This is a genomic window from Microbacterium excoecariae, from assembly GCF_011326725.1.
GTDB lineage: Bacteria > Actinomycetota > Actinomycetes > Actinomycetales > Microbacteriaceae > Microbacterium > Microbacterium excoecariae.
This window is the reverse complement of record NZ_JAANCO010000001.1, coordinates 1,465,808-1,521,365: the sequence shown is the minus strand read 5'-3', so window position 1 is coordinate 1,521,365 and position 55,558 is coordinate 1,465,808. Positions and strand designations below refer to the sequence as shown.

Here is a 55,558-nt window from a genome sequence, read left to right as displayed (position 1 = left end):
GGCCGCTCGGCCGCGGGCGTGCCGTGGATCCGCTCCTCGATGAGGTCGACGAGTCCCGCGACGAAGGCGGGGTGCACGCCGGGGGTCGCGGGCCGAGCGAAGGCCAGGCCCGCATCCGCGGCCGACTGGCGCGCCTCGTTGTCGAGGTCCCAGAGCACCTCCATGTGGTCGCTGACGAAGCCGAGCGGCACGACGGCGACCGCGCGCACGCCCTCGTCAGGGAGCGCGGCGATGGCGTCGTTCACGTCGGGCTCCAGCCAGGGCTGCGACGGCGGGCCCGAACGCGACTGGAACACGAGCGACCAATCGACATCCGCGGCCGCGGGCGCGGCGCGGCGCACCTCGCCCATGACGTACTCGGCGACCGCCCGGTGCTGCGCCGCGTACGCGCCGCCCTCGCCGAAGTCGCGCCCGCGTGGCCCGGAGCGCTCCGCGTCGCCCGTCGGGATCGAGTGGGTCGAGAACAGCACCCGGATCTCCGACGGCGCGTACCCGCCGTCCAGCCACCCTGTCACGGCCGAGGTGACGCCCTCGACGAACGGCGCGACGAATCCCGGGTGGTCGAAGAACAGGCGCACCTTGTCGATCGTCATCGGATCCGCGCCCGCACCGAGTTCCGTGCCGCCGTCGGCTCGGGGCCCGAGGATCCGGGCGAAGTCTTCGCGATACTGTCGCTCGCTCGAGTACGAGCTGTAGGCGCTCGTCGCGACGGCGAGCATGGTGCGGTGACCGTCCGCGTACGCGCGCGTGACGGCGTCCTCCATCATCGGGTGCCAGTTGCGGTTGCCCCAGTAGACGGGCAGGTCGTGGCCGCGGCGGGCGAGCTCGGCCTCGAGGGCGGCGAGCAGCTCGCGGTTCTGCCCGTTGATCGGGCTGACGCCGCCGAACGAGCGGTAATGCGTCGCGACCTCCTCCAGGCGCTCGTCCGGGATCCCGCGGCCGCGCGTGACGTTCCGCAGGAAGGGAATCACGTCCTCCTGCGCCTCCGGCCCCCCGAAGCTCGCGAGCAGGATCGCGTCGTACGCGGTCGGGGTTTCGACGAAGGCGGGGCCGGATTTCGCCGCCTCCGAGGCGTAGAGAACGGCCGGATCCTGTGCTTCCGCGGGAAGAGCGTCGACGTTTTTCACCCCGACATTTTCTCACCGATCCGCCGGGGCGCTCATCCTCGTCACGGATCGGCGACGTAGGCTGTACCAGTTGCTCGCCGCGCACAACGCGCGCGGGCGGATCCCCGACGAACCCATGGGAGCAGCCACAGTGCCTGGAGAGAACCTCACTCGCGTCGAGGCGGAAGAGCGCCGCGCGATCGTCGAGACCCACGCCTACGAGGTCGCGCTCGACCTGACCAAGGGCGAGGAGGTGTTCGGATCGCGCAGCGTCGTGCGGTTCAGCGCCACGCCCGGTGCGAGCACGTTCATCGACCTCATCGCGCGCGACGTGCGGGAGGTCACGCTCAACGGCCGCGAGCTCGAGCCGTCCGAACTCTGCGCGGACTCGCGCGTGTTGCTGGCAGACCTCGAGGCGGACAACGAGCTCGTCATCGACGCCGACTGCGAGTACACGAACACGGGCGAGGGCCTGCACCGTTTCGTCGACCCCGTCGACGGCGAGGTGTACCTCTACACCCAGTTCGAGGTGCCGGACTCCCGCCGCGTGTTCGCCGTGTTCGAGCAGCCCGACCTCAAGGCGACGTTCCAGTTCACGGTGACGGCGCCGCGCGAGTGGAAGGTCGTCTCGAACCAGCCGACGCCCGAGCCCATCCCCCACGAGGAGGGCGGATCCGCGACCTGGGGCTTCGAGCCGACCCCGCGGATCTCCTCCTACATCACGGCGCTCGTCGCCGGCCCGTACGAGGAGGTGCGCGACGAGCTGGTCAACAGCGAGGGCCGCACGATCCCGCTCGGCGTCTTCGCGCGCAAGAGCCTGTGGGCCGACATGGACGCCGAGTACATCTTCGAGAAGACGAAGCAGGGCTTCGCCTACTACGAGGAGAAGTTCGGCGTGCCCTACCCCTTCGCGAAGTACGACCAGCTCTTCGTCCCCGAGTTCAACGCCGGCGCGATGGAGAACGCGGGCTGCGTGACGTTCACCGAGACGTACGTGTTCCGGAGCAAGGTCACGGACGCCGTCAAGGAGCGCCGCGTTGTGACGATCCTCCACGAGCTCGCCCACATGTGGTTCGGCGACCTCGTGACCATGAAGTGGTGGAACGACCTCTGGCTGAACGAGTCGTTCGCCGAGTGGGCGTCCACGATCGCGACCGCCGAGGCCACGGAGTGGACCGAGGCCTGGACGACGTTCAACGCGATGGAAAAGACCTGGGCGTATCGCCAGGACCAGCTCCCGTCGACGCACCCGATCGTCGCGGAGATCTCGGACCTCGAGGACGTGCAGGTCAACTTCGACGGCATCACCTACGCCAAGGGCGGATCCGTCCTCAAGCAGCTGGCCGCTTACGTCGGCATCGAGGAGTTCTTCCAGGGCGTGGGCGCCTACTTCCGTGCCCACGCCTACCAGAACACGACCCTCAGCGACCTCCTCGTCGAGCTGGAGCGCACGAGCGGCCGCGACCTGTCCGAGTGGACGGCCAAGTGGCTGGAGACGGCCGGGGTCAACACCCTCTCGCCCGTGATCGACGACGACGTCGACGGCGTCATCACCCGGTTCGCGGTGATGCAGACCGCGCCGTCCGACTACCCGACGATCCGCCCCCACCGTCTCGGGATCGGCTTCTACGACCTGCGCGGCGGAGCCCTCGTGCGCGTCCACGACGTCGAGGTCGACGTCGCGGGCGACCTCACGGAGATTCCTGCGCTCAAGGGCGTCCGGCGCCCCGCGCTCGTCCTGCTCAACGACCGCGACCTCGCGTACGCCAAGATCCGCCTCGACGACGCCAGCCGCGCGACGGCGATCGCTCACCTCGCGGACATCGCGGATCCGCTCGCGCGCTCCCTCGTGTGGGGCGCCGCCTGGGACATGACGCGCGACGGCGAGATGGCCGCCCGCGACTACATCGACCTGGTGCTCGGCAACATCGGCTCCGAGACCGAGTCGACGACGGTGCGCACGACGCTCGCGCAGGTGCGCCTCGCGGCGAACGCATACGTGTCGCCCGCGTCCCGCGACGCGCAGCGCGCCCGCGTGGCCGACGGTCTCTGGGACCTCCTCGCGGCCGCCGACGCGTCCAGCGACATCCAGCTCCAGCTGGCGACCGCGTTCGCACAGGCCGCGTCGACACCCGCCCACGCGGAGCGGCTCGCCGGCCTCCGCGACGGATCCGCGCCTCTTCCGGGCCTCGAGATCGACGCCGACCTGTCCTGGCAGCTGCTCCTCGGGCTCGCCGCGACCGGCGCCGTCGCCCCCGACGACATCGACGCCGCGCTCGCGGCGGACAACACCTCGAAGGGCGGCGAGTTCGCCGCGCAGGCGCGCGCGGCACTGCCGGGCGCGGATCACAAGCGCGCCGCGTGGGCGTCGCTCATCGAGCGCGACGAGCTCCCCAACACGGTCGTGCGCTCGGCCGCCGCCGGGTTCACGCACCCCGCGACGCGGGACGACCTGACGGGCTTCGTCGACGACTACTTCGGCATGCTGCGCGGGATCTGGCGCGCGCGCACGTTCCAGATCGCGTCCTACCTCATCGAGCTGCTCTACCCGGCGCCGCTCGCGAACGCGGAGCTGCGCGACGCGACGCGCGCGTGGCTGCGCGAGAACACGGACGCACCCGCCGCGCTGCGCCGCATCGTCGCCGAGAACCTCGCGGGCGTGGAGCGCGCGCTCACAGCGCAGTCGCGCGACGCCGAGGCCGACGACGTCGCCTGATGGTCGAGATCTCGGGCGTCGGCGCGCCGGCGTCGTTCTACGACGAGGTGGGCGGGCGCGAGACGTTCGCCCGCCTCGTCCACGCCTTCTACCGCGAGGTGGCGGCCGACGAGGTGCTGGCCCCGATGTATCCCGAGGAGGACCTCGGCCCGGCCGAGGAGCGCCTCCTGCTCTTCCTCGAGCAGTACTGGGGCGGCCCGACGACCTACAGCGAGACGCGCGGCCATCCGCGCCTGCGCATGCGGCACATGCCGTTCCGGGTCAACCCCGACGCGCGCGATCGGTGGCTCGCGTGCATGCGCACGGCGGTGGACGAGCTGGGCCTCGCGCCCGTGCACGAGGCCACCCTCTGGGACTACCTCGAGCGCGCCGCCTACGCGATGGTCAACACCTTCGAGCGGTGACGCGCGGGCCTACGAGCCGCCCGTCGGCCGCACCGCGGTGAGGCCGGTGGCGGCGGGCCCTCGCGAGAGGATGTGTCCGCGCTCGAGCGACAGGCGCGTCCACCGACCGGATCGGCGCACCGTCGCGGCCTCCTCGCCGCCGATGAACCCGAACGCGAAGGCCGCGAACGCGACCCCGAGCGGGAGACCGTCGAGGTCGGGATCCGGCTGGCCCCACACGGACCCCCGGACGGCGCGCACGGCGTCCTCCCCCGCGTCGGTCGGCACCTGGTGCGCGACCGCCGCGATGCCCCACTGCGCCCGCGCCGCGAGGGTCGCGGCGGGGATCTGGCCGGCCGGCTCCCAGCCCGCCCGCGGCGGCGCCACACCCGCCCAGGCCGGGGACAGGGCCTGGTCAGGCAGCGCGAGCGACTCGGGGTCCTCGCTGGCCGCGAGCTGGTCGACCACGACGTCGCACTCGAGTTCCGGATCCGCGGACACGACGCGCATCGCGAGGACCGTCGGGGTCCGATCGAGCAGGCCCTGCGGGGCCAGCGCGGCCGCCGTCATCACCAGGACGCCGCGGGAGGCCTGCAGCCGCACGCCGTCGGAGCCGGCGCGCGCGGCACGGCCGGCGAAGGTCAGCGCGTCGGACGCGGTGGGCGCGTCCGCCAGAATCAGTCGCTCGCTCATCCTCCCTAGACTAGGACGGGCGGCTGAGCACGGTCCGCGTGCGCCGCCGAGGAGGATCCGTGAGCGCCATCGACATCCCGAACGACCCCGTCGACGTACTGCGCGCCGTGCTCGATCTCGAGCGCCCCGGCGCGCGGACGGGCGAGGAGATCTTCGTCGGGCGTTCCCACCCGATGCCGTCCGGCCGCGTGTTCGGGGGCCAGGTCGTCGCGCAGTGCGTCGTGGCCGCGACGGCGACGGTCGACGCCGACCGCGCGCCGCACTCGCTGCACGGGTACTTCCTCCGCCCGGGCGACGTCGACGAGCCGATCACGCTCGCGGTGGAGCGGATCCACGACGGCCGCTCGTTCGCCCGCCGGCGCGTGCAGGCCTACCAGCGCGGCGAGCCGATCTTCAGCGCCATCGCGTCGTTCCAGGACCACGACCCCGGCATGGAGCACCAGATGCCCATGCCCGAGGTGCCGGCGCCCGAGGAGGTCGCCTCGGCCGAGGAGGAGCTGGGGGGCGCGTTCGCGCTCCTGCGCCACAACCCCATCGAGGCCCGCCACGTGCACGGAGGCATTTACCTCGAGGTTCCCGACGCGCGCGCCACGCAGGCGAGCTGGCTGCGGATCCGCTCGCGACTCGACGACGACCCGGCGCTGCACCGCGCAGCGCTCGCGTACATGAGCGACTTCACGATCCAGGAGCCGACGCTACGGGCGAACGGCGTGTCGTGGCGCACAAAGGGCCTGCGCTCGGCCAGCCTCGACCACGCGATCTGGTGGCACCGCGACGCGCGCGCCGACGAGTGGCTGCTCTACGTCGCCGAGTCGCCGACCTCGCGCGGCGGGCGCGGCATGAACACGGGGCGGATCTACACGCGCGGCGGCGAGCTGGTCGCGAGCGTCGCGCAGGAGATCATGGCGCGCACGCCCGCGTTCAGCTGAGGGCGGCTACGCCGCCTGCGACGCCTTGAGGTCGGCCTCGAGCGCGACCCAGGCGAGCATCGCGCACTTGACGCGCATGACGTACTTCGCGGTGTTCTGGAAGGCGGCCGCATCGCCCAGGCGGTCGGACGGCTCGAACTTCCCGCGCGAGCGCATCATCTCGCGGAACTCCTCGATCGTCGCGAGCGCCTCGTCCCGCGTGGCCCCGCCCAGCAGGTCGCTCATGATCGACGCGGACGACATCGAGATGCTGCACCCCTGCCCGTCCCACGCGAGGCCCGAGATCTCCCCGTCCGTCACGGTGATGCCGAGGGTGATCTCGTCGCCGCAGGACGGGTTCAACTCGTGGTGCGTGAAGGGGTGCGTGGTCGGGTCGCCCTTGCCCTCGGGCGTCTTCGCGTGATCGAGGATCAGCTCCTGGTACATGGCTTCGAGACCGCTCATGCGCTCACTCCAAAGAACGTGCGGACGCCGGAAAGCGCCTCGCGGAATTGCTCGACCTCGTCGAGAGTCGTGTACACGCCGGCGCTCGCGCGCGTGGTCGCCGCGACGCCGAGCACCCGATGCAGCGGCTGGGCGCAGTGGTGGCCCGTGCGCACCGTCACGCCGCGGTCGTCCAGGAACTGCCCGACGTCGTGCGCGTGCACGCCGTCCACGATCACGCTCGCGAGCGCGGCGCGCTCGGCGCCCGCCGGCGGTCCGACCAGGCGCGCCCCGGGCACGGCGGCCACGGCCTCCGCGAGCGCCTGGCCGATCTCGCGCTCGTGCGCGGCGACGGCCGCCATGCCGACGGCGGACAGGTAGTCCACCGCGGCGCCGAACGCGACCGCCTGGCTCACGGCCTGCGTCCCCGCCTCGAAGCGCTGGGGCGAGGGCAGGAATTCCGCGGCCTCCAGCGTGACGACCGTGATGGCGGATCCGCCCGTGCGCGCCGGCGGGAGCGCGTCGAGGAGCTCCGCCCGGCCGTACAGCGCACCGATCCCCGTCGGGCCGGCCATCTTGTGCGCGCTGAACGCGGCGAAGTCGACCCCGAGCGCCGCGAGATCCACCGGCAGGTGCGGAACGGACTGGCACGCGTCGAGGACCGTCAGCGCGCCGACCCCGCGCGCGATCTCCACGACGTCGACGACGGGCGCGATGAGCCCCGTCACGTTCGAGACGTGCGCGAACGCGATCACCCGGGTCCGGGGCGTGACGACCTCGCGGAGGCCGTCGAGCGTCCAGAGGCCCGCCGCGTCCACGGGGACCACGACGAGCCGGGCGCCGGTCTTGGCGGCGAGGCGCTGCCACGGGATGAGGTTCGCGTGGTGCTCGGCGGCCGTGACGACGATCTCGTCACCCTGGCCCAGCGCGAAGCGCGCATCGCCCAGGCCGGCCGACGCGTCGGCCATGCCGAGGGCCACGACGTTCAGCGCGTCGGTCGCGTTCTGGGTCCAGACGATCTCGCGCTCGCCCGCGCCGACGAAGCGCGCGACCTTCTCCCGGGCGTCCTCGAACGCCCACGTCGCCTCCCCCGTCGCCATGCTGGATCCGCGGTGCACGGCCGCGTAGTCGCTCCGCACGAAGACGCGCTCCGCCTCGATGACGGAATCCGGCCGCTGCGACGTGGCCGCCGTGTCGAGATAGGCGGTGCCGGGGTGGGCGGCGAAGAAGGGGAAGTCCGCGCGGGCCGACGCGCCGGGGATGGGTGCCATGTGGTGCTCTCCGAAAGACAACGAGGTGCTGTCTTCCATCCTCTCGCACTCGCCGCGTGTGGGGGCCGACCTCCGTCACCGCCGGGTGAAGCGGATCGGCTCCTCGACATACGGCTCCCACGCCCGGCGGGCGAGGGCGGGGAGGCGCACGGGGCGCATCGTCTCCCCCGAGACCATGACGAGCGTCGTCGCCGCGCGCGCGGACGGCGCCGCATCCCCCGGCACGAACACCTCGTAGCAGAGCTCCGCGGAGGATCCCCCCAGCCGCGCGAACCACATCTGCACCTCGAGGGGGGCCTGCCGATACGGGATCGGCGCGAGGTAGTCGACCTCGTTGCGGGCGATAAGCGGCAGCACGGGCGCGGAGCCATCGATGCGCAGCCCCTCGTCGAAGACCGCCGTCGGCAGGCTCTGTGCGCGCTGCTCGTGGAGCCAGAACGCGCGCACGCGCGCCTCCTCGAGGTGCTGCAGCAGGGTGACGTTGTTGACGTGCCCGAAGGCGTCCTGGTCGCCCCATCGCAGGTAAATAGGCAGGTGAATCCGCGTCATCCGCGCCTCGCATCCTCACAATTGCGTAACATCCGGCGTCGCGCCGCACGGCGCGCCATCTCGCAGATTACCGCGTCGATCCGCGGGCAGGAGCGATGATCCCGCGTTGCGATATACGACGCCTGTCGTCGAACTTTCACGCCTGAGCGTCTGCTGTCGATACTCTTGGACTGTATGAAATGTTGACACGCAACTCGACATTTCCCTTCTGCCCGCGGTGACGCGTACGACACGGCCGCCGGCTTCATACCCTTCACGATCCGATTACCCGAGGGTCGAGCGCGCACGTTGCGTCACCCAGACGCGCTCGTCGCAGGAGAACGTGACCAATAACAACGCAGACGTGCTGGTGCGCGCCGAGGGCCTGTACAAGGTCTTCGGGCGCCGCACGAAAGACGCAGTGGAGAAGCTCCGCGCCGGAACGCCCCGCGACGAGCTCGACGGCGCCACCGCCGCCGTCATCGACGCCTCGTTCGAGGTGCGGCGCGGCGAGATCTTCGTCGTGATGGGCCTGTCGGGTTCCGGCAAGTCGACGCTCATCCGCATGATCAATGGCCTGCACGACGCGACCGCGGGCACCCTCGACGTACGCGGACAGGACGTCACGCGCATCTCGGACAAGGCGCTGCGCGACATCCGCCGCGACCACATCTCGATGGTGTTCCAGCACTTCGCGCTGCTGCCCCATCGCACCGTCGCGGACAACGTCGCCTACCCGCTCGAGCTGCAGGGCGTCGACAAGGCGCGCCGGCTCGACCGGGCGCGCGAGATCCTCGGGCTCGTCGGCCTCGACGGCTGGGGTGACAAGCTGCCGAGCCAGCTCTCGGGCGGCATGCAGCAGCGCGTCGGGATCGCCCGCGCCCTCGCCGCCGACACGGACATCCTTCTCATGGACGAGGCCTTCAGCGCCCTCGACCCGCTGATCCGGCGCGAGATGCAGGAGCAGCTGCTCGAGCTCCAGCAGAAGCTGCACAAGACGATCATCTTCATCACGCACGATCTCAACGAGGCGATGTTCCTCGGCGACCGCATCGCCGTCATGCGCGACGGCCGCATCGTGCAGATCGGGTCGCCCGAGGACATCCTCACCGACCCCGCCAACGACTACGTCGAGCAGTTCGTGCAGGACGTCGACCGCGCCCGCGTGCTCACGGCGGGCAACGTCATGGAACGCCCCATCGCGGTCGTTTCCGAGACCGCGGGGCCGCGCACGGCGCTGCGCACGATGCGCGACGCCGCGCTGAGCGCGGTGTACGTCGTCGACCAGAACCGGCGCCTGCTGGGCACGCTCGAGGACCGCGGCGCGTTGCAGCTCGTGCGCAAGGGCGAGCGCTCCATCGCCGCCGCCATCAAGAACGACGCCGTCACGGTCGGCGTCGACGACGTCCTGATGGACCTGTTCGTGCCCTCGATCGAGTCGAAGCTCGCCGTCGCCGTGACCGACGCGGACGGCCGGCTCGCGGGCGTGATCCCGCGCATGACGCTGCTCGCCGCGCTCGGACCCGGCCCCAGCGCGACGGAGGAGATCGCCCTGCCCGCGCAGCCCGTCCCGACCACCGTCATCGACCAGGTCCTGGCGGAGGCCGACGACGCCGACGCGCGCGGATCCGAGGAGGCCCGCTGATGTTCGAGAACTTCCGTATCCCCGTCGGGGACTGGGCCGATCAGGCGGTCGACTGGATCAAGGACAACCTCGAGTGGTTGCTCGATTTCATCACGATGGTCGTCAGCTGGCTCGTCGAGTCGCTGACCGACGTGCTCCTCGCCACGCCCATCCCCGTCGCGATCCTCATCGCCGCTCTCATCAGCTGGTTCTTCCGGTCGTGGCAGCTCGCGGTGGGAACGCTGCTGACGTTCATCCTCATCGTCGGCATGGACATGTGGGAGCCCGCGATGCAAACGCTGGCGCTCGTGCTGATGGCCGCGCTCGTCGCGATCGTCATCTCGGTGCCGCTCGGCATTTGGTCCGCGCGCAGCGCGACGGTCCGAACGATCCTCAAGCCCGTGCTGGACTTCATGCAGACCATGCCGGCGTTCGTGTACCTGATCCCGGCGATCGTCTTCTTCAGCATCGGCGTGGTCCCCGGCCTCGTCGCGACGGTGATCTTCTCGATGCCGCCCGGCGTGCGCCTGACGGAGCTCGGGATCCGCGGCGTCGACGAGGAGACGGTCGAGGCGGGTCAGGCCTTCGGCGCGACCCCCGGCCAGATCCTGCGCGGGATCCAGCTGCCCCTCGCCCTGCCCACGATCATGGCGGGCGTGAACCAGGTCATCATGCTCGCGCTGTCGATGGCCGTCATCGCCGGCATGGCCGGCGCGGACGGGCTCGGCAAGGAGGTCGTCGCGGCCATCTCGACGATCGACATCGCGCAGGGCGTGGAGGCCGGCCTCGGCGTGGTCATCCTCGCGGTCTTCCTCGACCGCGTCACCGCGGCGCTCGGCAACCCCGCGGCCTACCCGTCGTCGCTCCTCGGCACGCTCACCCGCCGCCGCCAGGCGCGACGCGCGGCAGCCGCGGAGGCGGCGGCCGCCCGGGCCGAGCGCGAGGCCGTGTCGCCTCGGCGCGCGCCCACGGGCGGCGTGGCCTAGCCCTCACCCCATACCCCTTACCCCTGGCGGGTCCGTCCCGCCCATCAGAACCCCGGTTCGACTCCCCACACCCGCGCAGCGCGCGGGAGGAAAGGAACATCATGAACACGCGTCACCTCACCGGAATCCTCGCCGTCGGCGCCGCCGCGAGCCTCGCGCTCGCCGGCTGCTCCTCGAGCACGGACGAGGGCTCGTCGGCCGACGGCGGCGAGAGCATGGGCACCATCACGCTCGGCTACCTCCCCGCCTGGACCGACGGCCTCAGCACCGCGTTCCTGCTCCAGGACCAGCTCGAGAAGATCGGCTACACGGTCGAGATGCAGGAGCTCACGGAGGCGGGCCCCCTCTACGCCGGCCTCGCCCAGGGCGACGTCGACATCTACCCGTCGGCGTGGCCCGAGCTCACGCATGCGTCCTACATGGAGGAGTACGGCGACGACATCGAGGACCTCGGCACGTACTACGACAACGCGAAGCTCACGCTCGCGGTGCCGACGTACACCAACATCGACTCGATCGCCGACCTCGCGGGCAACGCCGACATGTTCGACGGCCAGATCGTCGGCATCGAGCCGGGCGCGGGCCTGACCGCCCAGACGCAGGACTCGGCGATGCCGGCCTACGACCTCGACGGCGAGTACGAGCTGCTCACGTCGTCGACCGCCGCGATGCTCACCGAGCTCGAGACCGCGATCGACAACGAGGAAGACATCGTCGTCACGCTGTGGCGCCCGTTCTGGGCGAACGACGCGTTCGACATCAAGGACCTCGAGGACCCCGAGGGCGCGATGGGCGACCCCGAGGGCCTGCACTTCCTCGCGACGGCCGGCTTCGCCGAGGAGTTCCCGGAGGCCGCCGAGCTCATCGGCGGCATCGAGCTCGACGACGCCGAGTACGGCTCGCTTGAGGACACCGTCGTGAACGAGTACGCCGACGAGGACGACAAGTCGGCCGCGATCGACGAGTGGCTCGAGGCGAACCCCGAGGCCTTCGACACGATCGTCGCGGAGTAATCCGCCGCGCGGGACGCGTTCCCGCGCACGGCACGAGGGGGTGCCGCGGCCTGCGCCGCGGCACCCCTTTTTCGCGCCCCGAGTGACACCCCCACAGCACCGAAAGGACGACGCATGCGCATTCGTCACCGCCTCCTCACCACCGCCGCTCTCGGATCCGTCTCCCTCCTCGCCCTCGCCGGGTGCGGGGCGGGCGCCGCCGACGGCGACGACGAGACCATCACGATCGGCTTCCTGCCGTCGTGGACCGACGCCGTCAACAACGCCTACCTGCTGCAGGACCAGTTCGAGAAGATGGGCTTCACGGTCGAGATGGAGGAGCTCACGGAGCCCGGCCTCCTGTACACGGCGCTCGCCGAGGGCGACGTCGACATCTACCCCTCCGCCTGGTCGGACATCTCGCAGGCCGCGTACATGGACGAGTACTCCGACCGGATCGAGGACCTCGGCGCGTACTACGACAACGCCCACGGCACCCTCGCGGTGCCGGACTACGTCGACATCGACGCGGTCGAAGACCTGCACGGCCAGGCCGACCGCTTCGACGGCCGCATCTACACGATCGAGCCCGGATCCGGGACGGCCACGATGGCCGAGGAGAGCCTCTTCCCGGCCTACGACCTCGGCGACGAGTACACCCTGACCTCGTCGTCTCTCGCGGGAATGCTCGCGACGCTGGAGGACGCGGTCGAGAACCGTGAGGACATCGTCGTCACGCTGTGGCGGCCGTTCTGGGCCTACGAGGCGTACGGCCTGAAGGACCTCGAGGATCCGCAGGAGGGCATGGGCGCCACCGAGGGCCTGCACTTCCTCGCGCACGAGGGCTTCAGCGACGAGTTCCCCGAGGCGGCCGCGCTCATGAGCTCGATCACCCTGAACGACGAGCAGTACGGCGCGCTCGAGAACACCGTCGTCAACGAGTTCGACGACGGCGACGAGCCCGCGGCGATCGACGCCTGGCTCGCCGAGTACGGCGACCAGTTCGAGTGGGTCGTGGACTGACGCGCCCACCGCACGGCAAGACGGCGCCCCGGGAGATCACTTCGATCTCCCGGGGCGCCGTCTTCTCGCGCTCAGTCGCGCGTGAGCTTGCGGTGCGTCGTGCGGTGCGGGCGCGCGGCCTCCGGGCCGAGGCGCTCGACCTTGTTCGCCTCGTACGCCTCGAAGTTCCCCTCGAACCAGTACCAGTTCGCGGGGTTCTCCTCCGTGCCCTCGTACGCCAGAATGTGCGTCGCGATGCGGTCGAGGAACCACCGGTCGTGCGTGACGACCACGGCGCAGCCGGGGAACTCGAGCAGCGCGTTCTCGAGCGACTGCAGCGTCTCGACGTCGAGGTCGTTCGTCGGCTCGTCGAGGAGGAGGACGTTGCCGCCCTGCTTGAGCGTGAGCGCGAGGTTGAGGCGGTTGCGCTCGCCGCCCGACAGGACGCCAGCCTTCTTCTGCTGGTCCGGCCCCTTGAAGCCGAACTTCGACACGTATGCGCGCGAGGGCACCTCGGTCTTGCCGACCATCATGATGTCGAGGCCGTCCGAGACGACCTCCCACAGGGTCTTGTCCGGGTCGATTCCGCCGCGCGTCTGGTCGACGTAGCTGAGCTTGACCGTCTCGCCGACCCGCAGGTCGCCGCCGTCGAGCGGCTCGAGGCCCACGATGGTCTTGAACAGCGTCGTCTTGCCCACGCCGTTCGGGCCGATCACGCCGACGATGCCGTTCGGCGGGAGGCTGAAGCTCAGGCCGTCGATCAGGGTGCGGTCGTCGAAGCCCTTGACGATGTCCTTCGCCTCGATCACGACGTTGCCGAGGCGCGGGCCGGCGGGGATCTGGATCTCCTCGAAGTCCAGCTTCTTCGTCCGCTCCGCCTCGGCGGCCATCTCCTCGTAGCGCGCGAGGCGCGCCTTCGACTTGGCCTGGCGTCCCTTGGTGTTGGAGCGCACCCAGTCGAGCTCGTCCTTCAGGCGCTTCTGCAGCTTGGCGTCCTTCTTACCCTGCACCTCGAGGCGCTCGGCCTTCTTCTCGAGGTACGTCGAGTAGTTACCCTCGTAGGGGTAGAGGCGCCCGCGGTCGACCTCCGCGATCCACTGCGCGACGTGGTCCAAGAAGTACCGGTCGTGGGTAATCGCGATGACGGCGCCCGGGTAGGACTGGAGGTGCTGCTCGAGCCACAGCACGCTCTCCGCGTCGAGGTGGTTGGTCGGCTCGTCGAGGAGGAGGAGGTCGGGCTTCTCGAGCAGGAGCTTGCACAGCGCCACGCGGCGCTTCTCACCACCCGAGAGGTTCTCGATCCGCGCGTCACCGGGGGGCGTCCGCAGCGCGTCCATCGCCTGCTCGAGCTGAGCGTCGAGGTCCCAGGCGTCGGCGTTGTCGATGTCCTCCTGCAGCGTTCCCATCTCGGCGAGGAGCGCGTCGAAGTCGGCGTCCGGCTCGGCCATGAGGCCGGAGATCTCGTTGAAGCGGTCGAGCTTCGCCTTGATCGGCCCCACGCCGTCCTGGACGTTCTCCAGGACGCTCTTGGACTCGTCGAGCTCGGGCTCCTGCATGAGGATGCCGACCGAGAAACCGGACGTCAGCGTCGCCTCGCCGTTCGATGGCTGGTCGAGACCCGCCATGATCTTCAGGATCGTCGACTTACCGGCGCCGTTGGGGCCGACCATGCCGATCTTCGCTCCCGGGAAGAACGACATCGAGACGTCATCGAGGATCAGCTTGTCGCCCACCTGCTTGCGGGCGCGGACCATCTGGAAAATGAACTCAGCCATAGTTGGGCTCAGTCTACGCGGGATCCGCGCCCGCCCGCGCGCGGATCCCGCCTCAGAACGGCGTCTCGCCCGCGTACCCGTCCCCCGCGGCGACGGGCGCCGCCTCCCAGTCCGCGGGCGGGGCCTCGGCGGCCCCCTGGCCCTCGGCGCTGGCGGCGCCCGCCGCGGGCGCGGCGCGTGAGAACCGCGTCGTCCCGAAGCGCAGGTCGGCGCCGAGCGCATCGGCCACGACCTCGACCTCCGTGCCCGTCTTGCCCTCGCGCTCCCACCGCCGCACCTTCAGCGCGCCGGTCACGATGACGCGCTGACCCTTCTCCAGGGAGGCCACGGCGTGGGAGGCGAGGGAGCGGAAAGCGAGCACCGTGTACCAGTTGGGGTCGAGGTCGACCCACTCCCCCGTGCGCGCATCGCGGCGCCGGTTCGGGCTCGCCAGGCGGAAGCGGGTGTACGGATCCCCCGACCCCGTCTGCTGCTCAGTCGGCGCGGTCGCCAGGTTGCCGGTAATCGTGATGGTGTCGGTCATGTGCGTCCCCTCGTGTCGGCCGGCCGCGAGTCGGCCGGTGCCGCCACACTGCCCGCGGCACGGGAGGGGCGCCCGGCGGATCCGCCGGATCCGGGACAACTCCCCGGGAGGGCGCCGTGGGGACGAGGTCGCCCCCGCTACGCGCGGGCGTACTCCGCGAACCGCGCGCGCACCTTATTCACCTTCGGCACGGCGACCGCGAGGCAGTACCCCTGACCGGGGTTCTTCGCGAAGAAGTCCTGGTGGTAGTCCTCCGCCTCCCAGAACGCGCCCAGCGGCTCCATGGTGGTCACGATCGTGCCCTCGACGTCGCCGAGCGGCGCGTCCCACAGCTCGCTCGCCCGGGCGCGGGCGACCTCGAAGGCCTCGCGCTGCGCGTCGTCGGCCGGGAACATCGCGGACCGGTACTGTGTGCCGGTGTCGGCCCCCTGGTGGTTCAGCTGGCGCGGGTCGTGCATCGTGAAGAACGCATCGAGGATGACCTCGGCGGGAATGACCTCCGGGTCGAACGTCACGGCCACCGCCTCCGCGTGCCCCGTCCGCCCCGTGCAGACCGCCTCGTACGACGGATTCTCCGCCTCGCCGCCCACGTATCCGGACACGACCTTGCTCACGCCGCGAAGCGCGCGGTACGCCGCGTCGAGACACCAAAAGCATCCCCCGGCCAGCACGAACGTCTGCATCTCAGGCTCCTCTCGCGTCGCCGCGCTCGCGGCGACCACCCTCCACGCTACGCGCCCTCCCGGGCCCCGGCGCCGTCGACCGCCGAGAGATCAGTGGGGATGAAACTCGGGGCGGTCCGCGGCCGGCCCGAGCTGCGCCGAGAGGGCGTTCTTCGCAATCTCGAGCGTCGGGTACGTGCCGAGCGGCTCGTCCGATCCCGCCATCGTGACGAGGAAATCCGCACCCTCCGCGCGGATGGACCCGACGGCCCCCGCCTTGCCGTATGCCACGAAGATCCTGTGGCCGTGCTCATCGCCCATGATGCGCCCCTTCCCGTGCGTCGTCACGGCCAGGCTACGCGCCGGGAGTCGGGCGCAACAGGGGCATCCGGGCGCGAGAAACGCGTCTCATCGCGGTGCCCCTCCGTAGAGAGGTTGAGCACCCTGGCCCGGCCTTGCGGACCGTGGATTCTCGCCTGTCTCGGGGCGCCTACGAGCGTTGCGTACGACCAGCCGTGCCCTCTGTGACCGACTCTCGAAGTCGGGTGGTGCGCGCAGGTGGACTGGAATCGAATCCGTGGGGCAGGTCACCGATTCGTTCCTCACGCCCAGATCATCCGCGCGAGCGACTTGGCTGAGTGAATCGCCCGCTGGCTTCGTCGGAATGTGACCCCAGAGAGTGCACTATGGTGCACTACATGGGTACGGGCACAGCGACCGAGACGCTCACGCGCACAGTGGGTGGACGTGTGCGCGCTGCGCGGCAGCGACTGTCGTGGACGCTGGATCAGCTCGCTGCCGCTGCGGGGGTGAGTCGACGGATGCTCGTGAACGTCGAGCAGGGCGTGGTGAACCCGAGCATCGGGACACTGCTGCGCTTGTCGGATGCGCTGGGGGTGGGGTTGCCGGCTTTGGTGGAGCCCCCTCGGGAGGAGTCCGTGCTGGCACGGGTGACCGTGCACGGCGACGGCGCAGCGTTGTGGACGGGCGAGCATGGCGGGCGAGGGGTGCTCGTCGCGGGCACGCAACCACCTGACGTGGTGGAGCTGTGGGACTGGTCTTTGGGTCCCGGCGACCAGCACGACAGCGACGCCCATGCACCGGGCACTCGGGAGCTGCTACAGGTCCAGCGCGGCGCAGTGACGATCACCGTCGCTGATGATCTCCACCTGCTGGGCACGGGTGATGCGATCGAGTTCGCCGGCGACGTGCCGCATTCCTATGCCAACCCCGGCGAGGTCCCGGCCCGGATCTCGCTCGCCGTGTTCGAACCGGGCGTCCGCGCCATCCTTCCCCACCACCAGACTCCCGAGGAGCCCTCTCATGACTGATCTGCTCTCGCCCGACGCGTTCTTCGCCGCCTCGAGCGTCGACCCGGCCGTGCACGCGCTCCGCCCCGACTACCGGGCCCTGCTTGTGATCATCGACGGCATCGACCAGCACTCGAGTGCCGGGTTGACCGCTGCGGACGAGCTCATCGCCCAGGCTGAGGCGTATGCCAAAGAGCTGCTGGCCGGGTCGCCCGTGGATGAGCTGCCGCATATCGCGGCGTGGCGAGACGCGTACCGGGCGTTCGGCGCGAAGCCGCAGCGCACCCGCAACAGCCTAGAGGCCCTCACTCGCAGAGCGGAGCAGGGCTTGCCGCGGGTGAATGCGCTGACGGACATCTACAACGCGATCAGTGTGCTCTGCCAGATCCCCTTCGGCGGCGAGGACTATGCCCGCTACCAGGGGCCGGCCCGGCTGGTCCGGGCGACCGGTGATGAAGATTTCGCGACGACCGTGAACGGTGAGCCCACCATCGAGCACCCCGAGTCGGGTGAGGTCGTGTGGACCGACGATGCGGGGGTGACATGTCGGCGCTGGAACTGGCGGCAGGGGCCCCGCACTGCGCTGCGGGAGGACAGCACGAGCGCACTGTTCATCCTTGACGCCCTCGATCCGGTCACCGACGCCGAGCTGCATGCCGCGGCGGATGCGCTCGTCGACGCGCTCTCCGCCCTCGGTGAAGACGTGAGGGCCACCAGTCGACTCCTCAGCAGGGCATGACCGGCAGGCATGCCGCACCATCGGCACAGAGGACCGGGGCGATGCCACCGTGGACGCTTGGGGTCGCAGCGATGCTACTCGTCCCGCTCTCCAACGCCCTCTCCGTGACGGTGATCGAGCATGTCGGGGCCGCCGGGGCGTGCTGGGGCCTCTGCAACATCTTCACTCAGCGCGTCGGGGATCGTTTCGCCGGAATCAGCGGGCTCTCGCTCACGATCCCGATCGCCGCGCTGTTTACGCTGCCGTTCGGGCTCCCGCAGATCATCGGCGGTGAACCTGATTGGCAGATCCTCATCCTCGCCGCCGGGATCGCCCTGATTACCCCGGTGATCTCCTTCGCCCTCGAGATGCTCGCGCTGCGCCGGATGACCCACACCGCCTACGGGACGCTGTTGTCGCTCGAGCCCGCCTTCGGCGTCCTTATCGGCTTGCTCGTCCTTGCCCAGCAGCCCACGCTGTTGCAGTTGGTCGGTATCGCGATCGTCATCACCGCCGGAGCCGCAGCCCAGCGCGACGGACGACGAAGCCACGAGTACACCCTGGGTGGGAGGCCCATGAGAGCGCACCCAAGGAGACCGCATGATTGGCAAGCCCCGCTACTCGTCGACCTTCATGTTCGAGGTCGACGAGTACCGCGTCGTGATCGCGGAGATCCAGTTCGTCTACGGCCATGCCACGCTTGGTCTCGCGCACCGACCCGGACAGGAGACAGCGTGATCCGCACCTTCACCGGCCTCAGCGCCTTCCCCCTCACGCCGTTTCACGACGACGCCGTCGACGAAGCGGCCTTCGTTGGGCTCATCACACGACTCCGCGAGGCGAGGGTCGATTCGATTACCGCTCTTGGCTCGACCGGCTCCTACGCCTACCTCGACGCGCGCGAGCGGGCACGCGTCGCCCAGCTCGCGGTCGAGCACGCCGGGGACGTTCCGGTGTTCATCGGCGTCGGGGCGCTGCGCACCTCACAGGTGCTGCACAACATCGAGCAGGCCGAAACCGCCGGCGCCGCCGGCGTGCTGCTCGCCCCGATGACGTATCAGCCCCTTAACGAGCACGACGTGTTCGAACTGTTCCGCACGGCCACGGAGCACACCGACCTGCCGGTGATCGTCTACGACAACCCCGGCACCACCCACTTCACCTTCACCCTGGACCTATACGAGCGCCTTGCGCAGCTACCGGGGATCGCCTCGATCAAGATCCCCGGAGTTCCCGCCGAGCCGGAACGTGCCCGTGAGCACGTCGCGAAGATCCGAGCACTTCTCCCGGAACACATCACGATCGGCGTCTCCGGCGACGCGTTCGCCGCGACGGGGCTGAACGCCGGGTGCGAGGCCTGGTACTCCGTCATCGGCGGCACCCTGCCCCAACCTGCCCTCACGCTCACTCGCGCCGCCCAAGAAGAACGGCCAGGCGACGCGGTCGCTGAGTCGGAGCGTCTCGCCCCGCTGTGGGCGCTGTTCGCCGAGTACGGGGGCAGCCTGCGGGTGGTCGCCGCGATCGCCGAGCACCTCGGCCTCGCCCCCGAACGGTCCCTCCCGCTGCCCAACCAGGGACTCGACCAGACGCAGCGTGCCCGGGTCGCCGAGGTCGTCGCCACGCTCGGCTTTGTCTGATCGGGCGCGCTGAATCGGCCTGGGTGTCGTTCCGTTCTTCAAGCAAGGACGGAACCGATGAATCAGTAGTTTCGCCCGAGATACGCGAGCGCGCGCTGCGGATACTCGACGAGGCCAAACCCCAGCACCCGAACCTGCTTGTGGCCGGGCGGCTCGGCATGAGCCCGGAGACGTTGCGGGTAAGGCTCGAACCCCAGCCCTGATTCATCGGGCCAAGGTTCGAGCCTTGTGCGTTGGGTGCCCCCTGAAGGATTCGAACCCTCGACCGACGAGGTAGAAGCTCGCTGCTCTTCCACTGAGCTAAGGAGGCCAGGAGCCCCAGCTTATCGAGCCCCGGCGGATCCGCGCACGCCGCGGGGCCGGGTGTCAGGGGGCGCGGCTAGGCTGGCGGCATGGTGAGCGCCTCCGAGAACGACCGACTGGTGTGGATCGACTGCGAAATGACCGGCCTCGACCCGGCCGTGGACGAGCTCGTCGAGATCGCCGTCGTCGTGACGGATTTCGACCTGAAGATCCTCGACCCCGGCCTGCAGCTCGTCATCCGGCCGTCGGACGCCGCGCTCGCGCAGATGAACGACTTCGTGGCGAACATGCACGCGACGAGCGGCCTCGACCGCGAGATCCCCGGCGGTATCCCCGTCGGCGACGCCGAGCGCGCCGTGCTCGAGTACGTGAGCCGCTTCGTGCCGCAGGAGCGCAAGGCTCCCCTCGCCGGCAACACGATCGGCACCGACCGGATGTTCCTCGCGCGCTACATGCCGGAGCTCGACGGATACCTGCACTACCGCAACGTCGACGTCTCGAGCATCAAGGAGCTCGCGCGGCGCTGGATGCCCCGCGTGTACTTCCAGGCGCCCGAGAAGGCGGGCGGGCACCGCGCCCTCGCCGACATCCTCGAGTCAATCCGGGAGCTGCGGTACTACCGGCGCGCGGCCTTCGTCGCGGAGCCGGGGCCGTCCTCGGACGACGCCAAGGCAATTGCTGAGAATGTCGTGAACGAGTTCGCCCCAAACCTGTGACAGACTAGAGAAGTTGCCCCGCAGGTAGCGGGGAGACATGGTGGCTGTAGCTCAGTTGGTAGAGCACCGCGTTGTGGTCGCGGGGGTCGCGGGTTCAAGCCCCGTCAGCCACCCGATATGAGTTCGGGATCCTGCCCAGACACCCCTGAACGCTCCGACGAGCGGCCGACGCTCGGGCCGGACGAGTTCGAGGCCCTCGTGGTCTCCGAGCTCGACGCGCTTCCCGACGATATGGTCGACGACCTCGACAACGTCATCTTCGTCGTCGAGGACAGGCCGGAGGACGGATCCCTCGATCTCCTGGGCCTGTACGACGGCCTCGCGCTCACCGAGCGGGACCGGTACGGTATGGGCGAACTGCCCGACCGCATCATCGTGTACCGCGAGCCCCACCTCGCCCAGTGCGCGACGCTCCGCGAGCTCCGCGACGAGGTGCACACGACGCTCGTCCACGAGATCGCCCACTTCTACGGCATTGACGACGCACGGCTCCACGAGCTGGGATGGGCGTGAGATGACGTCACCGACGCTGCTCCCGGCGGACGAGGCGCGCGCGGCGCGCGAAACCACGGCCACGGCGTCCCCGCCGTGGGAGACCGTCGTCTGGGACGACCCCGTCAACCTCATGAGCTACGTCGTGCGCGTGTTCCGCGAGTACTTCGGGTTCTCGACCGAGCGGGCCACCGAGCGCATGCTCGCGGTCCACCACGAGGGCCACGCGGTCGTCGCGGAGGGCGCGCGCGAGCAGATGGAGCTCCACGCCCAGGCGATGCACGATTACGGCCTCTGGGCCACCGTCCGAAAGGCGACGCGATGACCGACCGGCTCACGATTCTCACGCTCACGCGGATCGAGGCGCGCCACCTCGCCGACCTGATCGACCAGTTCGCGACGCTCGTCGCGGACGGTCGCCCCGAGGACCCGGCGCTGGGCCGCCTGACCCCGGATGCCTATCCCGAGGACGACGCGGCGTCGCGGGAGTTTCGCGACGTCACGCGCACGGACCTGCTCGGGCGACGGGCGGGCGACGCGCGGGTCGTCGCCGAGGACCTCGAGCGGATCGGCGACGCGGGCTTGGACGACGCGCTCTCCCCCGTGGACGTCTCGATCGCGGGCGATCGTCTCGACGCCTGGCTGCGCACGCTGGCCGCGCTGCGTCTCGTGCTCGCGAGCCGCCTCGGGATCTCGGACGGCGATGCGGCGCACGACGAGGACGACCCGCGCTACGGGCTCTACGAGTGGCTGGGCTACCGACTCGAGGGACTCGTGCAGGCCGCGGACGGCGAGACCTCGGCGTAGGGGTCTACGCCATGCACCACGCGAAGGTCGCGAGGCTCTCCGGCGCGTGATCGAGGATGTGCGCGTCCTCCTGCGCCGCCCACATGTCCCAGAACGGCCGAAAGCCGTCGCCGTCGCGGGCGAGCGCCCGGTCGCGCCGCGCGTGGGCGTCCGCGTCGAGCCACACGGCGCAGGTCGCCGCCCGCGCGGCCGCGGGGCTCAGGGATCCGCAGCCCTCGACCACGAGCGGCTCCCCAGGATCCACCCGGCGCTCGCGCGTCTCGTACTCGCCGCGCGCCCAGTCCCAGCGGCGGTAGGTGGCCGCGCGCCCGGCGGCGTGGTCGGTCAGGATGCGCGCGGCGACGGGCGTCGCGCGGGCGAGGCCGCCCCAGCCGGGGTAGAACTCGTCCAGCGAGACGAGGCGCGCGCCGCGCGCGGTGGCCACCGCCCGCGCAAGCGTCGTCTTACCCGCGCCGCTGCGCCCGTCGATGACGAGGCGAAACGGGCCGGGCGCGAGGAAGGCGGCGAGCCGGTCCGCCGCGGCGGCCGGCGTCACCGCTACTTCTTCAGCCGCTTGATGACGTAGCCGAGGGCGCGGCCGGTCACGCACACGAGCGGGGTGAGGACCGCGATGAGCGTGACCGGGTTCGGCGCGAACCGGAACTCGGAGCCGCGCCGGATGTAGGCGCCGACCGGCAGCGAGAATCCGCCGCCGCCCCCGCCGCCCTGGCCGTTGTCGTCCGAGCCGCCGCCGTAGCCGGCCCAGGTCGCCGCCACCGGCAGCACCGTGACGCCGTCGAGGTCCTGCTGCTCGCCGTAGGACGCCTTCACGCCGAAGGAGCCGCTGAGCTTGCCGAGTTCGATCGCGATGTTGGGCATGGCACTACCGTACCCCGGGGTCCCCCTCCGCGCGCCGCTTCGACGGCGCGAGGAAGGCGGCGCGCGTGATCGACCCACGCCCGAACCGCTCGGCCGCGCGGTCGAGCGCCGTGTCGACCTGCCGCCAGTCGCCGTCGTCGTCCCACAGCGCCACCGCCTGGGAGCCGGCCGCCACGAGGCGGTCCGCGCGCACGCCGATCAGGCGCACGGGGGCGGACACGCCCGCCTGCGCGAAGAGCTCGCGGGCGACCTGGCCGATCCGCTGGCCCACGTCGGTCGGATCCGCGAGGGCGCGAGAGCGCGTGATCGTCCGGAAATCGGCGAACCGCACCTTGATGGACACGCCGGATGCCTCCACGCCGCCCGCGCGCAGGCGCCCCGCGACCCGGTCGGCGAGCCGCAGGATCTCGGCGCGCAGCCGCTCCGGATCCCACACGTCCTCGTCGAACGTCTCCTCGTGCGAGACGCTCTTCTCGACGCGCTCGGTCTCGATCGCGCGCGGGTCCCGGCCGCGCGCGAGGTCGACGAGCCTGCTCGCCTGCGCGGGTCCGAGGATCCGCTCCAGGGCCGCCGGCGGCGTCTCCCGCAGGTCGCGGATCGTGTGAATCCCCCGCGAGGCCAGGGCCTCGGCGGCCTTCGGGCCGACGCCCCACATGGATCCGGCCGGCCGCGGGTCGAGGAAGGCGACCGTCTCGCGCGCCGGGACCACGAGCATCCCGTCCGGTTTGGCCACCGTGGAGGCCATCTTCGCGACGTGCTTGGTCGACGCCGCGCCGACGCTGCAGGTGATCCCGATCTCGCCCCGGACCCGGCGGCGGATCAGCGCGGCGATCTCGCCCGGGCCGCCCCACAGCCGCCGCGCGCCGGAGACGTCGAGGAACGCCTCGTCGATCGAGAGGGGCTCGACGAGCGGCGTGATGGAGCGGAACAGGTCCATCACGCGCGCGGACACGGCGCGGTAGCGATCGAAGTGCGGCTCCACGACGACCGCGCGGGGGCAGCGCCGGAGCGCCTGCGCCACCGGCATGGCGGAGCGCACGCCGTACCGGCGCGCCTCGTACGACGCGCTGGAGACGACGGAGCGCCCCTCCCTGCGCCCGATGATGACGGGACGGCCGGCGAGGGACGGATCCGCCAGCGTCTCGACCGCGACGTAGAACGCGTCCATGTCGACGTGGAGGATGTGCGCGCCCTCGTCGTCCGCGCCGTCCGCGGAGACGAGGCGCCGCGATCCGTCCTGCCGTCCCATGGATCCATTCTCCCCGCACGCCGCGCACGAGGGGCCGCCGCCGGCGCCGGCGACGGCCCCGCGCGCCCGGAGGCTACGCGCCGGCGCGCTCGATGACGAGCTCGCGCACGCGCGCGGCGTCGGCCTGGCCCTTCATGGCCTTCATCACGGCGCCGATGATCGCGCCCGCCGCCTGCACCTTGCCGCCGCGGATCTTCTCGAGGACGTCGGGCTGCGCCGCGAGAGCCTCGTCGATCGCCGCGATGAGGGCGCCGTCGTCGCTCACGACGGCCAGGCCGCGCGCGTCGACGACCGCCTGCGGCGCGCCCTCGCCCGCGACGACGCCCTCGAGCACCTGGCGGGCGAGCTTGTCCGTCAGCGTTCCGGCGTCGATGAGGCCCTGCAGCTCGGCCACGTGCGCGGGGCTGACGAGCGTCTCGGCCTCGCGGCCCTCGGCGTTCGCGATCCGCGTGATCTCGCCCGTCCACCACTTGCGCGCGGACGCGGGGCTCGCGCCGGCCGCGACCGTTTGCTCGACCGCGTCGACCAGGGCGCCGTTGGCGACGTCCTGGAACTCGAGGTCGGTGAAGCCCCACTCGGCCTTCAGGCGCCGGCGGCGCGCGACGGGCGCCTCGGGCAGCTTCCCGCGGAGCTCCTCGATCAGCTCGGCGCTTGGGGCGACGGGCAGGAGGTCCGGCTCCGGGAAGTAGCGGTAGTCGTCAGCGTCGCTCTTGGGGCGGCCGGGCGACGTCTCGCCCGTGTCCTCGTGCCAGTGGCGGGTCTCCTGCGTGATCGCGCCGCCCGCGGCGAGGATCGCGGCCTGGCGCCGGATCTCGTACCGGACAGCGCGCTCGACGGAGCGCATCGAGTTGACGTTCTTCGTCTCGGTGCGCGTCCCGAGCTTCTCGGCGCCGCGTGGGCGGAGCGAGACGTTCGCGTCGCACCGGACGTTGCCGCGCTCCATCCGCGCCTCGCTGATGCCGAGCGCACGGGCGATGTCGCGGATGGTGCCGAGGTACGCCTTCGCGAGCTCCGGCGCCCGGTGCTCGGCGCCGAAGATCGGCTTCGTGACGATCTCCACGAGCGGAACGCCCGCGCGGTTGTAGTCCACGAGCGACGAGGAGGCGCCCTGGATCCGGCCGGTGGATCCGCCGACGTGCGTCAGCTTGCCCGCGTCCTCCTCCATGTGGGCGCGCTCGATCGGGATCGTGACGAGGTCGCCGCCCTCGAGCTCGACCTCGACCGAGCCCTCGAACGCGATCGGCTCGTCGTACTGGCTGATCTGGTAGTTCTTCCCGAGGTCCGGGTAGAAGTAGTTCTTACGCGCGAATCGGCTCGACGGCGCGATCGAGCAGCCGAGCGCGAGGCCGAGGCTGATGGAGCTCAGCACGGCCTCGCGGTTGACGACCGGCATCGCGCCGGGCAGGCCGAGGTCGACCGGCGCGACGAGCGTGTTCGGCTCGGCGCCGTGAAACTCATTGTTCGCGGGGTTTCCCGCCGCCGAGAACATCTTCGTGCGGGTGTTGAGCTCGATGTGCACCTCGAGCCCGATGACGGGCTCGAACATCTCGAGCGCCTTGTCGAAGTCCATGAGCGTCGCCATCAGCGTGCCTCTCCCCCGAGCGCGGGTGCCTTGTCGAGGAGCGGTCCGCCCCAGCTGTCCACGAGCATCGCCTCGAGGGCGCCGCCGACCTGGTAGAGCCGCGCGTCCTGCCGCGCCGGCGCGAGGAACTGGATCCCCGTCGGCAGGTTGTCGTCGGACGCGAGGCCCGCCGGGATCGAGATGCCGGGGATCCCGGCGAGGTTCGCGGGGATCGTCGTGAGGTCGTTGGCGTACATCGCGAGCGGGTCGTCAATCTTCTCGCCCAGGCGGAACGCCGTCGTCGGCGCAGTCGGCGTCGCGATGACGTCGACCGCCGCGAAGGCCTCGTCGAAGTCGCGCTGGATGAGCGTGCGGACCTTCTGCGCGCTGCCGTAGTACGCGTCGTAGTACCCCGCCGACAGCGCGTAGGTGCCGAGGATGATGCGTCGCTTCACCTCGGGGCCGAAGCCCGCATCGCGCGTGGCCGACATGACGTCCTCGACCGTGCCGCCCGCGCCGTCGACGCGGAGGCCGAAGCGCACGGAGTCGAACTTCGCGAGGTTGCTCGAGGCCTCGGCGGGAAGGATGAGGTAGTACGCGGCCACCGCGTACTCGAAGTGCGGGGCCTGGACCTCAACGATCTCCGCTCCCTGCGCCTCGAGCAGGGCGAGCGAGGCGCGGAACGCCTCGGCGACGCCCGGCTGGAACGCGGCGTCGGGCAGGTCGCGGACGACGCCCACGCGCAGCCCGCGGATGCCCTCGCCCGCGGCGCCCGCACGCGCGGCGGCGGCGAACGACGGCCAGGCGTCGGTGAGTGAGGTCGCGTCGTGCGGGTCGTGCCCGCCGATCACGTCGTGCAGGAGACCCGCGTCGAGCACGGTGCGCGTGACCGGGCCGATCTGGTCGAGGCTCGACGCCAGCGCGATCGCCCCGTAGCGGCTGACCGCGCCGTAGGTGGGCTTGACGCCGACCGTGCCCGTGACGTGCGCGGGCTGACGGATGGATCCGCCCGTGTCGGAGCCGAGCGCGAGCGGGGCCTCGAAGGCCGCGACCGCGGCGGCGGACCCGCCGCCGGAGCCGCCGGGGATCCGGTCGAGGTCCCAGGGGTTGCGGGTCGGCCCGTACGCCGAGTGCTCCGTCGAGGACCCCATGGCGAACTCGTCCATGTTCGTCTTGCCGAGCGGCACGAGACCCGCCTCGCGCGAGCGCTTCACGACCGTCGCGTCGTAGGGCGACATGTACCCCTCGAGGATCCGCGACCCGGAGGTCGACGGCATGTCGGTCGTCACGAGGACATCCTTGACCGCGAGCGGCACGCCCGCGAGCTCCGGGAGCTCCTCGCCCGCCGCGCGGCGCTGGTCGATGTCGCGCGCGACGTCGAGAGCGTGATCGGAGACGTGGAGGAACGCGTGCACGTCGCCGTCGACCGCGGCGATACGGTCGAGGTGCGCCTGAGTGGCCTCGGCGCTCGAGACCTCGCCGGAGCGCAGCTTCTCCGCCAGGTCGGCGCCGGTCAGGCGCACGAGATCGGCCGCCATCACTGCTCCTCCCCCAGGATCGCCGTGACGCGGAACCGCGACCCGTCGGAGTCCGGCGCGTTGAGCAGCGCCTGCTCGAGGGTGAGCATGTCGCCCGGCTCGTCCTCGCGGAAGACGTTGACCAGGGGGATCGGGTGGCTCGTCGCGGCCACGTCCGCGGTGGCGACCTCGCTCACCTTCGCGATGTTCGACACGATGGCGTCGAGTTCGCCGGTGAGGCTGGTCACCTCCTGGTCGGACAGCTGGATCCGGGCGAGCACGCCGAGATGACGCACGAGATCGGGAGTGATTTCAGACACGCCTCCAGTCTACGGGGAGGCGGGTTCGGGGCAGCGCAGGGCCCCGCCGTCGGCCGGCACGTGCGCGTCCTTCGCCGCGCCGCACCGCTCGCACGGCGGCGGCGCGCTGGGCCCGTAGGGGCCGATCTGGGCGGGCCCGGCGTAGCGAATGAGGCGCGCGTTCAGCCAGTGGTACAGCCCTCCGGACGCGCGCACGCGCTCTCGCCAGCTCTGCTTCTCCGTCATAACACTTAGTGTACTAAGTATTAGAGCGTCTAGGATCGGAGCGTGACGGATCCCCGCGACGACCTGCTTCGCCTCGACAATCAGCTCTGCTTCGCGCTCGTGACGGCGGCCCGCAACGTCGTCGCGCTCTATCGCCCCGTCCTCGAGCCACTCGGGTTGACGCACCCGCAGTACCTCGTGATGCTCGCGCTGTGGGAGCGCGAGCCCCGGTCCCTCGGCGAGCTCGCCGAGGAGATCGCTCTCGAGCCGGCGACCGCCTCGCCGCTCGTCAAGCGCCTCGAGACGCAGGGCCTCGTGGGGCGCGCCCGCCGCGCCGGGGACGAGCGCCGGCTCGACATCGTCCTGACGGACGCGGGACGGGCCCTCCGCGAGCGCGCGCTCGACGTGCCGAGCCAGATCATGGCGCGCACGGGGCTGAACGCGGACGACCTGGCGCGGATCCGCGACGCGCTCGCGCCGTTCTCGGGCGCCCGCGACGACGTCAGGCGCCCTCGGCGATGAGGCGCTCGCGCACCTGACGCCGCAGCACCTTGCCGATCATCGAGGTCGGGAGCTCGTCGACGACGACGACGCGGCGCGGCGCCTTGTAGGGCGTAAGCACGCGCTTGACGAACTCGCGCACCTCCTCCGGGTCGATGTCCGCGCCGCCCTCGACCACGACCGCCGCGACGACCTCCTCGCCGCGCGGGCCCGGGAGCCCGACGACGGCGGCGTCGGCGATCGCGGGGTGCTGGCGCAGCGCGATCTCGACCTCCGTCGGGGCGACGTTGAAGCCGCCCGTGATGATCAGCTCCTTGATGCGGTCCACGATCCGGAAGAAGCCGTCCGCGTCCATCTCAACGATGTCGCCCGTGCGGAACCAGCCGTCGAGGAATACGGCCTCCGTCTCCTCCGGTCGGCCGTAGTACCCCGAGAACACCTGCGGCCCCCGCACGAGGAGCTCCCCCGCCGTCCCCTGCGGCACGTCGACCCCCGTCTCGGGATCGACGACGCGGGCCTCGGTCCCGGGCAGCGGAAGGCCGATGGATCCCGCCTTGCGGTTCGGGGCGACGGGGTTGACGATGAGCACGGGCGAGCACTCCGACAGCCCGTACCCCTCGACGAGGTACCCCTTCGTCTCCTGCTCCCACGGGCCGACGAGCGCGTCGGCGTCGAGCGCCATGGCGCCCGAGACGCCGATGCGCGTGCCCTCGAGCGAGACGCCCTTCTCCTCAGCGCGGCGCAGCAGCCGGTCGGCGATCGGCGGAACGGCCGGCAGGACGGTCGCCGGGTGCTTCTTCGTCACGCGAAGGACCATGTCGGGGTCGAACCGCGGGAACAGCACGAGGCGGGCCGCCTGCGACATCGCGAAGGTCAGGCAGAGCGTGAGCCCGTAGGCGTGGAACATCGGCAGCACGGCGTAGACGACCGTGCCCTCGCCGCGATGTACCTCCGGGATCCAGGCGCGCGCCTGCGCCGCGTTCGCCAGCAGGTTGCCGTGGGTGAGGGCCGCGCCCTTCGGATCCCCGGTCGTCCCGCTCGTGTACTGGATGATCGCGACGTCGTCCGTGCCCGGCCCGGGAACGGACGGATCCAGCGGCGCCGCGGCCACGACGTCCTCCCACGACACCGCGCCACGCACGGGCTCGGTGAGCTGGTCGCGCAGCGCCCGCAGCTTCGGAATCGGGATCCTGAGGGCGGCGCGCATGTATCCGGGCATGCCGAGCGTGACGTCGACCGAGACGAGCGCGGTGACCGCGAGGTCGGCGGGAAAGTCCTGCACCGTGCGGGCCACCTTGCTCCACACGATCGCGTGCGTGGCGCCGTGGTCCTCGAACTGCTTGCGCAGCTCGCGGGCCGTGTACAGCGGGTTGTGCTCGACGACGATCGCGCCGAGGCGGAGCACGGCGTAGAACGCGACGATGTGCTGCGGGCAGTTCGGGAGGATGAGCGCCACGCGGTCGCCGGCGCGCACGCCGAGGTCCCGTAGGCCGGCGGCGGCGCGCTCGATCGCGTCCGCGAGCGCGCGGTAGGTCGTCTCGCGCCCGAAAAACTGCAGGGCCGGGGCGTCGGGGAACTCGGCCGCGGATCCGCGCACGAGGTCGAGGAGCGACCCCGAGACGGGGTCGAGATCCTCCGGCACGCCCGGGGCATAAGAGGCGGTCCAGGGGCGCGGCGGGTCGAACGCGATCGTCACGCCCCCATCCTAGGCATGCGGGACGGATCGTCGCCCGCGGCGAGCGCGAGCATCGCTCGGGCCGCATGGCCCTCGGACTCCCGCACCGCGTACACGGCGGCGAGCCGCAGCGCCGTCGCGCGCGCGTAAGCCGCGAACCGACGGGGCGCGACGTGCACCTCCCGGAGGAACGCGGCGCGGGCGGCGTCGGCGCGCTCGGGAGTCAGGTGGCCCTGGGCGCGCCGGAGCTCGATGTGCACGGCGAGGTTCGCGACGTCGAGCGCCGCCTCGCCCCGCGCGAGCGTGTCGACGTCGATCAGCCCGACCCTTTCACCCTCGCGGGGAACCAGCAGCTGCTTGTCGTGGAGGTCCCTGTGGAGCACGGCGTCCTCCGGGCCGGGCGCGCCGAGGAGCTCCGCCGCCACGCGCGCGCGGAGCCCCGCGGCGCGGTCCGCGCCTTCCGCGCCGCGGGCGTGCGCCCAGGCGCGATCGAGCGCGGCGAGCTCCTCGCGCGGGCCGTGCCGGTCGAGTCCGTCGCCGCGGATCCCGAGGAGCTCCCCGACCGCGCGTCCCGCGCCGCTCCACCAGCGTGCGAGGTCGCCGATCGGGACCGACGGATCCGCGCCCGCCTCGAAGAGCGTGCGCTCCCCGACCGCGGTCATCTCGATCGTGCCCCGGCCCGCGTCGGCACCGATGATCCGCGGGGCGCGCGCGACCCGGAGGCCCTCGACGCGCCGCGCGCGGTCGAGCGCCGCGGCGTGGCGCTTCGGACGGACGACCTTCACGAACGCGGGATCGCGACCGGGGAGCCGCACGACGGCGCGCTTGCCCTCCCGATGGGCGACGAGCACCGCGCCGGGCCGCTCCAGCACGACGGCGAGGCCCGGCAGCGCCGGATCCCGCGGCACGGGCGCGACGAGCCGCGCGGCGAGCGCGACCGTGTCGACCGCGCGGTCCCGCCAGTCGTCGGCGCCGCGCCGGAAGGGCTCGGCTGCGCGTTGCAGGAGCGCCGCCGCGGTCAACGCCCGGAAGGCCGCGGGGTCCACCTTCCCGCCCGCGGCCCGGTAGCCGTCCGCGAGGGCAGGTAGCCCGTCGCCGCCGCCCTCGAGACTGTCGGCCGCGGCCGAGGCGAGGTCCCACAGGGGATCGCCGAAACCTGCTCGATCGAGGTCCACGATCGCGACGTCGCCGCCCGAGACGAGGAGCTGATCCCGCGAGAAGTCACCGTGGATCGGTGCGATCGCGCGCGGCCGGGCGATCTCCTCCGCGAGCTGGCGCGCGACCGCTCGGGCGGACTCCCCCGCCGCCGGGGCCACCGCCCGCAGCTGCGCGAGCGCGCCGTCCAGGGCCGCGCGGCGCGCTCGGCGCCACGCGACCCCGGCCGCCGCCGGCGCCTCGGCGCCGCGCGTGTGGATCCGTGCCAGCGCGCGCCCCGCGGCCCTGAGCGCGTCCGCGTCGCCGGATCCCGGGGCTCGCCCGGGGAGGAGGTCGGTCTCCAGGATCCCCCGGTCGAGGTCGGTGTGCCCCTCGGCCGCCGTGGCGGTGAGGTCCGCGAGAAGCGCATGCCCGGCGGATGCCGCCCGCGACGCGGCGGGGCGATGGACCTTGACGATGACGGCGCACGCGTCACAGCGGCCGACCCAGCGACGGCCGGGCTTGTAGACGAGCACGCGCACGGCGGGGTGCGCGCGGCGCGCGACGGCGATCCCGGGCAGGTCGCGATCGGCCTCGTCCGGCAGAATCCCGAACCCGCGAGCGGTATCGACCGCGAGGGCGCCGCGCCGCGCGTCGCGCCGCAGCTTGGGCGCAGACTCCGCGCCATAGGCCACGGCGCGCGCGGGCGTTCGCACACCGTCCGCGGCGACCAGGACGAGGCCGACGTCCAGTGAGACGCCGGGCTTGTACCGGCGATAGGTCACCTCGGCGCTCGCCGCCCCCGCGCGCGCCGCGAGTCCCGCCGCATCGAGCGCGTCGGCGAGCGCCGGGATCGCGCGGTCGCGGCGCGCGAGGTCGGCGGCGTCCTCAGACATGCGGGGCCTCCGAGACGATCCGTCCGCGCTCAAGCACGACCGTGCGGTCGCAGTCCGCGGCCTCGTTTTCGTCATGCGTGATGACGAAGGTCGTCTTCCCCTCGGTGAGCCGTCGGAGCGCCGTGCGCACCTCGCGCGCGCTGGCCGGATCCAGGCCCGCCGTCGCCTCGTCCAGCACGATGATGCGCGCGTCCCGCAGAATGGCGCGGGCGATCGCGATGCGCTGGCGCTGGCCGCCCGAGAGCGTGTCGCCGCGCTCCCCCACGAGCGCGTCGAGCCCGCCCGGGAGCCTCTCGGCGAACTCGCTCACGCAGGCGACGTCGGCCGCCCACGCCACGTGCTCGTCGGTCGCGTCGGGGCGCCCCATCCGGATGTTCTCCCGGATCGACCCCCGGAAGAGCACCGATTCCTGCAACACGATCGCCGTCGCGCTGCGTACGGATTCGACGGTCGCGTCGCGGATGTCGACCCCGTCGATCTCGACGGATCCCCGGGTCGGGTCCTGGAGCCGCAGGAGAAGCGCGGCGAGCGTGGACTTCCCCGAGCCCGACGAGCCCACGAGCGCGACCCGCTCGCCCGCGCCGACGGCGAGGTCGACGCCGTCGAGGGCAAGGGAGGCGTCGTCGTACGAGGCGGACACGCCCCGAAAGCGCACGTGCCCGATCGGCCGGGGCAGCGCGGTCGCGCCCGGGCGGTCGGCGATGTCGGGCGCCTGGTCGGCGAGGTCCAGGATCCGCTCTCCGGAGGCGCGGGCCTTCGCGATGCGCCCGACGTACTTGGCGAGATCGCGCATCGGCTTGAACGCCCCCTTCAGGTATTGGACGAACACGACGAGCTCGCCCGGGGTGAGGTGGCCGTCGAGGACGCTCGTTCCTCCCACCAGCAGCACGGCCGCCGTCGCGATGCCGACGAGCACGTCGGTCGACCGCTCGAGGCCTGCCGCGAGGCGCGTGGCGCGCACGCCCTCGGTCAGCTCGCGATCGTTGGAGCTCTCGAATCGGCGCGTCAGGCCGCGCTCGAGCGCGTAGGCCTGGACGACCTTCATCGCGCCGAACGTCTCGCCCGCCGTGCCGGCGAGGTCGCCCTCCCGCGCGCGCTGCACGCGGGAGGCGCGCGTGATGCGGCGCGTGGCCACGTGCGAGGCCAGGAGGAAGACGGGGACGCACGCGAGGATGACGAGCCCGAGCCGCCAGTCGAGAACGAGCATGACCGTCAGCATCGCGACGAGGGTGACGCAGTTGCCGATCAGGGGCATCGCGGCCGTGACGGCGACGTCGCGGAGCTTGCCGACGTCGCCCACGAGGCGGTTGAGGACGTCGCCCGACCGCGTACCCGCGTGGAACCGCAGGGAGAGTCGCAGCGCGTGGGCGTAGACCCGGCCCCGCACGGCGTTCATCGCGCGGGTCCCGGCGAGCGCAAAGCACACGGTCATGAGATACGAGGACAGCGCCCTCATCCCCGCCGCGAGCAGCACGGCGCACGCGCAGGCGAGGAGCAGGCTCGCGATGCCGGGGCTCGCCGCGGCGCCGGGCGCGACGACGGCGTCGATCACCACCTTGAGGGGCCAGGGCTCGAGGATCCGAAACGCGACCTCGGCGAACATGGCGACGAATCCGCCGGCGATGAGCGCCCGCTGCGGGCGCACGTCGGGCGCGAGGAACCGCCACAGCGCGCGGAGCGACCGGCGCCGACCGGCGCTCACGCGGGCACCTCCTCGAGCGCGAGACCCGCGGCCCGGAACGAGCGATCGACGACCGCCGCCCAGGTGCGCTCGGCGAGCACCCGGCGCCGGCCCTCGCGCCCCATCCGCGCGGCGCGGCGCGGGTGCGCGGCGAGGGCGAGGAGCGCGTCCGCGAGCGCGCGCGGATCGCCGGGTTCCACGAGGATCCCCGTCTCCCCGTCCGCCACCAGCTCGGGAATCTGGCCCGTACGGGAGGCGACCACCGGCAGCCCCGCGGCGAGGTACTCGACCACCTTGAGGGGCGAGAAGTACGCGTCGCCGGGCGGATACGGCGCGGCGCCGACGTGGCAGGTGGCGAGGAGCCCCGCCACCTCCTCCGGCGCGACGGCCCCGGCGAACCGGACGGCGTCCGTCAGCCCGCGCGCGGCCGCATGGGCGACGAGGTCCGCGCGCCCGGGGCCATCCCCGATGATCAGGGCGCGGGCGGGCAGGCCCGCGCGGCGCACGTCGACGAGCGCGTCCAGGAGCGTCGCCGTCCCGTGCCACGGCTTGAGCGTCCCGACGAACCCCACGGTGAAGCCCCCGGCCGGTGTCGCGGGCGCGGCGAGGTCGAATCGCGCGGGGTCCACGCCGTTCGGCTCGACGACGATGCGATCGCCGGGCGTGTAGCCCGTCGCCCAGTCGGCGACCGGGCGCGACACGCACACCACGGCGGTGGCGCCCCCGAGCGTCGTGGCGGCCACCCGGTCCGCGTCCGCGCGACGCACGAGCACGCGATGGGCCGCCTGCTCGAGCGGTAGCGGCGCGTTGGCCTCGACGATGACGGGAACCCCCGCCGCCCGACCCGCCACGGCCCCCGCCGTGCTGAAGAGGCTGTACCGCTCGTAGATCGCGTCGTACGGGCGCCGGCCGTGCGCGGCGAGGACCTCGCCCGCGATCCCGGCGTCGGCAGCGAGGAGCCTGTCCTCCCGGCGCGCCGGATCCGCGTCCCGGACGGGGCCAGACACGCGCAGCCGCACCGCGCCGGCGGCCACGGCGGGCGCCAGCGCGGCCGGCGTGTCGCCGCCGGTGCGGCGGCAGAACACGTCGATCTCGTGACCGTGGCTGGCGAGCACCGCGAGCACGGCCTGGACGTGCACGGAGGCACCCTTGCGCCCGAAGATCGGGATCCCCGGATCCTGGCAGATATAGGCGATGCGCATCAGGCGGCCTCTCCGCTCGCCACGAGCGCGCGGAGCGCCGCGGCCTGGCGCTCGCTCGAGAACTCCGCCTCGACCCGTGCCCTGGCGCGGTCCGCCATCCGCCCGGCCCCCGCGGGATCGTCCAGGAGGCCCGCGAGCGCGCAGGCGAGCGCGGACACGTTCCCCGGCTCCACGAGGACGCCCGTCTCCCCGTCCACGACCGCCTCGGGGATGCCCGTCACGGGAGTTGAGACGCACGGCGTTCCGAGCGCCATCGCCTCGAGCAGGACGGTGGGCAGGCCGTCCGCGTTGCCGTCGGCGCCCACCACGCATGGCGCGGCGAAGACGCGGGCGCGCGCCACCTCGTCGCGCACGCCGTCCTGCGTCGCCGCGCCCACGAGCCGCACGAGGTCGCCGACGCCGCGATCCGCGATGCGCGCCGCCAGCTGCTCCTCACGCTCGCCGCGCCCGATGATCCGGCAGGTCGTCTCGCGGCCGGCGGCGCGCAGGTGGGCGATCGCGTCGATCAGCACCTCGAATCCCTTCTTCTCGACGAGGCGCCCGACCGCCACGACATCGACCTCGCGCGCGGCATCCGTGGGACAAAACTCCCGGACATCGACGCCGTTGTAGACCCGGTGCACGGTGTGGCCGGGTCCGGCGACCCGCTCGAGGTGGCGACGGTTGTAGTCGGAGACCGTCACGACGTGGTGGGCGCCCGCGACCTTGCGGGCCACGTCGGCGTCGTCGACGCTGTCGTGGAACAGGTCCTTGGCGTGCGCCGTGAAGGAATAGGGAATCCCCGCCAGGAGGGAGGCGAGGCGCGCGATCGTCGTCGCCATGCTCGCGAAATGCGCGTGGAGGTGGGTCACCCCGTCCGCTCGCGCCCGCAGGGCGAGATCGATGGCCTGCGCCGCGTCGTCCGCCGAGGCGCCCGCGAGCTCGCCGACAGCGTCGCGGAACCCCGGCAGGTCCCGGGCTCGGGCGAGGGCGGCCCACTGCGACGCCGCCGACCGCGGCACCGGCAGCGGCACGACGGGGGCCGCGACACGGGCGAGGGCCGCGTGGAAGTGCGGGTCCGCCGGCGGGCGCATCGAGTAGATCCGCAGACGCTCGCCCGCCTCCTCGCGCGCAAGGATCTCGGTCACCACGAACGTTTCGGAGAATCGCGGATACATCTTGAGCACATACCCGATATGCGGGGCAGGGGCGGTCATGCGACGGTCCTTTCACGACGGGGCGCGGCCACGAGCGCGCCGAAGAGGTCCGCGACGGTGGCGAGCCCGTCGAGGTTGCCGGTTCGCGCGGTGGGGTCGCCGGGCGCGGCAAGCCACCGCCCGATCGCCGCGGGGCTCAGGTCGTCCGGATGGAGCGTGTCGACGAGGCCGCGACGGCGCATGGCGACGGCGCGTACGAGCTGCTCGCGCCGCGGCCGCACGCGCGGCACGACGAGAATCGGCGTGCCCGCCGCGAGCGCCTCGCACACCGTGTTGTAGCCGCCCATGCCGACCACGGCCGACGCGCGCGCGATGAGATCGGATCCGTCCGGCACGAAGGTCCGCACCTCGAGGTCCGCGCGACGAGCGGCGAGCCGCGCGAGGTCCTCGCGGTCGCGGGCGGGCATCTGCGGCCCCGTGACGAGGACGCCGCGGTGACCGGCGGGGAGCTCGGCCCGCGCGAACGCATGCGCGAGGGCCTGCCCGTCGGATCCGCCGCCCACCATGCCGACGACGAGGCGCTCGCGGGCCCCTGGGCGCGGCATGACCCGGCCGCGGGCCAGGTAGCCCGTGTACGCGACGCGCGTGCGAAGGGCGGGCGGGACCTCGAGGCCCTTCAGCGGGTCGTGCACGGAGCGGTCGCCATAGACCCACACGTCGGTGTACCACCGCTCGAGCGCGCCCGCCGTGCCGTCCGCGCGCCAGTCGCGTCGCGCGGCGGGTGCGGCGTCCAGCACGTCGCGCAGGCCGAGGACGATGCGCGTGCCGCGGCGGGCGAGGACATCGAGCGCGCCCTCGAGCTCGCCGCCGAGTCCACGCGCGTGCTTGTCCACGATGAGAACGTCGGGGGCGAAACCCTCGAGCGCGGCGCGCAAGATGTCGGCGCGGATCCGCGCAAGGTGCTCGCCGGCGAGCGAAAGGCGGCGTGGCCCGTAGGATCCCCGCGCGTTCTTCGCGACGCCGGGCAGGGCAACGACATCCGTCCGGTCGGGGAGCTCGTGACAGGCCGCCTCGGGCGCGCTCGTCAGGAGCAGGATGTCGGGCCGGGCGCCGCCTGCCGCCAGCGCCCGGGCGAGCGCGAGGTTGCGGCGAATGTGTCCCAGCCCCATCGCGTCATGCGAGTACAGCGCCACGCGGGGCGCGCGCTCTCCCACCCCGGCACCCGTGTCCCGTGCGTCGCTCGTCATGATCGTCATGAGCCCTCCCCTGTGGATAGGACTCACTCTGGTGCGGCCCCATGAGACCGCTGTGACGCGTATATGAGGACGCCTTTAGGAAACGCGAACGCCCCGCCGAGACCGGCGGGGCGTTCGGGCAAGGCGGTTCGTTACGACGCGGCGGGCTTCTCCAGATCCGCGATGATGATCGAACCGGTGTCGGTGAACTCCCGCTGGATCTCCTGGTCGTCCGGGGTGTCCGCCTTGTACGTCGCGAGGCTCACGACAACGGCGAGGACGAGGTTCACGACGAAGCCCGGCACGATCTCGTACAGGTCGAAGAACCCGCCGGAGAGGTACTGGCCCCACACCCAGGCCACGACGGCGCCGGAGATCATGCCGACGATCGCGCCGGCGGCCGTGAGGCGCCGCCAGAACAGCGACAGCAGGACGATCGGACCGAACGCGGCGCCGAACCCGGCCCACGCGAACCCGACGAGCTCCAGCACCGTCGCCTCGGAGTCGAACGCGATCGCGATGGCGATCACGGCGATCACGAGCACGGCGATGCGGCCCAGCCAGACGAGCAGCTTCTCGCTGACCGTCTTCTTGAACACGAGGCGCGCGATGTCCTCGATGAGCGCGGACGACGACACAATGAGCTGGCTCGAGATGGTCGACATGATCGCGGCGAGCACCGCGGAGAGCACGAGGCCCGCCACGAGGGGGTGCATGAGGTTCTGCGCGAGCACGAGCACGACCGTCTCGGGGTCGGCGAGCTCAATGCCGTTGATGCTGAACCACGCGATGCCGATCAGGCCGGTGGCGACGCCGCCGAGGAGCGAGAGGATCATCCAGCCCATGCCGATGCGGCGGGCGACCTTCACGTCGCGCGTGGAGCGCAGCGCCATGAAGCGCACGATGATGTGCGGCTGGCCGAAGTACCCGAGGCCCCAGGCGAGCGACGAGACGATGCCAAGGAAGGTCGCGGCCGACATACCGCCGCCGAACCAGTCGAGGTTGTCGGCTCCCGCCGCCTCGATGCCCTCGCCGACCGCCGCGAGGTCGCCGATCGAGACGATGGCGAGCACGGGGACGATGAGCAGGGCGGCGAAGATCATGATGCCCTGGACGAAGTCGGTGTAGGTCGCGCCGAGGAAGCCGCCGAAGAAGGTGTACGCGAGCGTCACCCCGGCCACGAGCAGCATGCCCGTCGTGTAGTCCCCGTCGAACGAGCTCTCGAAGTACTTCCCGCCGGCGACCATGCCGCTCGAGACATACAGCGTGAAGAAGACGAGGATGACGACGCCCGCCACGACGCGGAGCACGTGGCTCTTGTCGTGCAGGCGGTTCTCGAAGAAGCTCGGCACGGTGATCGAGTTCTTCGCGACCTCCGTGTAGGCGCGCAGGCGCGGCGCGACGAACTTCCAGTTCAGGTAGGCGCCGATCGTGAGGCCAATGGCGATCCAGGCCTCGATGAGGCCCGTCGCGTACAGCGCGCCCGGCAGGCCCATGACGAGCCAGCCCGACATGTCGGACGCACCGGCGCTGAGCGCGGCGACCGCCGGCGGCAGGCTGCGGCCGCCGAGCATGTAGTCCTCATGGGACTTGGTCTTCAGCGTCGCGTAAACGCCGATACCGATCATGGCGGTGAAATAAATGACAAGGGCGATGATGAAATATGTGTGATCTGACATCTGAGTAGTCCTCCGCTCCTTTGAGCAGCGCACACCCTAACCAGCCCTGGTCGCCTCGCGCCAACTGGCGTTCGCGCGAGGTTGATGTTATGTAAGAAGTTCCTGTGTGCGCGCCGGGTGGGCGTCACGGTATCGGCGACTCGCCGCGCCGCGCAAGGGGCGCCCGTCGATCACTCCCCCGGATCCGGGAGCCCGCCGGGTCCCTCTGTGACGAGGATCCGGAAGCCTTCGGCGTCCAGCACGCGGACACCCAGCTCCTCGGCCTTGGCCAGCTTGGATCCAGCGCCCGGCCCCGCGGCCACGAAGTCGGTCTTCTTGCTCACGCTCGACGCCGCCTTGCCACCGGCGCCGATGATCGCCTCCTTGGCGCCCTCCCGGGTGTACCCCTCGAGCGTCCCCGTCGCGACGATCGTCAGCCCCTCGAGCACGCCGCCGGCCGCCTGCGCCGCGCCGGGGCCCGGGTGCCCCGGCGTCGCGAACCGCACGCCGGCGCGCGTCCAGCGGTCGACGATCTCCCGGTGCCACGGCACCTCGAACCAGTCGAGCACGGAGGCGGCGATCGTCTCGCCCACCCCCTCGACGGCGGCGATCTCCTCGGCCGTGGCGCGGCGGATCGCGTCGAGGGATCCGAACCACGCCGCGAGCTCGCGCGCCGCCACCGGCCCCACGTGCCGGATGTTCAGCGCGACGAGCTGCCGCCACAGGTCCTTCGTCTTCGCCTTCTCGAGTTCGTCGAGCAGCGTGATCGCCTGCGCAGACGGCGAGGCCTGCGGGTGGTCCTTGCGGATCCCCGCCGCCCGCCGCGCCTGCGCGGTGGCGTCCTCCCAGCCCGGCGGGTACACGCGCGTGACCTTCTGGAACGGCGCACGCCGCACCGGCTCGCCGGTGGACTCGTCCACCCGCTCCTCGCCGGTCTCGGGGTCGCGCACGACGACCTCGATGGGCACGAGCTGCTCAAGCGTGAGATCGAACAGCCCCGCCTCCGTGCGCAGGAGCGGGTCGAGCTCCTCGCCCGTCTCGGTCGAGCGCGCCGGCTGTGTCAGCGCGGCGGCCGTCACCTCGCCCAGCGCCTCGACGTCGAGCCCCCCGCGCGAACCGACGTGTTCGACGCGCCCGCGCACCTGCGCGGGACAGTCCTCGCCGTTCGGGCAGCGCAGGTCGATGTCGCCCTCCTTCATGGGGCGGAGCCTCGTGCCGCACTCGGGGCAGCGCTCCGGCATGACGAAGGCGCGCTCGGACCCGTCGCGGCGCTCGATCACGGGGCCCAGGATCTCCGGGATCACGTCGCCCGCCTTGCGGAGGATCACGACGTCGCCGATCAGGACGCCCTTGTGCTCGACGACCTCGCGATTATGCAGCGTGGCGCGCGAAACGACGCTTCCCGCCACAAGCTTCGGCTCCATCACGGCGTACGGCGTGGCCCGCCCGGTGCGCCCCACACCGACCTGGATGTCGACGAGGCGGGTCTGCACCTCCTCCGGCGGGTACTTGTAGGCGATCGCCCAGCGCGGCGCGCGGCTCGTCGCGCCGAGCTCCTCGTGGAGCGCGAGCTCGTCGACCTTCACGACGATGCCGTCGAGCTCGTGTTCGACCGCGTGGCGGTTCTCGCCGAATCGCGCGACGAAGTCGAGGACGTCCGCCGTCGTGTCGCACACGGCCAGGTGCGGGCTCGTGGGCAGCCCCCACCCCGCGAGCACCTCATAGACCTCGCTCTGCGCGGCGACGGGCGGATCCGCCCACGCCCCGATGCCGTGCACGTACAGGCGAAGCGACGCGAGGCGCGCCTCGCCGGCCTCGCGCTCGAGGCCGTCCTTCTTGTCGAGCTGCTGGCGCAGGCCGCCGCTGGCCGCGTTCCGGGGATTCGCGAAGGCCGGGAAGCGACGCGCCGCGGACGCCTCCGCGCGGGCCTCGTCGAACGCGGCTCGGGCCCCCGCGCGGCCCGCGTGGCGCGCCCTCGCCTCGCCGACTGCGCGGGCGCGCAGGTCGGCCTGGAGCGCGTTGAGGGCGTGGAACTCCTCGACCGGGATGAACACCTCGCCGCGCACCTCGACGAGGTCGGGGTGCCCCGCGCCGCCCAGCCGCGTGGGGATCCCCGCGACGCGCGCCGCGTTCTCCGTCACGATCTCGCCGACTCGCCCGTCCCCGCGCGTGGCCGCCGAGGTCAGCACTCCCCGCTCGTAGCGCAGGCTGATGGCGAGGCCGTCGATCTTCAGCTCCGTCAGCCACCGCACGGGTCGCGCGGCCGCCTCGGAGGTCTTATGACACCAGTCGGCCAGCTCCTCGGGCGCGAACACGTTGTCGAGGCTGAGCATGCGTTCGGCGTGCTCGATCGTGTCGAGCCCGGTGGCCTCGGCCGCGCCAATCGTCTGCGTCGGCGAGTCCTGCGCTGAGAGCACCGGGTGCGCGTCCTCGATCTCCTCGAGGCGGCGCATCCATCCGTCGTAGGTCGCGTCGTCGACGGGCTGCGCGTCGGCGCCATAGTACGCGTCGCGCGCCGCCTCGATGCGGCGGGTGAGGTCGGCCGCCTCGGCGCGCGCGTCGTCGAGCGGGAGGTCGGAGGCGGGGCGCGTGGTGGTCACCCGTCCGATTCTAGGTTCGACCCCCGACAGGCGCGGCCGAGACGGTCGCGTCGATCGTGCACTGCCCGAGCACGCGCGTGCCGAGGTAGACGACGGCCGTCTGCCCCGTCGCGACCCCGGAGATCGGCTCGTCCGGAACGATGACGAGCGCGCCGTCCGCGACGCGCATGACGGCGGGCACGGGATCCGCGTGGGCGCGCACCTGCACCTCGCACCGCAGGTCCTCCTCGGGGCGCTCGGGGGCCGCTCCGGCCCACGAGAAGCGCCGGCCGGAGATCTCCGCCACCGCCAGCGCCTCGCGCGGACCGACGACGACTGTGTTGTCCACGGGTCGCACTTCGAGCACGAAGCGCGGCTTGCCGTCGGGCGCCGGGCGACCGATCTTGAGGCCCTTGCGCTGGCCCACCGTGAACGCGTGCGCGCCGTCGTGGGATCCGACGACCTCCCCGGCGCGATCGACGATGTCGCCGCGCGCGGCGCCCACCTTCTCGGCGAGGTAGCCGCGCGTGTCGCCGTCCGGGATGAAGCAGATGTCGTAGCTGTCGGGCTTGGTCGCCACGCTGAAGCCCCGGCGCTCGGCCTCGGCGCGCACGAGCGACTTCGAGGGAGTGTCCCCGAGGGGGAAGTAGGTGTGCGCGAGCTGATCGGCGTCGAGCACGCCGAGCACGTAGGACTGGTCCTTCGCCTCCTCGCTCGACCGGTGCAGCTCGCGGCCGCCGGCCCCGTCGACGAGCGTGGCGTAGTGCCCCGTGCAGACGGCGTCGAAGCCGAGCTCGAGCGCGCGCTCGAGGAGGGCAGCGAACTTGATCTTCTCGTTGCACCGCATGCAGGGGTTCGGGGTGCGTCCCGCCCGATACTCGCTGACGAAGTCCTCGATCACGTCGTCGCGGAAGCGCTCCGAGAAGTCCCAGACATAGAAGGGGATCCCCAGGCGGTCGGCGACCCGGCGCGCGTCCAGCGCGTCCTCGACCGTGCAGCAGCCGCGGCTCCCCGTGCGCAGGGTCCCGCCCGCCCGCGACAGCGCCAGATGCACGCCGACGACGTCGTGCCCCGCGTCGACGGCCCGCGCCGCCGCCACGGCCGAATCGACCCCACCGCTCATCGCTGCCAGAACCCGCATGCGCCCCATGCTACGACCCGTCGCTGGCCGGATCCTCGGCGGGGCGCAGGCGGCGATACGCGTACAGCACCGCCTCGGCGGCGCGGTCGATCTCGGCGGGGGTGGTGTCGCGCCCCATCGTCAGGCGCAGCACCTGCCGCGGCGCGTCCGCCTCGTCCAGCCCCATCGCCGCGACGACGTGCGAGGCCTCGGTCACGCCCGCCTGGCACGCGGACCCCGTCGACGCCGACACGCCCGCGGCGTCCAGCAGGAACAGCATCGACTCCCCCGGCGCGCCCGGCAGGAAGAGGTGGACGTTGCCGGGGAGGCGGCGTTCCGGATCCCCCAGGAGACGGATCCGCGGGTCCTCGGCGAGGCGCGCCACCAGCCGCCCCCTCAGGGCGACGTGCTGCTCGGATCGGGCCGCGCGCTCGCCCTCGGCCGCCGCCGCGGCGGCCGCCAGCGCCGCCGCCCCCGCGACGTCCTGCGTGCCCGCGCGCAGCCCGCGCTGCGGGGATCCGCCGTGCAGGAGCGGCGCCAGCCGAGCCCCGCGCGCGACCACGAGCGCGCCCGTGCCCGCGGGGGCGCCGACCTTGTGCCCGCTGATGCTGAGGGCCACGAGCCCCGCGTCCGCGGGGGCGTCGCCGCGCAGGCCGGCAAAGTCGACCCGCAGCTGGCCGAACGCCGCGACGGCGTCGAGGTGTAGCGGCACCGCGGCGGCGGCGGCCGCGCGCGCCAGGCGGGCCGCGTCATTGAGCGTTCCCACCTCGTTGTTCGCCACGAGCGCGGTGGCCACGGCCGCGTCCGGGGACAGCGCCGCGGCGAACGCGTCCGCGTCGATCCTGCCCGCGCGGTCGATCCCGACCCCGACGACGCGCGCACTCTCGGCGCGCTCGAGCTCGGCGACGGTGTCGAGGGTCGCGTGGTGCTCGCCGTCCGGCAGCACGATCGCGCCGCCGCGCCGCCGGGCGCGCCACAGGCCCGTGACGGCGAGGTTCACCGACTCGGTGCCGCCCGACGTGAACACGACCTCGATCGGGTCGCAGCCGAGCACGGCGGCGAGGCTCTCGCGCGCGTCCTCGAGCGCGCGCCGCGCGTTCTGGCCGGCGCCGTGCACGGAGGAGGGGTTGCCGACGATCTCGTGCGCCCCGAGCCACGCGTCGCGCGCCTCGGGGCGCAGGGTCGTCGTGGCGGCGTGGTCGAGATAGACGCGCATGGGCCCTCCGGCCGCGCCTAGAACAGCAGGCTCGTGAGGCGCGTGCGGGCGCGGACGACGCGCGGATCCGACGGGCCGACGACGCCGAAGAGCTCCACGAGGCGGTCCTTCACGGGCGCGCGGTCCTCCCCCGCCACGCGCGCGAACAGGTCGAGGAGGCGATCGAACGCGTCCTCCACGTGCCCGCCCGCGACGTCGAGGTCGGCGACGGCGAGCTGCGCCGACACGTCCTCCGGCGCCTCGGCCGCGGCCCGGCGCGCCTCGTGGAGGTCGACGCCGGCGGTGCGGTCGAGCAGGCGGACCTGCCCGAGACCCGCCGCCGCCTCGTCGTCGCGCGGGTTCTCCTTCAGCGCGCGCTCGTACGCGGAGATCGCCGCCTGGTAGTCGCCGCGGCCGATCGCGTCGAAGGCCTCCTGGTGCAGGGGCGGCAGGGGCGGCTCGGCGGGCTGCTCGGGGGCCTCGGCACCGGGCGCGACGTCGACGGATCCCGTCACGCCCGCCTGCGCGGCGACGTCGAGGAGCTGGCCGAACAGATCGCGCACCTGCTCCTCCGGCACCGCCTGGTTGAACAGCGGCACGGGCCTTCCGCCGACCAGCGCGACGACCGAGGGCACCGACTGGACCTGGAACGCCTGCTGGATCTGCGGATTGTGGTCGATCTCGACCCGCGCGAGCACGATGCGGCCGGCGACCTCGCGCGTCACCTTCTCCAGGATGGGGCTCAGCTGAGCCGACGCCTCGGAGCGGGACGACCACATGTCGACGACGACCGGGACGCGCGAGGAGAGATCCATCACCTGCGCGAACGTCGCGTCCGAGACGTCCATCACGACGTCCGGCCCGCCGGCGGCTCCCGCGCCACCCGACGCGGGGCCGGGCGCCGGCGACGCGGGGCGGTTGCGCAGCGAGGAGAGGTCAACGGCGCCGCGCAGGGCGGATCCGAGGGAGGCGTCAGACATCGATCACCCTTCGTGAATCGGAGGTGGGGGCGGTGCTATTTTTCCGCACTCGCGGGGTCATTCGGGCAGCAGCTCCGACCCGGCGAGGCCGTAGGAGTAGCCGAGCACGCGGATCGGCTCCTCGGAGGCCTTCGCAGGCACGAAGAAGAACAGCTCGCTGGAATAGGTCGTCGTCAGGCCGGTCGCCGTCTCGGTCTCGCCCACGAAGTGCTCGATCTCGGGCGCGAGGTCCTTGATGACGCCGTCCTCGTTCGTGGGGCGGAGGGTCTCGGAGTCCTCGAGCGAGACGGCCACGATCGCGCCGCTGTTAAACGTGGCGAGCGAGACCGGATCCGTGTCGCCCGCAGCCTCGTCAAACGAGATCTCGGCGGTGCCCTCCGCGGTCTCGTTGAAGGTGTCCCGCGTCGCGGACCGCTTGTCGGCGAGCGCCTGGCGGAACGGATCCGCCTCCAGGTCGAACAGCGCGGCGTAGTCGCTGTCCTCGCCCTTGCCGATGACGTCGGCGTAGGCCGCGGCGAGGTCCTGGGGCGCGATCTGCAGGAACGACGAGTCCGGCGGCACGAGCGCCGCGCCGAGCCATGCGGGCGCGAGCTCGGGTAGCTCCACGCTCGCCCCGATCGAGGCGAGGTATGACACGCGATACCGCGACCAGGGGCTGTCCTGGGTCATCGTGAGGATGGTCGGGACGTCCTCGCCCTCCTCCTCGCCGACGACGACGAGCGCCGTGCGCGGCCAGCCGTCGTTCGCCTGCGGCAGGAGAACGCTGACGGGGCCCTCGGGGATCGTCGTGGGCACCGGATAGTCGTTGACGTCCGAGCGCACGTCGTACGCCGTCTCGCGCATCTCGAGCGCGGCGCCCGACATGCGGCGCCCGGCGACGTCGGCGTCGTTCTCCTCGTCCGCGCGCGTGACCGTCGACGAGATGCTCTCGACGATGCGCGCGGCCTGGGCGTCGGTGATCGCGGGCGTGGCCTGCTCCGGTGCCGGCGTGGCCGAGGGCGACGCGGACGCCGCCTCGTCCTCGGCGAAGTCGGGCCACGCGGTCGGCGAGCAGCCCGCGAGCAGCGCGGCCGAGACGACCAGGGCGGGCGCCGCGATCCGCAGGCGCCGGCGCGCGCGGGTACCGGATCCACGGGATCCGCTCTCGGGGGCGTCTGACTCGGGCGCGGGCTCGACGGCGGGCGGGGCGGGCGCAGTCGGGGGAAGCTTCGGCCCCTTGCGGCGCGGCCCGCGGCGCCGGCGCAGGTGCACGAAGCCGGCGATCCAGAACACCAGGCCGACGAGCGCCGCGAGGGCGCCGAGCGCGATCAGCGGCCCGGCCCAGGGCGTCGTCACGTCGGTGCGCCACGCGAGCGACACCTCGGCGGGCGCCGGCGCCTCGCCGTCGGTCGCGATGAGCATGCTCATTCCGTCCGGGAGCGTCAGCCGCTCGGTGAGCTCGCCCTCGCCCGTCATCCGCTCGACCCACAGGTCGGAGGAACGGGGGTCCCAGCCGGAGCGCTCGCCGGTGTCCGCGAACTCGCCCGTGGCCTCCACGGCAGCGACCTCGATGCGGGACTCGCCCTCCGCCACGTCGTCCGCGTCGGCGAGGGTGGCCCGGTTGTACGACGTGTCAGACAGCCACGCGTCGATGTCGGCCGTCCGGCCGTACGCGGCGAATACCTCCGTGTCCGCACCTGCCGAGATCGTGATCGTCGGCGTGCCGGGGTGTTCCCCGAGCACGTCCGAGTCCACGACCGTAAACGCGAGCGCGTCGTCGGCCGGCGCGAGCTCGCTCGTGATCGAGTCGGGTCCCTTGAGCACGGTCAGCTGCGCTACGCCGGTCCCGACGAGCGCAACGGCCACCAGGAAGGCGACGACCGCCCACACAAATCGCACGGATCAAATCTCCTCGTTCACGCGCCGCGCCAGAACGCCGCGGCAGCCCGGATGATTCAGACTAACGACGACACCTGGGAGCTGTCGCCCCGCACGCGAGGTCGGCCGCGTGCCGGTACGCTCCTTGCAGGCCGCACGGCCGCCGACTCGACGTCGCCGCAGGAGTGTCATGAAGATCCACAACCCGTTCCGGCTGGGATTCCTCGCGACGCTCGGAGTCGGCCTCGCGATCATCCTGCTGCAGAGCGTCGAGAGCCTCTCGACCGTGATCCTGTACGTCGGAACGGCGCTGTTCCTCTCGCTCGGCCTCGACCCCGTCGTCTCCTGGCTCGCCCGTCGCGGCTTCCCACGCTGGGCGGCCGTGATCGTGGCGCTCGTCATCGTCTTCGGGCTGTTCGCCGGGATCCTCCTCATCGTGCTTCCCGTCCTCGTCGAGCAGATCTCGCAGCTCGTGCGCGGCGTCACGTTCCTCATGAATCGGTCCGACTGGCAGGCCGACGTCGAGACCTGGCTCGACGCCACGCTCCCGAACCTCGACGTGCCCGTGCTCATCGCCGCGCTCAACGACTGGCTCACGGACAACATCTTCTCGATCAGCGAGAGCCTCGTCACGGTCACCGTCGGCGTCGCGAACGGCCTGTTCGGCGCCCTGATCATCTTCATCCTGACGATCTATCTGACGGCCTCCACGCCGTCGCTGAAGAACGCGATCTACCAGATGGTCCCAGCCTCGCGCCGCGACACGTTCGTCCATATCGCGGAGCAGATCACCGACTCCGTCGGCTACTACGTGATGGGCCAGCTCACGCTCGCGCTCGTCAACGGCGCCATCAGCGCCGTCTTCTTGTCCCTCATCGGCGCGCCGTTTCCCATGGTGCTCGCGGTGATCGCGTTCTTCGGATCCATGATTCCGCTCGTGGGGACGATCACGGGATCCACGATCATCGTCCTCGTGTGCCTCCTCCCGAGCGTCGGGGACACGACGACGGCGCTCATCGCGGCGATCTATTACCTCGTGTACATGCAGATCGAGGCGTACGTGCTCTCGCCGCGCATCATGAGCCGGGCCGTGCAGGTGCCGGGTGGCGTCGTCGTCGTGGCGGCCCTCGCGGGCGGCGCACTCCTCGGCCTGCTCGGCGCGCTCATCGCGATCCCGGTCGCCGCGAGCATCCTGATCGTCTACCGCCAGGTGCTCATCCCGCGGATGAACGCGCGCTAACGCGAGGGCGGGTCCGGCCACTCGGTCGGAAGTGGGAGCGCGCCCGGGTTCACGGCGCGGACGATCTCGGTCAGCACGCGGGTAGTCTGCTTCTCCCCGACCCAGAGGTGCTTGCCCTCCTCCACGGGGATGACCTGCGCGCCCGACGGCGCGAAGCGGCGCTGGGCCTCGGCGGGCCGAAGGTAGTCATCGAACTCGGGCACGAGCGCGATGAGCGGGCGCGGATCCCCGCCCCACGCCGCGACGTCCGCGTCCGTCGCCCGGTGGAGCGGAGGCGAAAGCAGGATCGCGCCCTCGATCCGATACTCGCGCGCGTACTTCAGGGCGAGCTCGGTGCCGAAGGACCATCCGACGACCCAGGGCAACGGCAGACCGCGCTCGGCCACGAACGCCATCGCTGCCTGGACGTCGGCGCGCTCGTCGACGCCTTCGCCGAAGGCGCCCTCGCTCGTGCCCCGGGGCGACGCCGTCCCGCGCGTGTTGAAGCGCAGGACCGCAAGGTCCGCGAGCGCGGGCAGGCGCGCGGCGGCCTTACGGATGATGTGCGAGTCCATGAAGCCGCCGTGCGTCGGCAACGGGTGCAGCGTCACGAGGGTCGCGACGGGGTCGCGGTCGGCCGGGCGCGCGAGCTCCCCGACGAGCGTGAGCCCGTCGCTCGTGCGCAGCTCGATGTCCTCACGTCGCGCGGGCAGGACGGCGGCGCCGCGAATCTCCACGGTCGGCTCCCCTCGAATCAGAAGATGTTCCAGCAGTGCGTGTGCCAGTGGCGGCGCGCCGCGAGGTCGGCGGCGGCCCCGAGCACCCCGTCCTCGCGCCAGGTGACGACGTGCGCGTCACCCGCGGCGATCGCGCCTTGGCACCCGGGACACGTGTACGGCTTCTCCGACCGGCCGGGGCCCACGGGCTGCACGGACCAGGAGCTGCCGCGCCGGGTCTCGGTGCGGCGCCACCCCGACAGCAGGCGCTCGAAGGAGGCGTCAGAGGAAGATTCCCGCGACCGGGGGCGACGGCGTGAACGGCCCATCGACGCCCGTCACCACCAGTGGTTCGTGACCCAGAACTGGTAGGCCGCGGCCCAGCTGCCGTACCGGCCGACCGCGTAGCCGCTGCCCCAGGCGAGGTTGTCCACGGGGTCGTAGCCGTTGCCCGGGACCTTGCTGCAGGGCAGCGCCTGCACGAGCCCGCAGGCGCCCGACGACGCGTTGGTCGCGTTGGGGTTCCAGCCGCTCTCGGCGCTCACGATGTAATCGACGTAGGCCCAATCGGACGAGGCGATGCCGGCCGCCGTCATCCAGTCTTCCTTTGACCCGCCGCCCGAATACGTGGGAAGCGCGATCGGGGCGGCGACCGTCTCCTCGGCCGCGGCCTCCTCGGTCGCGACGCTCTCGGTCGCGCTCGCGACCTCCGCCGTGACCTCGGGCTCAGGCTCGGGCTCGGGTGTGCGGAGCTCGGCCTCGTACGACACGGTCGCCAGAGCGGCGAGGGATCCGCCCTTCTCGGACGCCGCGAACAGCTGGGCCTCGTCGGCCGCCGTCGCGTACGTCGTCTGGGCGGGGTCCTGGCTCGCCGACGCCACCTGGGATCCCACGACCGGCGCCAGCGAGGCGGCGAGGAAGCCCGCCGCCGCGACGCCCCCGACCACCGCGCCCGCAATCCGACGAGCGGACCAACGCTGGCCCTCGTCCCGGCGACGCCGGTGCACGGCGACCTCGCGCGTGGTGCGCCGGGCCTCCGCGATCGCCGATCGCTCGATGGAGCGCGCCTCGCGGCGCGTCATGGGCTGGGATTCTTTGCGAGGAGGAGTCACAGTGATCGTGATACTACCCGAGTGTTACCCGAACGTGACAATCCTTCGGGCACATTGGCCGAGAAACCCCGCTCAGCGCACCGCAAGAATCACGCGGACGACCGCGTCGAGCACCGCGTCGACCTGGTCCTCGCGGTAGCCCCCGCGCTGGGTATGAAAGGCCGCCTGGCGCACCTGATCTACGCCGACGTACTCGCCGTCGGAGAAGTATCGGGCGACGCGATCCGCGACGATGTCGACCTCCGCGACCGCGTACCCCGAGCGGAACCAGGGCACGCGCCGAAACCGGCTGCCCGCGGGGCGGCTCAGTCGCGCGAGCAGCTCCCTGGCCTCCTCCCGGGCGCCGTCAATCCAGGTGTCCGCGCCGTCCGCGGCGATCGATTCCTCGCGCTCGCGCTGGGCGAACGCATCCTCGAGCCGAGCGAGGGCGCCGTCGACGACGCGCACGTCGAAACCGCCGCGGACGAGGGGGAACGACGCCTGTCGCACGTCGGCGCTCCGGACCGACGGATCCGTGCCGTCGAAGCTCTCGCGGGCGCGCGCGAGAAAATCCTCGACCGACGCCGGGTCATAGCCGCGCGCGCCCCGCGCCGCCCGCGGAAACGGAGCGGCGGGAGCGTCCGAGGTTTTGTCGGTCGTCATCATGCCGCCAGGGGTCCGAGGAACTGGAAGAGCGCGAGGGCCACGACCGACGACGGGAGGATGCTGTCGAGGCGATCGAGCACGCCGCCGTGCCCCGGGAGCCACGAGCTCATGTCCTTGACGCCGAGATCGCGCTTGATCATGGACTCGGCCAGGTCGCCCAGCGTCGCGGATCCCGCCAGCACGACGCCGAAGATCGCGCCAGCCCACCACGGAATCCCCACGAGGAAGATGCAGGCCACGGCGCCCACGACGCCGGAGATCGCCACGGCGCCGGCGAAGCCCTCCCACGTCTTTCCGGGGCTGATCCGTGGGGCGAGCTTGTGGCGCCCGAAAGCCATCCCCGTGGCGTACGCGCCGGTGTCGGCCACCACCACCACCAGCAGGAAGGCAATGACCCACATGCCGCCGTGCTCCTGACGCGCCAGCACGAGCGCGGAGCTGGCGAGGAACGGGACGTAGAGGGGGACGAAGCACCCCACGATGATGTCGCTGAAGATCGACGCGTATACCCGCCCGTCGCGCGCGGTCATCTGCGCCAGCACCCGCCACACGATGATGAGCGCCAACGCGATGAACAGCGAGGTCCAGTGCACGGCTGTCGAGAACCAGTACGCGGCAGCGATGATCGCGACGGCGCCGATCACCTGCGGCACGATGTCGATCCGCCGACCGCGCGCCTGCAGGGCGCGCCCGAACTCGAACACGCCGAGCACGGCGATGCCGACCGCGAGGATGGCGAAGACCCACGTCGCGAAGATCAGGGACGCGAGGACCGCGCCACCGGCGGCGACGCCGACAGCGATCGCCGCCACGAGGTCGCGCCCCGTGCGCTTCTTGATGCGCTCGTTGGTCGCCTCAAATTGGTCGCGCGCCCGATCGATCCGCTGCTCGACCTCGTCGCGTGCGCGGTCGACACGATCGTGGAGGGAGGCGTGCGCCGGCCACGACTCACCGACGGTCGGTGCGCCCGGCCGCTCCCCCTCCTGCTCCACGCCCGGCAGCATCAGACCTCGAGAAGCTCGGCTTCCTTGTGCTTGAGCGCCTCGTCGATCAGGTCGACGTGCTTCTTCGTGAGCTGGTCGAGGTCCTTCTCGCCGCGCACGACGTCGTCCTCGCCGATCTCGTCCTTCAGCGCCTCGAGGTCGTCCTTCACCTGGCGGCGGATCCCGCGCACGCGCACGCGCGCGTCCTCGGCCTTACCGCGAACGAGCTTGACGTACTCCTTGCGGCGCTCCTCGGTCAGCTCCGGCATCGTGACGCGCACGACGTTGCCGTCGTTGGTCGGGTTCGCCCCGAGGTTCGGCATGTCGCGGATCGCGTCCTCGATCGCCTTGAGTGCCGACTTGTCGTAGGGCGTCACGACGACCGTGCGGGCCTCGGGGTTCGCGAACGAGGCGAGCTGCTGCAGCGGGGTCGGCGTGCCGTAGTAGTCGACCTGCACGCGCTGGAACATCTGCGGGTTCGCGCGCCCCGTGCGCACGGTGGCGAAGTCCTCCTTCGCGGCCTCGACAGCGCGGTCCATGCGGCTGGTGGCTTCGGCCAGTACGTCGGCGATCACGGAAGGCTCCATTCGTCGTTAATGCTTCGTTGATTCTATCGGCGCGGCGGGGCGCGCCCCCCCCCGGCGCGCGGGGGGGAGCGCGGGACCAGGGTGCCCATAGGGTGGCCACGCCGCGCGCGCGTGACGTTCCCCGCGGGCTCCATGCCGAACACGCGCATGTTCATGCCGTTGTCCATGCAGAGGCTGAACGCCGTCGAGTCGACGACCTTGAGGCCCTGGACCAGGGCCTCGCCGTACGTCACGTGGTCCAGGCGCTTCGCCGTCTCGTCGACGCGCGGGTCCGCCGTGTACACGCCGTCGACGCCGTTTTTCGCGACGAGGACCTCGGTGGCCCGGATCTCGAGCGCCCGCTGGGCCGCGACCGTGTCGGTGGAGAAGTAGGGCAGGCCCGCGCCCGCGCCGAAGATCACGACGCGTCCCTTCTCCATGTGGCGCTCGGCCCGGCGCGGGATATAGGGCTCGGCCACCTGGCGCATCTCGATCGCGGACTGCACCCGCGTCTCGGTGCCCGCCTGCTCGAGGAAGTCCTGCAGGGCGAGCGCGTTCATCACCGTGCCGAGCATCCCCATGTAGTCGGCGCGGGAACGCTCCATGCCGCTCTTGGACAGCTCGGCCCCGCGGAAGAAGTTGCCCCCGCCCACGACGATCGCGATCTCGACCTCCTGGGCGGCCTCCGCGATCTCGCGCGCGATCTGCCCCACCACGTCGGGCGCGACGCCGAGCTGGCCCCCTCCGAAGGCTTCTCCCGAGAGCTTCAGGAGAACGCGGCGGCGGGGGGTGGTGGGGGCGGCGTGAGTCACGGTGGCAGCTTCCTGTCGAAGGTGGCGAGGCGGTGCCTCCCACGCTATCGCAGTCGCCCCCGGCGCTCCTGGGGAACCCGCAGACGGCGAAGGGGCCCGGGAGACCGCCGTGCGGATCCCGGGCCCCTTCGGGGGACGCGTGGCGTCAGGCGCCGACCTTGAAGCGGGCGAAGCCCGACACGGTCAGGCCCGCGTCGTCCGCGACCTTCTGGATCGACAGCTTGTTGTCCTTCGCGTACGCCTGGTCCAGGAGCACGACCTGCTTGAAGAACGCGTTGACGCGGCCCTCGACGATCTTCGGCAGGGCGGCCTCGGGCTTGCCCTCGTTGCGGGAGATCTCCGTGACGATCTCGCGCTCCTTCTCAACGACGTCCGCGGGGACCTCGTCGCGCGTGAGGTACTGCGGCGCGGCGAACGAGATGTGCTGCGCGATGGAGCGCGCGGTCTCCGCGTCGTCGCCCGAGTATGCCACGATCACGCCGACCTGCGGGGGCAGGTCCTTGCTCGTCTTGTGCAGGTAGATCTGGAACGCGTCGCCCGAGAGCGTGGACGCGCCGCGGAGCTCGAGCTTCTCGCCGATGATGGCGGCCTCGTCCGCGATGAGCTGCTCGACGGTCTTGCCGTCGACCTCGGCCTGGAGAGCGGCCTCCACGCCGTTCGCGCCCGCCGCGGCGACGGCCGCGAGGACCTTCTCCGAGAGCGCGATGAACTTGTCGTTCTTGGCGACGAAGTCGGTCTCGCACGCGAGCTCGATGAGCGTGGCGGCGCCGTCCGAGGCGACGCCCGCGACGAGGCCCTCGGTCGCGGCGCGGTCGGCGCGCTTCGCGTTGCCCTTGGCGCCCTTGAGGCGGAGGATCTCGATGGCCTTCTCGAGGTTTCCCTCGGCCTCCTCGAGCGCCTTCTTGGTGTCGACCATGCCCGTGCCGAGCTGCTCACGCAGCGTCTTGATGTCGGCGATGCTGACGTTTGCCATGAGTGGCTTCCCTTGTGGTGTCGGTGATGGACCGGAAAGTTCGATCGTGAAAAGGGGTGCGGCGCGGGTGTCGCCGCGGACGAGGGCGGGCGCCGGGATCGGCGCCCGCCCTCAAGCGGTCACTCGGCCGCGGGGGCCTCGGCCGGGGCCTCCTCCGAGGCGGGAGCCTCGGTGGCCTGGCCCTGCTCGAGCAGCTCGCGCTCCCACTCGGCGAGCGGCTCGGCCGCCTGGTCGCCCTCGGGGTTGTGCTTCTGCTGCAGCCCCTCGGCGGCGGCGTCGGCGATGATGCGCGTCAGCAGCGAGACGGAGCGGATCGCGTCGTCGTTGCCGGGAATCGGGTAGGCGAGATCGTCGGGGTCGACGTTGGTGTCGAGGATGCCGATGACCGGGATGCCGAGCTTGCGGGCCTCGTCGATGGCGAGGTGCTCGCGCTTGGCGTCGACAACCCACAGGGCCGACGGGGTCTTCGTGAGGTTACGAATACCCCCGAGCGACTTGTGGAGCTTGTCGAGCTCGCGCTTCTTGAGGAGGAGCTCCTTCTTGGTGAAGCCGGTGCCGGCCGGGTCCTCGAAGTCGAGCTCCTCGAGCTCCTTCATGCGCGCAAGGCGCTTGGAGACCGTCTGGAAGTTCGTGAGGAGGCCGCCGAGCCAGCGCTCGTTGACGTAGGGCTGACCGACGCGGGTCGCCTGCTCGGCGAGCACCTCCTGGGCCTGCTTCTTCGTTCCGACGAAGAGGATCGTGCCGCCGTGGGCGACCGTCTCCTTGACGAAGTCGTAGGCGCGGTCGATGTACGACAGCGACTGCTGCAGGTCGATGATGTGAATGCCGCTGCGCTCCGTGAGGATGAAGCGCTTCACCTTCGGGTTCCACCGGCGGGTCTGGTGTCCGAAGTGCACGCCGCTGTCGAGCAGCTGGCGAATGGTAACGACGGCCATGTGCCGTTCTCCTTGCGTTAGGGCGCGCGCAGCGCGCCTGTTCCGGTTGATACTGCCGACGGATGTCGGCGATCCTGGTGCCCCACGCACGCCCGCCCTCCGCAAGGAGGGACCGAGGGGAATGCGCCACGGCCGAAGCCGCATCAGGCACGCGAAGTCACCCCGCAGGACGGGGTGCTCCCGCCAGTGTATCAGGCCGGCCCCCGCCCGGGTGCGCCGCCTCGGGCCCGCCAGCGCGTCCACAGCGCCATTCTTCGCGCAGGTGTCCCCGCGACGGCGGATCCCCCAGGCGGCGGCGCGCGATCGCCGGGAGGATGTCGCCATGACCCGCCTCCTCCCGCCCCGCGCGCGCCTCGCGATCGCCCTCCTGGCGATCGCCGTGGCCCTGTCTCCCGTGCCCTCCGCCGGGGCCGCGCCGGGCGACGAAAGCGCGGTCAGCGACGCGTCGCCGACGGCGGACGCGGGCGCCTGGGCCTGGCCGGGCGGGCTCCGGGTCGTCGTGCGCGCGTACGAGCCGCCCGCGCACGCGTACGGCCCGGGCCACCGCGGCGTGGACCTCGGCGCGGGCGGTGTGATCGTCGCGCCCGCCGACGGCGTCGTCGCCTTCTCCGGGAGCGTCGCGGGCCGGCCGCTCGTGACGATCGACCACGGTGACGGGCTCGTGTCGACCCTGGAGCCGGTCGCCGGGGCTCCGCCCGCGGGCACGACCGTCGCGCGCGGACAGGAGATCGGCGAGCTCGCCGACGGCGGCCACGCGCAGGAAGGGACCGTGCACCTCGGCGCGCGCCTCGACGGGGCCTACATCAACCCCCTCGGGCTGCTGGGCGCCGCGGAACGCCCCGTGCTCCTGCCCTGCTGCTGAGGGACCGCTACGCGCGGGGGTGCGCGAGCCGGTACGCCGCAGCGAGGCGCTCGCTCGACACGTGCGTGTAGATCTGCGTCGTGCCGAGGCTGGCGTGCCCGAGGAGCTCCTGCACGGCGCGCAGGTCGGCTCCCCCGTCGAGCAGGTGGGTCGCCGCCGAGTGGCGGAGGGCGTGGGGGCCCACGGCCGCGGAGCCCACGAGCGGCCCGATCGCGCGCGAGACGACGTCGTACACGGCGCGCGCGCCCAGCCGGCCGCCGCGCGACCCGAGGAAGAGGGCGCCCGACGCGTCCGCCCGCCGCGCCGCGAGCGCCGGGCGGGCGCGCACGAGGTAGGCGTCCAGGGCGCGCTGCGCGGGGGCGCCGTACGGCACCACGCGGTCCTTGTCTCCCTTGCCCGTGACCCGCGCGGTCCGGCGCCCCGCGTCGATGTCGCCGCGGTCCAGGCCGCACAGCTCAGCCACGCGGATCCCGGATCCGTACAGCAGCTCAAGCATCGCGTGGTCGCGCAGCGCGAGCGGGCCCCCGGCGGCGGCCCGCGCTGCGGCGTCGTCGAGGACGGCGGCGAGGCCGTCCGCCGGC

55 protein-coding genes, 2 tRNA genes and 2 pseudogenes (2 of these 59 cut by a window edge) are annotated in these 55,558 nt (G+C 72.1%); 20 read left to right on the top strand and 39 right to left on the bottom strand.

Annotation, left to right across the window (positions count from 1 at the left end; translation table 11 throughout):
• Window positions 1-1,127 carry the 5' portion of a ferrochelatase gene (locus G8E01_RS07090; protein ID WP_166317794.1) on the bottom strand. 103 nt of this gene lie to the left of the window's left edge, so the window shows 1,127 of its 1,230 coding nt (coding positions 1-1,127); it begins with the start codon at window positions 1,125-1,127; its stop codon lies beyond the left edge, outside the window.
• Between the two features lie 130 nt (window positions 1,128-1,257).
• Between G8E01_RS07090 and pepN the strand changes: the two genes are divergently transcribed.
• Complete coding sequence (pepN, locus tag G8E01_RS07085) at window positions 1,258-3,822, top strand: aminopeptidase N (RefSeq protein WP_166317791.1); 2,565 nt, start codon at window positions 1,258-1,260, stop codon at window positions 3,820-3,822.
• Window positions 3,822-4,226, top strand: a complete 405-nt coding sequence (locus G8E01_RS07080) for a globin (RefSeq protein WP_166317788.1) — start codon at window positions 3,822-3,824, stop codon at window positions 4,224-4,226. The genes pepN and G8E01_RS07080 overlap by 1 nt, the downstream gene beginning before the upstream one ends.
• 9 nt (window positions 4,227-4,235) lie before the next feature.
• Here G8E01_RS07080 and G8E01_RS07075 read toward each other — a convergent pair whose 3' ends face one another.
• Window positions 4,236-4,898 (bottom strand): DUF8185 domain-containing protein, encoded by a 663-nt coding sequence (locus G8E01_RS07075; RefSeq protein ID WP_166317785.1) that lies wholly within the window; start codon window positions 4,896-4,898, stop codon window positions 4,236-4,238.
• Window positions 4,899-4,957: 59 nt separating this feature from the next.
• Here G8E01_RS07075 and G8E01_RS07070 point away from each other — a divergent pair, with 59 nt between their 5' ends.
• Window positions 4,958-5,827 carry an acyl-CoA thioesterase gene (locus G8E01_RS07070; RefSeq protein WP_338100763.1) on the top strand — a complete coding sequence of 290 codons (870 nt, stop codon included), beginning with the start codon at window positions 4,958-4,960 and terminating at the stop codon, window positions 5,825-5,827.
• A gap of 6 nt (window positions 5,828-5,833) precedes the next feature.
• Here the strand turns inward: G8E01_RS07070 and sufU are convergent, their stop codons facing one another.
• The 3 genes from sufU to G8E01_RS07055 form a co-directional block, all read right to left on the bottom strand.
• The gene (gene sufU / locus G8E01_RS07065) at window positions 5,834-6,271 is read right to left on the bottom strand and encodes a Fe-S cluster assembly sulfur transfer protein SufU (protein ID WP_166317782.1); all 438 of its coding nucleotides are present in this window, start codon (window positions 6,269-6,271) and stop codon (window positions 5,834-5,836) included.
• On the bottom strand, window positions 6,268-7,521 hold the full coding sequence (locus tag G8E01_RS07060) for an aminotransferase class V-fold PLP-dependent enzyme (protein ID WP_166317779.1): 1,254 nt from the start codon (window positions 7,519-7,521) through the stop codon (window positions 6,268-6,270). The genes sufU and G8E01_RS07060 overlap by 4 nt, the downstream gene beginning before the upstream one ends.
• A 75-nt stretch (window positions 7,522-7,596) precedes the next feature.
• Entirely contained in the window at window positions 7,597-8,070 is a 474-nt protein-coding gene (locus G8E01_RS07055; protein WP_166317776.1) for an acyl-CoA thioesterase, read from the bottom strand.
• Window positions 8,071-8,392: 322 nt separating this feature from the next.
• Here G8E01_RS07055 and G8E01_RS07050 point away from each other — a divergent pair, with 322 nt between their 5' ends.
• The 4 genes from G8E01_RS07050 (at window position 8,393) to G8E01_RS07035 (ending at window position 12,674) form a co-directional block, all read left to right on the top strand.
• Window positions 8,393-9,694, top strand: coding sequence for a betaine/proline/choline family ABC transporter ATP-binding protein (locus tag G8E01_RS07050; protein ID WP_166317773.1), 1,302 nt, complete (start codon window positions 8,393-8,395; stop codon window positions 9,692-9,694).
• A complete protein-coding gene (locus G8E01_RS07045) occupies window positions 9,694-10,659 on the top strand; it encodes an ABC transporter permease (protein WP_166317770.1) in 966 nt (321 codons plus the stop codon). The genes G8E01_RS07050 and G8E01_RS07045 overlap by 1 nt, the downstream gene beginning before the upstream one ends.
• 101 nt (window positions 10,660-10,760) lie before the next feature.
• Window positions 10,761-11,672 (top strand): glycine betaine ABC transporter substrate-binding protein, encoded by a 912-nt coding sequence (locus tag G8E01_RS07040; RefSeq protein WP_166317767.1) that lies wholly within the window; start codon window positions 10,761-10,763, stop codon window positions 11,670-11,672.
• 114 nt (window positions 11,673-11,786) lie between these two features.
• On the top strand, window positions 11,787-12,674 hold the full coding sequence (locus G8E01_RS07035; RefSeq protein WP_166317764.1) for a glycine betaine ABC transporter substrate-binding protein: 888 nt from the start codon (window positions 11,787-11,789) through the stop codon (window positions 12,672-12,674).
• Window positions 12,675-12,745: 71 nt separating this feature from the next.
• Here G8E01_RS07035 and ettA read toward each other — a convergent pair whose 3' ends face one another.
• From ettA to G8E01_RS07015, 4 genes are all read right to left on the bottom strand, one after another.
• Entirely contained in the window at window positions 12,746-14,428 is a 1,683-nt protein-coding gene (gene ettA, locus G8E01_RS07030; RefSeq protein ID WP_166317761.1) for an energy-dependent translational throttle protein EttA, read from the bottom strand.
• Window positions 14,429-14,480: 52 nt separating this feature from the next.
• A complete protein-coding gene (locus G8E01_RS07025) occupies window positions 14,481-14,951 on the bottom strand; it encodes a single-stranded DNA-binding protein (RefSeq protein ID WP_166317758.1) in 471 nt (156 codons plus the stop codon).
• 137 nt (window positions 14,952-15,088) lie between these two features.
• Complete coding sequence (msrA, locus tag G8E01_RS07020) at window positions 15,089-15,634, bottom strand: peptide-methionine (S)-S-oxide reductase MsrA (protein ID WP_166317755.1); 546 nt, start codon at window positions 15,632-15,634, stop codon at window positions 15,089-15,091.
• Window positions 15,635-15,724: 90 nt separating this feature from the next.
• Window positions 15,725-15,934, bottom strand: a complete 210-nt coding sequence (locus tag G8E01_RS07015; protein WP_166317752.1) for a methyltransferase — start codon at window positions 15,932-15,934, stop codon at window positions 15,725-15,727.
• Window positions 15,935-16,299: 365 nt separating this feature from the next.
• Here G8E01_RS07015 and G8E01_RS07010 point away from each other — a divergent pair, with 365 nt between their 5' ends.
• From G8E01_RS07010 to G8E01_RS07000, 5 genes and pseudogenes are all read left to right on the top strand, one after another.
• Entirely contained in the window at window positions 16,300-16,944 is a 645-nt protein-coding gene (locus G8E01_RS07010; protein ID WP_166317749.1) for a helix-turn-helix domain-containing protein, read from the top strand.
• Window positions 16,937-17,662, top strand: a complete 726-nt coding sequence (locus tag G8E01_RS07005) for a B3/B4 domain-containing protein (RefSeq protein ID WP_166317746.1) — start codon at window positions 16,937-16,939, stop codon at window positions 17,660-17,662. The genes G8E01_RS07010 and G8E01_RS07005 overlap by 8 nt, the downstream gene beginning before the upstream one ends.
• Window positions 17,659-18,093 (top strand): annotated as a pseudogene (locus G8E01_RS12600) (EamA family transporter); the annotation flags it as partial. The gene G8E01_RS07005 and the pseudogene G8E01_RS12600, both read left to right, overlap by 4 nt.
• A gap of 148 nt (window positions 18,094-18,241) precedes the next feature.
• Window positions 18,242-18,379 (top strand): hypothetical protein, encoded by a 138-nt coding sequence (locus G8E01_RS12735; RefSeq protein WP_240921452.1) that lies wholly within the window; start codon window positions 18,242-18,244, stop codon window positions 18,377-18,379.
• Window positions 18,379-19,278, top strand: coding sequence for a dihydrodipicolinate synthase family protein (locus G8E01_RS07000; protein WP_338100809.1), 900 nt, complete (start codon window positions 18,379-18,381; stop codon window positions 19,276-19,278). The genes G8E01_RS12735 and G8E01_RS07000 overlap by 1 nt, the downstream gene beginning before the upstream one ends.
• A gap of 238 nt (window positions 19,279-19,516) precedes the next feature.
• On the opposite strand, the gene G8E01_RS06995 is transcribed toward G8E01_RS07000, so the two are convergent.
• A tRNA-Arg gene (locus G8E01_RS06995) sits at window positions 19,517-19,588 on the bottom strand.
• A gap of 82 nt (window positions 19,589-19,670) precedes the next feature.
• Here G8E01_RS06995 and orn point away from each other — a divergent pair.
• The 5 genes from orn (at window position 19,671) to G8E01_RS06970 (ending at window position 21,596) form a co-directional block, all read left to right on the top strand.
• Complete coding sequence (gene orn / locus G8E01_RS06990; protein ID WP_166317740.1) at window positions 19,671-20,297, top strand: oligoribonuclease; 627 nt, start codon at window positions 19,671-19,673, stop codon at window positions 20,295-20,297.
• A 40-nt stretch (window positions 20,298-20,337) separates the two neighbouring features.
• Window positions 20,338-20,410: transfer RNA gene (locus G8E01_RS06985), tRNA-His, on the top strand.
• 4 nt (window positions 20,411-20,414) lie between these two features.
• The gene (locus G8E01_RS06980) at window positions 20,415-20,810 is read left to right on the top strand and encodes a metallopeptidase family protein (RefSeq protein ID WP_166317737.1); all 396 of its coding nucleotides are present in this window, start codon (window positions 20,415-20,417) and stop codon (window positions 20,808-20,810) included.
• 1 nt (window position 20,811) lies between these two features.
• Window positions 20,812-21,114 (top strand): ATP-dependent Clp protease adapter ClpS, encoded by a 303-nt coding sequence (gene clpS, locus G8E01_RS06975; RefSeq protein WP_166317734.1) that lies wholly within the window; start codon window positions 20,812-20,814, stop codon window positions 21,112-21,114.
• Window positions 21,111-21,596, top strand: coding sequence for a DUF2017 family protein (locus tag G8E01_RS06970; RefSeq protein ID WP_166317731.1), 486 nt, complete (start codon window positions 21,111-21,113; stop codon window positions 21,594-21,596). The genes clpS and G8E01_RS06970 overlap by 4 nt, the downstream gene beginning before the upstream one ends.
• A 4-nt stretch (window positions 21,597-21,600) precedes the next feature.
• On the opposite strand, the gene G8E01_RS06965 is transcribed toward G8E01_RS06970, so the two are convergent.
• The 7 genes and pseudogenes from G8E01_RS06965 to G8E01_RS06935 all read right to left on the bottom strand — a co-directional run bounded on the left by G8E01_RS06965 (window position 21,601) and on the right by G8E01_RS06935 (window position 27,326).
• A complete protein-coding gene (locus tag G8E01_RS06965; RefSeq protein ID WP_166317728.1) occupies window positions 21,601-22,131 on the bottom strand; it encodes a nucleoside/nucleotide kinase family protein in 531 nt (176 codons plus the stop codon).
• Window positions 22,132-22,133: 2 nt separating this feature from the next.
• On the bottom strand, window positions 22,134-22,454 hold the full coding sequence (locus G8E01_RS06960; protein ID WP_155048365.1) for a hypothetical protein: 321 nt from the start codon (window positions 22,452-22,454) through the stop codon (window positions 22,134-22,136).
• Between the two features lie 4 nt (window positions 22,455-22,458).
• A pseudogene (locus tag G8E01_RS06955) lies at window positions 22,459-23,733 on the bottom strand (DNA polymerase IV); the annotation flags it as partial.
• A 43-nt stretch (window positions 23,734-23,776) separates the two neighbouring features.
• Entirely contained in the window at window positions 23,777-25,285 is a 1,509-nt protein-coding gene (gene gatB / locus G8E01_RS06950; RefSeq protein ID WP_166317722.1) for an Asp-tRNA(Asn)/Glu-tRNA(Gln) amidotransferase subunit GatB, read from the bottom strand.
• Entirely contained in the window at window positions 25,285-26,802 is a 1,518-nt protein-coding gene (gatA, locus tag G8E01_RS06945) for an Asp-tRNA(Asn)/Glu-tRNA(Gln) amidotransferase subunit GatA (RefSeq protein ID WP_166317719.1), read from the bottom strand. The genes gatB and gatA overlap by 1 nt, the downstream gene beginning before the upstream one ends.
• Entirely contained in the window at window positions 26,802-27,101 is a 300-nt protein-coding gene (gene gatC, locus G8E01_RS06940) for an Asp-tRNA(Asn)/Glu-tRNA(Gln) amidotransferase subunit GatC (protein ID WP_166317716.1), read from the bottom strand. Before gatC ends, gatA begins: the two co-directional genes overlap by 1 nt.
• A gap of 9 nt (window positions 27,102-27,110) precedes the next feature.
• The gene (locus G8E01_RS06935) at window positions 27,111-27,326 is read right to left on the bottom strand and encodes a hypothetical protein (RefSeq protein WP_166317713.1); all 216 of its coding nucleotides are present in this window, start codon (window positions 27,324-27,326) and stop codon (window positions 27,111-27,113) included.
• A 42-nt stretch (window positions 27,327-27,368) separates the two neighbouring features.
• Here G8E01_RS06935 and G8E01_RS06930 point away from each other — a divergent pair, with 42 nt between their 5' ends.
• Window positions 27,369-27,827 (top strand): MarR family transcriptional regulator, encoded by a 459-nt coding sequence (locus G8E01_RS06930; RefSeq protein WP_166317710.1) that lies wholly within the window; start codon window positions 27,369-27,371, stop codon window positions 27,825-27,827.
• On the opposite strand, the gene G8E01_RS06925 is transcribed toward G8E01_RS06930, so the two are convergent.
• From G8E01_RS06925 to G8E01_RS06870, 12 genes are all read right to left on the bottom strand, one after another.
• Window positions 27,808-29,502: a long-chain-fatty-acid--CoA ligase gene (locus G8E01_RS06925; protein WP_166317707.1), complete on the bottom strand. Its 1,695-nt coding sequence runs from the start codon at window positions 29,500-29,502 to the stop codon at window positions 27,808-27,810. The genes G8E01_RS06930 and G8E01_RS06925 overlap by 20 nt on opposite strands.
• Window positions 29,499-31,511: a phosphotransferase gene (locus G8E01_RS06920; RefSeq protein ID WP_166317704.1), complete on the bottom strand. Its 2,013-nt coding sequence runs from the start codon at window positions 31,509-31,511 to the stop codon at window positions 29,499-29,501. The genes G8E01_RS06925 and G8E01_RS06920 overlap by 4 nt, the downstream gene beginning before the upstream one ends.
• The gene (locus G8E01_RS06915; protein ID WP_166317701.1) at window positions 31,504-33,213 is read right to left on the bottom strand and encodes an ABC transporter transmembrane domain-containing protein; all 1,710 of its coding nucleotides are present in this window, start codon (window positions 33,211-33,213) and stop codon (window positions 31,504-31,506) included. The genes G8E01_RS06920 and G8E01_RS06915 overlap by 8 nt, the downstream gene beginning before the upstream one ends.
• Window positions 33,210-34,394: a glycosyltransferase family 4 protein gene (locus G8E01_RS06910; RefSeq protein WP_166317698.1), complete on the bottom strand. Its 1,185-nt coding sequence runs from the start codon at window positions 34,392-34,394 to the stop codon at window positions 33,210-33,212. The genes G8E01_RS06915 and G8E01_RS06910 overlap by 4 nt, the downstream gene beginning before the upstream one ends.
• Complete coding sequence (locus G8E01_RS06905; RefSeq protein WP_166317695.1) at window positions 34,394-35,590, bottom strand: glycosyltransferase; 1,197 nt, start codon at window positions 35,588-35,590, stop codon at window positions 34,394-34,396. Before G8E01_RS06905 ends, G8E01_RS06910 begins: the two co-directional genes overlap by 1 nt.
• A complete protein-coding gene (locus G8E01_RS06900; RefSeq protein WP_166317692.1) occupies window positions 35,587-36,786 on the bottom strand; it encodes a glycosyltransferase family protein in 1,200 nt (399 codons plus the stop codon). The genes G8E01_RS06905 and G8E01_RS06900 overlap by 4 nt, the downstream gene beginning before the upstream one ends.
• 131 nt (window positions 36,787-36,917) lie before the next feature.
• Window positions 36,918-38,444, bottom strand: a complete 1,527-nt coding sequence (gene putP, locus G8E01_RS06895; protein WP_166317689.1) for a sodium/proline symporter PutP — start codon at window positions 38,442-38,444, stop codon at window positions 36,918-36,920.
• Window positions 38,445-38,614: 170 nt separating this feature from the next.
• A complete protein-coding gene (gene ligA, locus G8E01_RS06890) occupies window positions 38,615-40,876 on the bottom strand; it encodes an NAD-dependent DNA ligase LigA (protein WP_420826120.1) in 2,262 nt (753 codons plus the stop codon).
• A 157-nt stretch (window positions 40,877-41,033) separates the two neighbouring features.
• Window positions 41,034-42,143, bottom strand: coding sequence for a tRNA 2-thiouridine(34) synthase MnmA (gene mnmA / locus G8E01_RS06885; RefSeq protein ID WP_166317683.1), 1,110 nt, complete (start codon window positions 42,141-42,143; stop codon window positions 41,034-41,036).
• 10 nt (window positions 42,144-42,153) lie between these two features.
• Window positions 42,154-43,338 (bottom strand): cysteine desulfurase family protein, encoded by a 1,185-nt coding sequence (locus G8E01_RS06880; protein ID WP_166317680.1) that lies wholly within the window; start codon window positions 43,336-43,338, stop codon window positions 42,154-42,156.
• Between the two features lie 17 nt (window positions 43,339-43,355).
• Complete coding sequence (locus G8E01_RS06875; protein WP_166317677.1) at window positions 43,356-44,297, bottom strand: tetratricopeptide repeat protein; 942 nt, start codon at window positions 44,295-44,297, stop codon at window positions 43,356-43,358.
• 57 nt (window positions 44,298-44,354) lie between these two features.
• Entirely contained in the window at window positions 44,355-46,175 is a 1,821-nt protein-coding gene (locus tag G8E01_RS06870) for a DUF8094 domain-containing protein (protein WP_166317674.1), read from the bottom strand.
• A 169-nt stretch (window positions 46,176-46,344) separates the two neighbouring features.
• Between G8E01_RS06870 and G8E01_RS06865 the strand changes: the two genes are divergently transcribed.
• Window positions 46,345-47,394 carry an AI-2E family transporter gene (locus tag G8E01_RS06865; protein WP_166317671.1) on the top strand — a complete coding sequence of 350 codons (1,050 nt, stop codon included), beginning with the start codon at window positions 46,345-46,347 and terminating at the stop codon, window positions 47,392-47,394.
• On the opposite strand, the gene G8E01_RS06860 is transcribed toward G8E01_RS06865, so the two are convergent.
• From G8E01_RS06860 to rpsB, 9 genes are all read right to left on the bottom strand, one after another.
• A complete protein-coding gene (locus G8E01_RS06860; RefSeq protein ID WP_166317668.1) occupies window positions 47,391-48,110 on the bottom strand; it encodes an alpha/beta hydrolase in 720 nt (239 codons plus the stop codon). The genes G8E01_RS06865 and G8E01_RS06860 overlap by 4 nt on opposite strands.
• A gap of 17 nt (window positions 48,111-48,127) precedes the next feature.
• On the bottom strand, window positions 48,128-48,418 hold the full coding sequence (locus G8E01_RS06855; protein WP_166317665.1) for a hypothetical protein: 291 nt from the start codon (window positions 48,416-48,418) through the stop codon (window positions 48,128-48,130).
• Between the two features lie 9 nt (window positions 48,419-48,427).
• Window positions 48,428-49,171 (bottom strand): aggregation-promoting factor C-terminal-like domain-containing protein, encoded by a 744-nt coding sequence (locus G8E01_RS06850; RefSeq protein ID WP_166317663.1) that lies wholly within the window; start codon window positions 49,169-49,171, stop codon window positions 48,428-48,430.
• A 102-nt stretch (window positions 49,172-49,273) separates the two neighbouring features.
• Window positions 49,274-49,846, bottom strand: coding sequence for a DivIVA domain-containing protein (locus tag G8E01_RS06845; RefSeq protein ID WP_166317660.1), 573 nt, complete (start codon window positions 49,844-49,846; stop codon window positions 49,274-49,276).
• The gene (locus tag G8E01_RS06840) at window positions 49,843-50,838 is read right to left on the bottom strand and encodes a phosphatidate cytidylyltransferase (protein WP_166317657.1); all 996 of its coding nucleotides are present in this window, start codon (window positions 50,836-50,838) and stop codon (window positions 49,843-49,845) included. Before G8E01_RS06840 ends, G8E01_RS06845 begins: the two co-directional genes overlap by 4 nt.
• An 11-nt stretch (window positions 50,839-50,849) precedes the next feature.
• Window positions 50,850-51,404, bottom strand: a complete 555-nt coding sequence (gene frr / locus G8E01_RS06835) for a ribosome recycling factor (RefSeq protein ID WP_166317654.1) — start codon at window positions 51,402-51,404, stop codon at window positions 50,850-50,852.
• 35 nt (window positions 51,405-51,439) lie between these two features.
• Window positions 51,440-52,207 carry a UMP kinase gene (pyrH, locus tag G8E01_RS06830; RefSeq protein WP_166317651.1) on the bottom strand — a complete coding sequence of 256 codons (768 nt, stop codon included), beginning with the start codon at window positions 52,205-52,207 and terminating at the stop codon, window positions 51,440-51,442.
• 145 nt (window positions 52,208-52,352) lie between these two features.
• Window positions 52,353-53,180, bottom strand: coding sequence for a translation elongation factor Ts (gene tsf / locus G8E01_RS06825; RefSeq protein WP_166317648.1), 828 nt, complete (start codon window positions 53,178-53,180; stop codon window positions 52,353-52,355).
• Between the two features lie 119 nt (window positions 53,181-53,299).
• A complete protein-coding gene (gene rpsB / locus G8E01_RS06820; RefSeq protein WP_166317645.1) occupies window positions 53,300-54,115 on the bottom strand; it encodes a 30S ribosomal protein S2 in 816 nt (271 codons plus the stop codon).
• Between the two features lie 322 nt (window positions 54,116-54,437).
• On the opposite strand from rpsB, the gene G8E01_RS06815 reads away from it, so the two are divergent.
• Complete coding sequence (locus tag G8E01_RS06815; protein WP_166317642.1) at window positions 54,438-54,977, top strand: murein hydrolase activator EnvC family protein; 540 nt, start codon at window positions 54,438-54,440, stop codon at window positions 54,975-54,977.
• Window positions 54,978-54,984: 7 nt separating this feature from the next.
• Here G8E01_RS06815 and G8E01_RS06810 read toward each other — a convergent pair whose 3' ends face one another.
• Window positions 54,985-55,558, bottom strand: the 3' portion of a protein-coding gene (locus G8E01_RS06810) for a tyrosine recombinase XerC (RefSeq protein ID WP_166317639.1). 329 nt of this gene lie beyond the right edge of the window; 574 of the gene's 903 nt are visible here — the last part of the coding sequence; its start codon lies beyond the right edge, outside the window; its stop codon occupies window positions 54,985-54,987.

Coding starts and splice junctions, on each gene's coding strand:
- G8E01_RS07080 (WP_166317788.1), top strand. CDS start 3,822: ATGGTCGAGATCTCGGGCGTCGGCGCGCCGGCGTCGTTCTACGACGAG.
- G8E01_RS07075 (WP_166317785.1), bottom strand. CDS start 4,898: ATGAGCGAGCGACTGATTCTGGCGGACGCGCCCACCGCGTCCGACGCG.
- sufU (WP_166317782.1), bottom strand. CDS start 6,271: ATGAGCGGTCTCGAAGCCATGTACCAGGAGCTGATCCTCGATCACGCG.
- G8E01_RS07060 (WP_166317779.1), bottom strand. CDS start 7,521: ATGGCACCCATCCCCGGCGCGTCGGCCCGCGCGGACTTCCCCTTCTTC.
- G8E01_RS07055 (WP_166317776.1), bottom strand. CDS start 8,070: ATGACGCGGATTCACCTGCCTATTTACCTGCGATGGGGCGACCAGGAC.
- G8E01_RS07045 (WP_166317770.1), top strand. CDS start 9,694: ATGTTCGAGAACTTCCGTATCCCCGTCGGGGACTGGGCCGATCAGGCG.
- G8E01_RS07040 (WP_166317767.1), top strand. CDS start 10,761: ATGAACACGCGTCACCTCACCGGAATCCTCGCCGTCGGCGCCGCCGCG.
- G8E01_RS07035 (WP_166317764.1), top strand. CDS start 11,787: ATGCGCATTCGTCACCGCCTCCTCACCACCGCCGCTCTCGGATCCGTC.
- ettA (WP_166317761.1), bottom strand. CDS start 14,428: ATGGCTGAGTTCATTTTCCAGATGGTCCGCGCCCGCAAGCAGGTGGGC.
- G8E01_RS07025 (WP_166317758.1), bottom strand. CDS start 14,951: ATGACCGACACCATCACGATTACCGGCAACCTGGCGACCGCGCCGACT.
- msrA (WP_166317755.1), bottom strand. CDS start 15,634: ATGCAGACGTTCGTGCTGGCCGGGGGATGCTTTTGGTGTCTCGACGCG.
- G8E01_RS07015 (WP_166317752.1), bottom strand. CDS start 15,934: ATGGGCGATGAGCACGGCCACAGGATCTTCGTGGCATACGGCAAGGCG.
- G8E01_RS07010 (WP_166317749.1), top strand. CDS start 16,300: ATGGTGCACTACATGGGTACGGGCACAGCGACCGAGACGCTCACGCGC.
- G8E01_RS07005 (WP_166317746.1), top strand. CDS start 16,937: ATGACTGATCTGCTCTCGCCCGACGCGTTCTTCGCCGCCTCGAGCGTC.
- G8E01_RS12735 (WP_240921452.1), top strand. CDS start 18,242: ATGATTGGCAAGCCCCGCTACTCGTCGACCTTCATGTTCGAGGTCGAC.
- orn (WP_166317740.1), top strand. CDS start 19,671: ATGGTGAGCGCCTCCGAGAACGACCGACTGGTGTGGATCGACTGCGAA.
- G8E01_RS06980 (WP_166317737.1), top strand. CDS start 20,415: ATGAGTTCGGGATCCTGCCCAGACACCCCTGAACGCTCCGACGAGCGG.
- clpS (WP_166317734.1), top strand. CDS start 20,812: ATGACGTCACCGACGCTGCTCCCGGCGGACGAGGCGCGCGCGGCGCGC.
- G8E01_RS06970 (WP_166317731.1), top strand. CDS start 21,111: ATGACCGACCGGCTCACGATTCTCACGCTCACGCGGATCGAGGCGCGC.
- G8E01_RS06960 (WP_155048365.1), bottom strand. CDS start 22,454: ATGCCCAACATCGCGATCGAACTCGGCAAGCTCAGCGGCTCCTTCGGC.
- gatB (WP_166317722.1), bottom strand. CDS start 25,285: ATGGCGACGCTCATGGACTTCGACAAGGCGCTCGAGATGTTCGAGCCC.
- gatA (WP_166317719.1), bottom strand. CDS start 26,802: ATGGCGGCCGATCTCGTGCGCCTGACCGGCGCCGACCTGGCGGAGAAG.
- G8E01_RS06935 (WP_166317713.1), bottom strand. CDS start 27,326: ATGACGGAGAAGCAGAGCTGGCGAGAGCGCGTGCGCGCGTCCGGAGGG.
- G8E01_RS06920 (WP_166317704.1), bottom strand. CDS start 31,511: ATGTCTGAGGACGCCGCCGACCTCGCGCGCCGCGACCGCGCGATCCCG.
- G8E01_RS06910 (WP_166317698.1), bottom strand. CDS start 34,394: ATGCGCATCGCCTATATCTGCCAGGATCCGGGGATCCCGATCTTCGGG.
- G8E01_RS06905 (WP_166317695.1), bottom strand. CDS start 35,590: ATGACCGCCCCTGCCCCGCATATCGGGTATGTGCTCAAGATGTATCCG.
- G8E01_RS06900 (WP_166317692.1), bottom strand. CDS start 36,786: ATGACGATCATGACGAGCGACGCACGGGACACGGGTGCCGGGGTGGGA.
- putP (WP_166317689.1), bottom strand. CDS start 38,444: ATGTCAGATCACACATATTTCATCATCGCCCTTGTCATTTATTTCACC.
- ligA (WP_420826120.1), bottom strand. CDS start 40,876: ATGCGCCGCCTCGAGGAGATCGAGGACGCGCACCCGGTGCTCTCAGCG.
- mnmA (WP_166317683.1), bottom strand. CDS start 42,143: ATGCGGGTTCTGGCAGCGATGAGCGGTGGGGTCGATTCGGCCGTGGCG.
- G8E01_RS06880 (WP_166317680.1), bottom strand. CDS start 43,338: ATGCGCGTCTATCTCGACCACGCCGCCACGACGACCCTGCGCCCCGAG.
- G8E01_RS06875 (WP_166317677.1), bottom strand. CDS start 44,297: ATGTCTGACGCCTCCCTCGGATCCGCCCTGCGCGGCGCCGTTGACCTC.
- G8E01_RS06865 (WP_166317671.1), top strand. CDS start 46,345: ATGAAGATCCACAACCCGTTCCGGCTGGGATTCCTCGCGACGCTCGGA.
- G8E01_RS06855 (WP_166317665.1), bottom strand. CDS start 48,418: ATGGGCCGTTCACGCCGTCGCCCCCGGTCGCGGGAATCTTCCTCTGAC.
- G8E01_RS06850 (WP_166317663.1), bottom strand. CDS start 49,171: ATGACGCGCCGCGAGGCGCGCTCCATCGAGCGATCGGCGATCGCGGAG.
- G8E01_RS06845 (WP_166317660.1), bottom strand. CDS start 49,846: ATGATGACGACCGACAAAACCTCGGACGCTCCCGCCGCTCCGTTTCCG.
- tsf (WP_166317648.1), bottom strand. CDS start 53,180: ATGGCAAACGTCAGCATCGCCGACATCAAGACGCTGCGTGAGCAGCTC.
- rpsB (WP_166317645.1), bottom strand. CDS start 54,115: ATGGCCGTCGTTACCATTCGCCAGCTGCTCGACAGCGGCGTGCACTTC.
- G8E01_RS06815 (WP_166317642.1), top strand. CDS start 54,438: ATGACCCGCCTCCTCCCGCCCCGCGCGCGCCTCGCGATCGCCCTCCTG.